The 57,543-nt window shown below is 35.2% G+C and carries 59 protein-coding genes and 1 other RNA gene (2 of these 60 only partly in view); 29 read left to right on the top strand and 31 right to left on the bottom strand.

All coding sequences use genetic code 11. From position 1 onward, the window contains the following. The 7 genes from AB9K26_RS03065 to glgA all read right to left on the bottom strand — a co-directional run. On the bottom strand, positions 1–419 hold the 5' portion of the coding sequence (locus AB9K26_RS03065; RefSeq protein ID WP_369971064.1) for a M48 family metallopeptidase. Its footprint begins 412 nt before the window's first position; 419 of the gene's 831 nt are visible here — the first part of the coding sequence; its start codon is at positions 417–419; its stop codon lies beyond the left edge, outside the window. A gap of 96 nt (positions 420–515) precedes the next feature. Continuing rightward, positions 516–2,924 carry a glycoside hydrolase family 31 protein gene (locus AB9K26_RS03060; RefSeq protein ID WP_369971063.1) on the bottom strand — a complete coding sequence of 803 codons (2,409 nt, stop codon included), beginning with the start codon at positions 2,922–2,924 and terminating at the stop codon, positions 516–518. Positions 2,925–3,067: 143 nt separating this feature from the next. Continuing rightward, positions 3,068–4,975, bottom strand: a complete 1,908-nt coding sequence (gene glgB, locus AB9K26_RS03055) for a 1,4-alpha-glucan branching protein GlgB (RefSeq protein ID WP_369971062.1) — start codon at positions 4,973–4,975, stop codon at positions 3,068–3,070. Between the two features lie 2 nt (positions 4,976–4,977). Then, on the bottom strand, positions 4,978–6,609 hold the full coding sequence (locus AB9K26_RS03050) for a trehalose synthase (protein ID WP_369971061.1): 1,632 nt from the start codon (positions 6,607–6,609) through the stop codon (positions 4,978–4,980). A gap of 1 nt (position 6,610) precedes the next feature. After that, a complete protein-coding gene (locus tag AB9K26_RS03045) occupies positions 6,611–8,548 on the bottom strand; it encodes an alpha-1,4-glucan--maltose-1-phosphate maltosyltransferase (protein WP_369971060.1) in 1,938 nt (645 codons plus the stop codon). 128 nt (positions 8,549–8,676) lie between these two features. After that, positions 8,677–9,942, bottom strand: a complete 1,266-nt coding sequence (locus AB9K26_RS03040; protein WP_369971059.1) for a glucose-1-phosphate adenylyltransferase — start codon at positions 9,940–9,942, stop codon at positions 8,677–8,679. 5 nt (positions 9,943–9,947) lie between these two features. Beyond that, a complete protein-coding gene (glgA, locus tag AB9K26_RS03035; RefSeq protein WP_369971058.1) occupies positions 9,948–11,150 on the bottom strand; it encodes a glycogen synthase in 1,203 nt (400 codons plus the stop codon). Positions 11,151–11,311: 161 nt separating this feature from the next. On the opposite strand from glgA, the gene msrB reads away from it, so the two are divergent. The 4 genes from msrB to AB9K26_RS03015 all read left to right on the top strand — a co-directional run bounded on the left by msrB (position 11,312) and on the right by AB9K26_RS03015 (position 14,490). Further along, the gene (gene msrB / locus AB9K26_RS03030; RefSeq protein ID WP_369971057.1) at positions 11,312–11,797 is read left to right on the top strand and encodes a peptide-methionine (R)-S-oxide reductase MsrB; all 486 of its coding nucleotides are present in this window, start codon (positions 11,312–11,314) and stop codon (positions 11,795–11,797) included. Positions 11,798–11,892: 95 nt separating this feature from the next. Beyond that, positions 11,893–12,447, top strand: a complete 555-nt coding sequence (locus AB9K26_RS03025; protein ID WP_369971056.1) for a DUF1572 family protein — start codon at positions 11,893–11,895, stop codon at positions 12,445–12,447. 56 nt (positions 12,448–12,503) lie between these two features. Continuing rightward, a complete protein-coding gene (lpdA, locus tag AB9K26_RS03020; RefSeq protein ID WP_369971055.1) occupies positions 12,504–13,880 on the top strand; it encodes a dihydrolipoyl dehydrogenase in 1,377 nt (458 codons plus the stop codon). Positions 13,881–13,890: 10 nt separating this feature from the next. After that, positions 13,891–14,490, top strand: coding sequence for a hypothetical protein (locus tag AB9K26_RS03015; protein WP_369971054.1), 600 nt, complete (start codon positions 13,891–13,893; stop codon positions 14,488–14,490). A gap of 34 nt (positions 14,491–14,524) precedes the next feature. On the opposite strand, the gene AB9K26_RS03010 is transcribed toward AB9K26_RS03015, so the two are convergent. The 5 genes from AB9K26_RS03010 to AB9K26_RS02990 form a co-directional block, all read right to left on the bottom strand. After that, entirely contained in the window at positions 14,525–15,004 is a 480-nt protein-coding gene (locus AB9K26_RS03010; protein ID WP_369971053.1) for a hypothetical protein, read from the bottom strand. Between the two features lie 10 nt (positions 15,005–15,014). After that, positions 15,015–15,437 (bottom strand): type II 3-dehydroquinate dehydratase, encoded by a 423-nt coding sequence (gene aroQ / locus AB9K26_RS03005; RefSeq protein ID WP_369971052.1) that lies wholly within the window; start codon positions 15,435–15,437, stop codon positions 15,015–15,017. A gap of 66 nt (positions 15,438–15,503) precedes the next feature. Further along, a complete protein-coding gene (locus tag AB9K26_RS03000; RefSeq protein ID WP_369971051.1) occupies positions 15,504–16,070 on the bottom strand; it encodes a porin family protein in 567 nt (188 codons plus the stop codon). Between the two features lie 116 nt (positions 16,071–16,186). Beyond that, positions 16,187–16,804, bottom strand: a complete 618-nt coding sequence (locus AB9K26_RS02995) for an outer membrane beta-barrel protein (protein WP_369971050.1) — start codon at positions 16,802–16,804, stop codon at positions 16,187–16,189. A gap of 141 nt (positions 16,805–16,945) precedes the next feature. Next, positions 16,946–17,476, bottom strand: a complete 531-nt coding sequence (locus AB9K26_RS02990) for an outer membrane beta-barrel protein (RefSeq protein WP_369971049.1) — start codon at positions 17,474–17,476, stop codon at positions 16,946–16,948. A gap of 234 nt (positions 17,477–17,710) precedes the next feature. Here AB9K26_RS02990 and xerD point away from each other — a divergent pair, with 234 nt between their 5' ends. Continuing rightward, positions 17,711–18,619, top strand: coding sequence for a site-specific tyrosine recombinase XerD (gene xerD / locus AB9K26_RS02985; protein WP_369971089.1), 909 nt, complete (start codon positions 17,711–17,713; stop codon positions 18,617–18,619). Positions 18,620–18,862: 243 nt separating this feature from the next. Here the strand turns inward: xerD and rny are convergent, their stop codons facing one another. The 4 genes from rny to AB9K26_RS02965 form a co-directional block, all read right to left on the bottom strand. Beyond that, on the bottom strand, positions 18,863–20,440 hold the full coding sequence (gene rny, locus AB9K26_RS02980) for a ribonuclease Y (RefSeq protein WP_369971048.1): 1,578 nt from the start codon (positions 20,438–20,440) through the stop codon (positions 18,863–18,865). 123 nt (positions 20,441–20,563) lie between these two features. Then, a non-coding RNA gene (ssrS, locus tag AB9K26_RS02975) (6S RNA) lies at positions 20,564–20,671 on the bottom strand. Between the two features lie 55 nt (positions 20,672–20,726). Further along, the gene (locus AB9K26_RS02970; protein ID WP_369971047.1) at positions 20,727–21,020 is read right to left on the bottom strand and encodes a cell division protein ZapA; all 294 of its coding nucleotides are present in this window, start codon (positions 21,018–21,020) and stop codon (positions 20,727–20,729) included. Positions 21,021–21,035: 15 nt separating this feature from the next. Continuing rightward, the gene (locus AB9K26_RS02965; RefSeq protein ID WP_369971046.1) at positions 21,036–21,326 is read right to left on the bottom strand and encodes a hypothetical protein; all 291 of its coding nucleotides are present in this window, start codon (positions 21,324–21,326) and stop codon (positions 21,036–21,038) included. A 256-nt stretch (positions 21,327–21,582) separates the two neighbouring features. On the opposite strand from AB9K26_RS02965, the gene AB9K26_RS02960 reads away from it, so the two are divergent. Together AB9K26_RS02960 and AB9K26_RS02955 are read left to right on the top strand one after the other, a co-directional pair. Further along, entirely contained in the window at positions 21,583–23,268 is a 1,686-nt protein-coding gene (locus AB9K26_RS02960) for a M23 family metallopeptidase (protein ID WP_369971045.1), read from the top strand. Between the two features lie 10 nt (positions 23,269–23,278). Next, complete coding sequence (locus tag AB9K26_RS02955) at positions 23,279–25,756, top strand: carboxypeptidase-like regulatory domain-containing protein (RefSeq protein WP_369971044.1); 2,478 nt, start codon at positions 23,279–23,281, stop codon at positions 25,754–25,756. On the opposite strand, the gene AB9K26_RS02950 is transcribed toward AB9K26_RS02955, so the two are convergent. Beyond that, positions 25,753–26,898, bottom strand: a complete 1,146-nt coding sequence (locus tag AB9K26_RS02950) for a cysteine desulfurase family protein (RefSeq protein WP_369971043.1) — start codon at positions 26,896–26,898, stop codon at positions 25,753–25,755. The genes AB9K26_RS02955 and AB9K26_RS02950 overlap by 4 nt on opposite strands. 134 nt (positions 26,899–27,032) lie before the next feature. Between AB9K26_RS02950 and AB9K26_RS02945 the strand changes: the two genes are divergently transcribed. Further along, the gene (locus AB9K26_RS02945; RefSeq protein WP_369971042.1) at positions 27,033–27,968 is read left to right on the top strand and encodes a hypothetical protein; all 936 of its coding nucleotides are present in this window, start codon (positions 27,033–27,035) and stop codon (positions 27,966–27,968) included. Here the strand turns inward: AB9K26_RS02945 and AB9K26_RS02940 are convergent. After that, positions 27,965–28,516, bottom strand: coding sequence for a Smr/MutS family protein (locus AB9K26_RS02940; RefSeq protein ID WP_369971041.1), 552 nt, complete (start codon positions 28,514–28,516; stop codon positions 27,965–27,967). The genes AB9K26_RS02945 and AB9K26_RS02940 overlap by 4 nt on opposite strands. Then, positions 28,513–28,710, bottom strand: a complete 198-nt coding sequence (locus AB9K26_RS02935) for a hypothetical protein (RefSeq protein WP_369971040.1) — start codon at positions 28,708–28,710, stop codon at positions 28,513–28,515. Before AB9K26_RS02935 ends, AB9K26_RS02940 begins: the two co-directional genes overlap by 4 nt. 221 nt (positions 28,711–28,931) lie before the next feature. Between AB9K26_RS02935 and AB9K26_RS02930 the strand changes: the two genes are divergently transcribed. From AB9K26_RS02930 to AB9K26_RS02920, 3 genes are read left to right on the top strand one after another with little or no spacing between them, the layout of a single operon-like run. Next, positions 28,932–30,734, top strand: coding sequence for a T9SS type A sorting domain-containing protein (locus tag AB9K26_RS02930; protein ID WP_369971039.1), 1,803 nt, complete (start codon positions 28,932–28,934; stop codon positions 30,732–30,734). Positions 30,735–30,791: 57 nt separating this feature from the next. Next, positions 30,792–31,082, top strand: coding sequence for a DUF2752 domain-containing protein (locus AB9K26_RS02925; RefSeq protein ID WP_369971038.1), 291 nt, complete (start codon positions 30,792–30,794; stop codon positions 31,080–31,082). 11 nt (positions 31,083–31,093) lie between these two features. Next, positions 31,094–31,435 (top strand): CCC motif membrane protein, encoded by a 342-nt coding sequence (locus AB9K26_RS02920; protein ID WP_369971037.1) that lies wholly within the window; start codon positions 31,094–31,096, stop codon positions 31,433–31,435. Positions 31,436–31,500: 65 nt separating this feature from the next. Here AB9K26_RS02920 and rocD read toward each other — a convergent pair whose 3' ends face one another. Next, positions 31,501–32,781, bottom strand: coding sequence for an ornithine--oxo-acid transaminase (gene rocD / locus AB9K26_RS02915; protein WP_369971036.1), 1,281 nt, complete (start codon positions 32,779–32,781; stop codon positions 31,501–31,503). 249 nt (positions 32,782–33,030) lie between these two features. Between rocD and rlmD the strand changes: the two genes are divergently transcribed. The 4 genes from rlmD to AB9K26_RS02895 all read left to right on the top strand — a co-directional run bounded on the left by rlmD (position 33,031) and on the right by AB9K26_RS02895 (position 36,295). Continuing rightward, the gene (rlmD, locus tag AB9K26_RS02910; protein ID WP_369971035.1) at positions 33,031–34,446 is read left to right on the top strand and encodes a 23S rRNA (uracil(1939)-C(5))-methyltransferase RlmD; all 1,416 of its coding nucleotides are present in this window, start codon (positions 33,031–33,033) and stop codon (positions 34,444–34,446) included. Continuing rightward, entirely contained in the window at positions 34,443–34,991 is a 549-nt protein-coding gene (locus AB9K26_RS02905; protein ID WP_369971034.1) for a DUF6452 family protein, read from the top strand. Before rlmD ends, AB9K26_RS02905 begins: the two co-directional genes overlap by 4 nt. Then, entirely contained in the window at positions 34,954–35,703 is a 750-nt protein-coding gene (locus AB9K26_RS02900; RefSeq protein WP_369971033.1) for a DUF6048 family protein, read from the top strand. Before AB9K26_RS02905 ends, AB9K26_RS02900 begins: the two co-directional genes overlap by 38 nt. A 67-nt stretch (positions 35,704–35,770) precedes the next feature. After that, positions 35,771–36,295, top strand: a complete 525-nt coding sequence (locus tag AB9K26_RS02895; RefSeq protein WP_369971032.1) for a DinB family protein — start codon at positions 35,771–35,773, stop codon at positions 36,293–36,295. Here the strand turns inward: AB9K26_RS02895 and AB9K26_RS02890 are convergent. Next, positions 36,292–37,458, bottom strand: a complete 1,167-nt coding sequence (locus tag AB9K26_RS02890; RefSeq protein ID WP_369971031.1) for a class I SAM-dependent RNA methyltransferase — start codon at positions 37,456–37,458, stop codon at positions 36,292–36,294. The genes AB9K26_RS02895 and AB9K26_RS02890 overlap by 4 nt on opposite strands. A gap of 90 nt (positions 37,459–37,548) precedes the next feature. Between AB9K26_RS02890 and AB9K26_RS02885 the strand changes: the two genes are divergently transcribed. From AB9K26_RS02885 to AB9K26_RS02855, 7 genes are all read left to right on the top strand, one after another. Further along, on the top strand, positions 37,549–38,280 hold the full coding sequence (locus AB9K26_RS02885; protein ID WP_369971030.1) for a class I SAM-dependent methyltransferase: 732 nt from the start codon (positions 37,549–37,551) through the stop codon (positions 38,278–38,280). A gap of 13 nt (positions 38,281–38,293) precedes the next feature. Further along, entirely contained in the window at positions 38,294–38,968 is a 675-nt protein-coding gene (locus AB9K26_RS02880; RefSeq protein WP_369971029.1) for a ZIP family metal transporter, read from the top strand. Positions 38,969–38,970: 2 nt separating this feature from the next. Further along, complete coding sequence (locus tag AB9K26_RS02875; protein WP_369971028.1) at positions 38,971–39,399, top strand: DUF4268 domain-containing protein; 429 nt, start codon at positions 38,971–38,973, stop codon at positions 39,397–39,399. A 165-nt stretch (positions 39,400–39,564) separates the two neighbouring features. Then, on the top strand, positions 39,565–40,647 hold the full coding sequence (gene gcvT / locus AB9K26_RS02870) for a glycine cleavage system aminomethyltransferase GcvT (protein WP_369971027.1): 1,083 nt from the start codon (positions 39,565–39,567) through the stop codon (positions 40,645–40,647). 24 nt (positions 40,648–40,671) lie between these two features. Next, the gene (locus AB9K26_RS02865; protein ID WP_369971026.1) at positions 40,672–41,505 is read left to right on the top strand and encodes a sugar nucleotide-binding protein; all 834 of its coding nucleotides are present in this window, start codon (positions 40,672–40,674) and stop codon (positions 41,503–41,505) included. A 91-nt stretch (positions 41,506–41,596) separates the two neighbouring features. Next, positions 41,597–41,887, top strand: a complete 291-nt coding sequence (locus AB9K26_RS02860) for a 4a-hydroxytetrahydrobiopterin dehydratase (RefSeq protein WP_369971025.1) — start codon at positions 41,597–41,599, stop codon at positions 41,885–41,887. 104 nt (positions 41,888–41,991) lie between these two features. Then, complete coding sequence (locus AB9K26_RS02855) at positions 41,992–42,741, top strand: YebC/PmpR family DNA-binding transcriptional regulator (RefSeq protein ID WP_369971024.1); 750 nt, start codon at positions 41,992–41,994, stop codon at positions 42,739–42,741. A gap of 197 nt (positions 42,742–42,938) precedes the next feature. Here the strand turns inward: AB9K26_RS02855 and mazG are convergent, their stop codons facing one another. From mazG to ruvX, 4 genes are all read right to left on the bottom strand, one after another. Further along, on the bottom strand, positions 42,939–43,712 hold the full coding sequence (mazG, locus tag AB9K26_RS02850) for a nucleoside triphosphate pyrophosphohydrolase (protein WP_369971023.1): 774 nt from the start codon (positions 43,710–43,712) through the stop codon (positions 42,939–42,941). Positions 43,713–43,798: 86 nt separating this feature from the next. Beyond that, positions 43,799–44,224: a DUF5606 domain-containing protein gene (locus AB9K26_RS02845; RefSeq protein WP_369971088.1), complete on the bottom strand. Its 426-nt coding sequence runs from the start codon at positions 44,222–44,224 to the stop codon at positions 43,799–43,801. Between the two features lie 30 nt (positions 44,225–44,254). After that, complete coding sequence (def, locus tag AB9K26_RS02840; RefSeq protein ID WP_369971022.1) at positions 44,255–44,845, bottom strand: peptide deformylase; 591 nt, start codon at positions 44,843–44,845, stop codon at positions 44,255–44,257. A 65-nt stretch (positions 44,846–44,910) separates the two neighbouring features. After that, entirely contained in the window at positions 44,911–45,324 is a 414-nt protein-coding gene (gene ruvX / locus AB9K26_RS02835; protein WP_369971021.1) for a Holliday junction resolvase RuvX, read from the bottom strand. 375 nt (positions 45,325–45,699) lie between these two features. Between ruvX and AB9K26_RS02830 the strand changes: the two genes are divergently transcribed. Both AB9K26_RS02830 and AB9K26_RS02825 read left to right on the top strand, forming a co-directional pair. Continuing rightward, entirely contained in the window at positions 45,700–46,515 is an 816-nt protein-coding gene (locus tag AB9K26_RS02830) for a 2,3,4,5-tetrahydropyridine-2,6-dicarboxylate N-succinyltransferase (protein ID WP_369971020.1), read from the top strand. An 11-nt stretch (positions 46,516–46,526) separates the two neighbouring features. Next, positions 46,527–47,585, top strand: coding sequence for a glycosyltransferase family 9 protein (locus tag AB9K26_RS02825; protein WP_369971019.1), 1,059 nt, complete (start codon positions 46,527–46,529; stop codon positions 47,583–47,585). Here AB9K26_RS02825 and AB9K26_RS02820 read toward each other — a convergent pair. Continuing rightward, positions 47,578–48,192, bottom strand: a complete 615-nt coding sequence (locus tag AB9K26_RS02820; RefSeq protein WP_369971018.1) for a YrbL family protein — start codon at positions 48,190–48,192, stop codon at positions 47,578–47,580. The genes AB9K26_RS02825 and AB9K26_RS02820 overlap by 8 nt on opposite strands. After that, positions 48,176–49,018 carry a glycosyltransferase family 2 protein gene (locus tag AB9K26_RS02815; protein WP_369971017.1) on the bottom strand — a complete coding sequence of 281 codons (843 nt, stop codon included), beginning with the start codon at positions 49,016–49,018 and terminating at the stop codon, positions 48,176–48,178. The genes AB9K26_RS02820 and AB9K26_RS02815 overlap by 17 nt, the downstream gene beginning before the upstream one ends. 45 nt (positions 49,019–49,063) lie before the next feature. Between AB9K26_RS02815 and AB9K26_RS02810 the strand changes: the two genes are divergently transcribed. Further along, a complete protein-coding gene (locus tag AB9K26_RS02810; protein ID WP_369971016.1) occupies positions 49,064–49,837 on the top strand; it encodes a glycosyltransferase family 2 protein in 774 nt (257 codons plus the stop codon). Here the strand turns inward: AB9K26_RS02810 and AB9K26_RS02805 are convergent. Continuing rightward, entirely contained in the window at positions 49,814–50,503 is a 690-nt protein-coding gene (locus tag AB9K26_RS02805; protein WP_369971015.1) for a lipopolysaccharide kinase InaA family protein, read from the bottom strand. The two genes, AB9K26_RS02810 and AB9K26_RS02805, sit on opposite strands and share 24 nt — an antisense overlap. 166 nt (positions 50,504–50,669) lie before the next feature. Between AB9K26_RS02805 and AB9K26_RS02800 the strand changes: the two genes are divergently transcribed. Beyond that, positions 50,670–51,749 carry a glycosyltransferase family 4 protein gene (locus tag AB9K26_RS02800; RefSeq protein WP_369971014.1) on the top strand — a complete coding sequence of 360 codons (1,080 nt, stop codon included), beginning with the start codon at positions 50,670–50,672 and terminating at the stop codon, positions 51,747–51,749. Here the strand turns inward: AB9K26_RS02800 and AB9K26_RS02795 are convergent. After that, positions 51,738–52,598 (bottom strand): hypothetical protein, encoded by an 861-nt coding sequence (locus tag AB9K26_RS02795; RefSeq protein WP_369971013.1) that lies wholly within the window; start codon positions 52,596–52,598, stop codon positions 51,738–51,740. The two genes, AB9K26_RS02800 and AB9K26_RS02795, sit on opposite strands and share 12 nt — an antisense overlap. Positions 52,599–52,694: 96 nt before the next feature. On the opposite strand from AB9K26_RS02795, the gene AB9K26_RS02790 reads away from it, so the two are divergent. Both AB9K26_RS02790 and AB9K26_RS02785 read left to right on the top strand, forming a co-directional pair. Continuing rightward, a complete protein-coding gene (locus tag AB9K26_RS02790) occupies positions 52,695–53,690 on the top strand; it encodes a glycosyltransferase family 2 protein (RefSeq protein ID WP_369971012.1) in 996 nt (331 codons plus the stop codon). Next, complete coding sequence (locus AB9K26_RS02785; protein WP_369971011.1) at positions 53,690–54,766, top strand: glycosyltransferase family 2 protein; 1,077 nt, start codon at positions 53,690–53,692, stop codon at positions 54,764–54,766. Before AB9K26_RS02790 ends, AB9K26_RS02785 begins: the two co-directional genes overlap by 1 nt. Here AB9K26_RS02785 and AB9K26_RS02780 read toward each other — a convergent pair whose 3' ends face one another. Together AB9K26_RS02780 and AB9K26_RS02775 are read right to left on the bottom strand one after the other, a co-directional pair. Next, positions 54,767–55,480: a sulfotransferase family 2 domain-containing protein gene (locus AB9K26_RS02780; protein WP_369971010.1), complete on the bottom strand. Its 714-nt coding sequence runs from the start codon at positions 55,478–55,480 to the stop codon at positions 54,767–54,769. A 42-nt stretch (positions 55,481–55,522) separates the two neighbouring features. Beyond that, positions 55,523–56,197 (bottom strand): sulfotransferase family 2 domain-containing protein, encoded by a 675-nt coding sequence (locus AB9K26_RS02775; protein WP_369971009.1) that lies wholly within the window; start codon positions 56,195–56,197, stop codon positions 55,523–55,525. A 172-nt stretch (positions 56,198–56,369) separates the two neighbouring features. Between AB9K26_RS02775 and AB9K26_RS02770 the strand changes: the two genes are divergently transcribed. Then, a protein-coding gene (locus AB9K26_RS02770) for a CCA tRNA nucleotidyltransferase (protein ID WP_369971008.1) crosses the window boundary here: on the top strand, positions 56,370–57,543 show its 5' portion. Its footprint extends 245 nt past the window's final position; 1,174 of the gene's 1,419 nt are visible here — the first part of the coding sequence; it begins with the start codon at positions 56,370–56,372; its stop codon lies off the right edge, out of view.

Raw genomic sequence — 57,543 nt, 5'->3', positions numbered from 1 at the left:
TGTGCCACTTCATGTCCCATGATGGCAGCAATACCTGTTTCATTTTGCGCTATTGGAAGTATTCCTGTATAGAATACAATTTTTCCTCCAGGCATACACCAAGCGTTAACAGTCTTGTCATCTACTAGGTTATATTCCCATTTATAATCGTCTAAATACCCTTGATGTCCATTAGCATTCAGCCAACGTTCAGCAGCAACTGCAATACGCTGACCAACACGTTTTATCATTTCTGAATCAGAAGTACCAGTAACAACTTTGTTTTCAGACAAAAACTGATCGTATTGAGCAAATGCTGAAGGAAATAATTGGTCATTGGAAACAAACGCCAAGGTTTTATTCCCTGTAAATGGATTAGTAGCGCAGGATAAGAATAAAAGCAAAGTCCCACAAGCTACAATAGTGTTCTTAAATTTCATAAGAATTGTTTTTATATGATATTATAAATTTACAAAAATCGTTCCGCATTATTTGACACAAACACTAATTAATTGGTCACAAATTCAAAACACTATTTATTTACCAATAATATGCAACTCTGAAAAGTCTTTATCAACAACGATGCTGGAATAACCATTAGTAGTCATTCTGTTAAGGTCAATTACTTCATTATCGATTTGAATTTCAGTGATATCAAATGGCAGTCCGTAAATATTCAACTTAAAGGTAGTGTACTTGGTGGTATATTTACCTTCTTTGTGCTGTTGGATGATCAACTCATTATTTTCTTTACCTCTCAACTTGAAGGTTCGCAAACTATAACGCCCTTTTGTATAATCATAGCCATCTTCGGCATCATCAAAAAGTGTAGAGTCTTTTCTTCCGTCTTTATAATATACATCCAAAGTCACTTCCTCAATATCTAATTCGTCTACATATTGTTGAATTGGATATTTTGGAATTATGGCACCTTCTTCCACAAAAATTGGCATGCTGTCAATATCAGCATCTACCCAAATTTCTTTTCCACCTTTAATAAGTGCTTTGTTCCAGTAATCATACCAATTTCCACGAGGAATATACATACGTCGTCCTCTGGCATTAGGTTCAAGAATTGGGCAAACCAAAATATTATCTCCAAACACAAACTCATCGGTTCTATAATGTGTCTGCACATCTTCTTGATCGTAAAGCACCAAAGATTTCAAAATTGGTTTTCCGTGATCAATATGATGCCAAAACGCTGTGTATAAATATGGTAGCAATTGATAGCGTAGTTCAATAAACTTTCTAACAATATCTGTTACGTCTTCATCAAATGCCCAAGGTTCCTGATCGCCATGATCTCCTGAGGAGTGTACTCTACAAAACGGATGAAACACACCAAGTTGGATCCATCTTGTGAATAATTCGCCTTGAGGTTGTTCAGCAAAACCTCCAATATCACTTCCGGCAAAACTAAAACCAGACATAGCCATGCGCTGCGCTTGCACGTTGGCAATCCATAAATGTTCCCAAGTAGCCACATTATCACCAGTCCAAGTTGACGTATAACGTTGTGTTCCTGAATAAGCAGCTCTAGTTATGACAAATGGACGTTTTGGATACGCGTATTTTTTTAGTCCTTGATACGTCGCTCTTGCCATTTGCATTCCATAGATGTTATGAGCTTTTCTATGACTACAATGATTGCCATCATAATCATGTCGTACATCGTCAGGGAATGTTTTGTTAGGGACTTCCATGACTGCAGGTTCATTCATATCGTTCCAAACCCCTTTAATACCAATTTCTTCAATAAGTTCCTTAAACAATCCAGACCACCAATCTCTTACTTCAGGATTTGTAAAATCTGGAAAGTAACATTCACCAGGCCATACTTTTCCTTTCATATATGGTCCATCGGCACGCTTACAGAAATAATCATTTTCAAGTGCCTCCATAAAAACAGAGTAATCTTTGTCTATTTTAATTCCAGGATCGATTATAGCAACAGTCTTAAAGCCATCATCAGCCAATTCCTTGACCATTCGTTTTGGATCTGGAAAGTATTCTTTGTTCCATGTGAAGCATCGAAATCCGTCCATATAATCAATATCCAAATAAATAGCATCACAAGGAATCTTTAGTTTTCTGAAAGTAGACGTGATTTCCTTTACTTTACTTTCTGGATAATAACTCCATTTACATTGATGGTAGCCCAATGCCCAAAGTGGTGGTAATTGATGTGGTTTTCCTGTAAGATCTGTATAACTTTCGATGACATCTTCCATTTGAGGACCATAGATAAAGTAATAATTCATCTCACCTCCATCTGCCCAAAAACTGGTAACATTTCGCCTTTCGTTGGAAAAATCAAAAAAACTTCTGAATGTATTATCAAAGAAAACTCCATATGCTTTTTTATTATGAAGCCCTGTATAAAATGGAATCGCCTTATAAATTGGATCGGTATCTTTTCCGTAGGCATAAGAATCGGTTACCCAATTTTGATACCGACGCCCTTTCATGTTGAGGTGATTAGGCTTATCACCTAAACCATAGTAGCTTTCCCCATCATGTGAAACCTTGCTCATTTTGACAATATTACCTCCAAACTCATAGCTTTCTTCCCAATGGAATCCAGCTTCATCTTGACTAATCAATTCATTATCCTTGACATCGTATAATGATACTTTTAAATCGTCTTTAGAAATGTGACAAATCAGTTTGGAAGTCGTTATCTTATAAAAAGTATCCTCTTCTTCTATGGATAAATGATTGTATCCTGTACTCGCATATTTAGTAATGGCATAAGAAAAATCATTTTCGAAAGTTCCAGTAGTTGTATAACGGAAACGAAGCACACTATCCCTTAACACTGTAAGCTGAAGAATAACATCATTATCGGTTGAAAAATATAGGGTATCGACATCTTTTTTAAAGCCGATAACTTTGGAAGGAAACAGATTCCCTTTTTGTTCTAATTCGGTATTTATAATCATAAGATGATTTTAGAAAAACATCTGTAAAAAAACACAAAAAACAAACGCAAAAAAAGATTGGGCTATAGTTATTATAAGGACTTATTAACTATAACGTTTTCGCTCAATTCTAATAAGATGATTAGACCTTATTGATACAGTTGCTATGCGAATTTAAACATGATAACTCCCAAAGGAGGAACTTTGACCACTGCTGAAAAATCCCTAAACTGCCATGGTTTTTCTTCGGAAGAAATGGTAGTATTCTTATATTTCCCTGTTCCAAAATACTTTTTAAGATCACTATTGAAAACTTGCTTTATTTTTCCAGCTTTTGGCAAACCAAGTCTATAGGTATCTTTTGGAACTGGCGTCATGTTGCAAACCACAATAAGATCATCCTTTTTGTCTTCGCCATGTCTGATATACACAAACATTGAGTTTTCTGCATCATTGTAATCGATCCATTCAAAACCTTCTCCTGAAAATTGCTTTTGGTATAATGCTGGTTCTTTTTTATACAACTTGTTCAAATCCTTAATAAGTTCCTGTATTCCCTTATGTGGCTCATACTGCAATAAATGCCAATCTATACTTTCTTGAAAGTTCCATTCCTCACTTTGACCAAATTCTGCACCTTGGAATAATAAATTCGTTCCAGGATGTGTAAACATATAGCTATAAAGCACTCTTAAGTTGGCAAAACGCTGCCATTCATCACCTGGCATTCGACCCAAAATCGATTTCTTTCCATAAACGACCTCGTCATGACTTAAGGGCAACATAAAGTTTTCAGTAAAGGCATAGGTCATACTGAAGGTTAAATCGTTTTGATGGTGTTTTCTATAGATAGGCTCTTTGGCAAAATATTGCAAGGTGTCATGCATCCAACCCATCATCCACTTCATACCAAATCCCAATCCACCCATAAACGTTGGTTTAGAGACCATTGGAAATGCTGTAGATTCCTCAGCAATGGTTTGCACATCAGGAAAGGCTGAATAAACGGCTTCATTCAGTTCACGCATAAAGGCAATGGCTTCCAGGTTTTCCCTTCCACCATACATATTTGGTTCCCACTGACCATCTTCCCTTGAATAATCCAAAAATAACATTGAAGCAACAGCATCAACACGCAAACCATCTGCGTGGTATTGATCAAGCCAAAACAAGGCATTACTTATCAAAAAGGATTTGACCTCATTTCGACCATAATTAAAAATCAAGCTTTTCCAATCGTTGTGATAGCCTTTTCTAGGATCTGGATGTTCGTACAGATGCGATCCATCGAAAAACCCGAGTCCGTGAGCATCTTCAGGAAAATGCGACGGTACCCAATCCAAAATAATCCCAATACCATTTTGATGTAGTTTATCAACCAAAAGTTTAAACTCTTCAGGATAACCAAATCGTGAGGTTGGAGCGAAATAACCAGTCAATTGATAACCCCAACTTGGATCGTAAGGATATTCCATAATTGGCATTAACTCGACATGCGTAAAATTCATCTCCTTGACATAGCTCACCAATTCATCAGACAGTTCCACATAGGACAGATAACGGTTTTCCTCAATCTTTTTGCGCCAAGATCCTAAATGGACTTCATAAACTGAAAAAGGTGCGTCTAATGCGTTGTGCTTTTGTCTTGATTTCATCCATTTGGAATCCTTCCATTCATAAGGTTCATCCCAAACTATGGAAGCTGTATGAGGAGGATGCTCGCATCGCCTTGCATAAGGATCTGCCTTTTCGGTTTTAATATCCCTATGGTTACTATGGATTTTATACTTGTATTTACTGCCTTTTCCAGCTCCTGGAATGAAACCTTCCCAAATTCCACTGGAATCCCATCTTACATTCAATTGATGTGTACCTTCAACCCAAAAATTGAAATCACCTACAACAGAAACTTGTTTTGCACTTGGAGCCCAAACTGCAAAATAGGTGCCTTCAACACCATCTAATGTTAATACATGGGAACCAAATTTCTCATACAACTTATAGTGTTTGCCTGATTTAAAAAGATTGATATCAAACTCTGTAAACAAGCTATGTGCAATTACTTCTGCCATAATTAATTATTAATGATATTAGAGATTCCCTTTAAAGGGATGACTGCCCAACGCGGACGCGAATTAAGTTCGTAACCTAATTCATAAACTGCTTTTTCCAGCAGTGAATATTTTAAAAGAAAGATACGTTCTTGATGGTAACCAATGTTGATATTTGCATTTTGGATTTCAATAATATAGGTACCTAAAAAGACCCCTTTGAAATATTGATAAAGTATTTCTCCTGCTTCAAACAATTGGGATTGTTCCTGTTTATACAAGTCTATATTATTAAAAATCGTAGCATAAATGGCGTAATGGAAGGATCTAAAAAGTCCAGCCACATCTTTCAATGGTGGTTGTTTCACTTTTCGGTCTCGAATAGTACTTTCTGGCTCACCTTCAAAATCAAGAATGTAAAAATCATCATTCTTAACCAATATTTGTCCAAGGTGATAATCGCCATGCACGCGAATACGTTCACTTTTCAATTTGGTCCAATCAAAGTTGACAAAGCGCTTACGGATTTCATTTTTACGCTCTAAAAACTCATGCGCCAAATCTAAAGCCAAACCATCTAATTTGCTAAGATTATTTTCAATGGTATTTAATCGATTTTGAAATTGATACAGCATCCTGTTTTTCAACCAAACAGTATAGTCACCATTAAAACGCTGTGGTGTAAATGAATTGTCTTCAAATTCACTTCCCAAAGCGATGTGCATTTCGGCTGTACGTTTAGCTAACGTTTGTACCTTCAAAAATAAATTTAACCCAACCCAATCAATAATAACTGGAGGAACATCGGTAATGTTCAATCGACCATAATCTTCCGTTCTGGGAAGTTTATTAATGTTAACATTCTTGTATTCCAAATTCGAAAAGACCTTGTGTAATTCCTTTAGCATATATTCCCAAGCATCGCCTTCATTTTCAACCATTTCCTGCATTAAGGCAATGGTAATGTTAAGATCATCACTATCTTTAATTTGAACACTTCCCAAGTAGGCTGGCGTATTCTTGAATTCTTTCTTTTCGGAAAGAAAGCGGCTCATTTCATAATCTGGATTTCGATCGGCATAGATACGTCTGAAAAATTTCAAAACATATTTTTCATTGTACACAATAGACGTGTTACTCTGCTCCAATCCCATAAAACGAGAGGATTCATATTGGCAACCTTTAAACAGTTCGCTTCTGTGATAACGTACTTTAGTTTTATCTTTAGGCAATGCATTCAAAATACGCTCAAAAACCACTTTACGGAATGCTTCCAAATGAATGGCATCAATAATAAATCCGTTTTGGTTTTGAATGCTAATAGGCAATATGCGATTTTCTTGAGCAAAATTTTCATCGGAAACAAAAGCGATTGGCAAAAAGTAGTGCTGATAAAAAGCTTCATCAAAATTAACCTCCAAGATTAAGCCATAATAGACCTCCTCATTTTGCTGAATTCTAAAATATTCAGCTAATTCGATATACTTTAAGGTACTTGCTTTTCCACCATACCAACGTTGTTTCTTGATATAGTCTTCTAATACATCTGACAAAAAAACCTTAACGAAATCCTTGTTATCCAACAATTCCTCCCAAGTTTCATTGAAATTGTAAGGTGGATGTAAACTCAATTTTTTCGTTCCTTTCTTGGCCATTTTACTTATTTATCTTAAAAATATGAAAAGGAAGTGCTGGGTGCAATTCCACATAATTCCATTCTTGATACCAATTATAACTACTGCCAGTCACCAAATCTGCCATCATTAATTGATGCCCTTCATGAACACCTAGATCTCGAAGTGGAACTTGTACGGTTCCTTGTTGTTTATAATATGGATCTAAGCTGATAATGATCAATAATTCATTGGTTTTGTCTTGATTCCATTTATAGAATGCAATAAGATTATCGTTTTCAATATGGCAAAACTTGATATTATTGGTTTGTTGTAATGCTTTGTTTTCATGTCTAATGCGGTTGATTTTAGACATCAGCATGGTTAGCTTGTTTTCTTTAAACCAATCATAATGTTTGATTTGAAATTTTTCAGACATGTAGTATTCTTCCTTTCCTGGAATCGCCTCAGTAATCATTTGCTCGAAAACTGGTCCGTAAACGCCAATACTTGAACTCATGGTCGCTGCAAGTGCATAACGCAATAAGTGCATCGCTTCATTAGCGCCTTGAAGATGATACGGATTGATATCAGGTGTATTTGGCCAAAAATTTGGCTGCATATACTCTCTCTGATCTGTTTGAGTGAGTTCGGTTAAATATTCTGTAAGTTCATGCTTTGTAGTCCTCCAAGTAAAATAGGTATACGATTGTGTATACCCTTGTTTGGCTAACTGCTGCATGACTTTAGGTTTTGTAAAGGCTTCTGCTAGAAAAATAACATCTGGATTGGTTTTCTTTACTTCGGAAATCAACCAGTTCCAAAAATAATAGGGTTTGGTATGTGGATTATCTACGCGAAACACATTGATTCCGCAATCGATCCAATATAGCATGGTGTCAAGACATTCCTTCCAAAGATTTTTATAGTCTTTACTTTCCCAATAAATAGGCAAAATGTCCTGATATTTTTTTGGCGGATTTTCAGCGTATTGTACTGTTCCATCTGGTCGCCATTTAAACCATTCTGGATGCGATTTCACCCAAGGATGATCTGGAGCAGCTTGCAAAGCATAGTCCATAGCAATTTCAATTCCTTGCTTTTTTGCTTTTTTAACTAAAGCTTTAAAATCATCAATGGTTCCTAGTTGCGGATGTATATCTTTATGACCTCCAGCTTTGGATCCAATTCCCCAAGCAGAACCAACATCTCCTTCTAACGCCTCAGTTGTATTATTTTTTCCTTTGCGATTAACTTCTCCAATAGGATGGATTGGAGGAAAATATAAAGTATCGAATCCCATTTCAGCAATTCTAGGCAATAAGCGTTCACAATCCTTAAATGTTCCGTGTTGCCCTTCTTGTTCTGAAGCCGATCGTGGAAAAAACTCATACCAAGTACTAAACCTTGCCTTTTCCCTATCGACATAGACCTGAAGGTCTTTGGAAGTATTTGCTAGATGCTTTTCTGGATATTTCACAAAGATATTATGTAAGGATTTGCTCTTTGCTTCAGCAATAGCTTTGTCATATTGGGCATCATCTTCAAAAGCTTCCATACAAGATTTTAAGTAAGCTTTTTCAGTCGCATTAGCTTTTTTCAGTAAAGGTTTCAAATACAGAACACCTTCGAGCAATTCTGATTTCACATGTTGTCCATCAGCTATCTTACGTTCAATGCCATGCTGCCAATTGAGTGCATAATCAACCCAACCTTCAACTTTATAAGTATAAAACCCTTGTTTTCCAACCGTGAAAGAAGCCTTCCACTCGTCATTAACAATAAGTTGCATTCTGACTTCCTTCCAAGTTTTAGATGTTTCGTGTTTATATAAAACTGAAGCTGCAATAACATCATGACCATCGACTAAAACATGAGCATCTACGTTTATAATTTCGTTGACGACGCGTTTGATATGAAATTCGCCTCCATTGATTTGCGGAGACACATAATCGATGACAACTCGCTTTTGATTTTGCATAGGTGTTGGTTAGTTATGTATTGAGATTGTGAATTTACTAAAATTAGGTTCAAAAATTACGAATAAAGCAAGAATATGAGAATAAAACTTACTATAACGTTTGAAACGAAATAAAAATGATCATCCTCTTAAATAATTGTACCCTTAGGAATTGTAGCTCCCTTTTTAACAACAACAATTCCATCTTTAATTAAATAGCTATCCGTTTCGATATCATCAAGATGTGCTCCTCCATTGATACGAACATCATCTCCTATTCGACAATTTTTGTCTAAAATGACATTTTTAATAAAGCATCGTTCACCTATACCCATTAGAATTTGGATATTATTATCATGGACCTCTTCAAGTGTTTCATAGAAATCATTACCCATCATGTAACTATTAATGACGGTTGACTCTGTTCCGATACGAGAACGAATGCCAATGACTGAGCGTTCTATTTTTGCAGCATGTATCAAACATCCATCGGCAATAACCGTTCGATCTAGAAGTGTTCCTGATATTTTAGAGGTAGGCAGAATTCGTGCATGTGTGTAGACGCGCATGGCATCATCATATAGATTGAATTTTGGGATGTCATCGGTCAAACCTAGGTTTGCTTCAAAGAAAGAATCGATGTTTCCTATGTCTGTCCAATAACCTTCAAATTGATACCCTAAAGTTTTATGTTTGTCAATAGATTGCGGAATGATTTCCTTTCCGAAGTCGACCATATCGGTTTCAGACATCAATTTCACCAATAAATCCTTATTGAAAATATAGATTCCCATAGAAGCTAAATACACTCTTCCGTCCTGCTTCATATCATCACTAACTGGAGAATCCCAATCCTTTAGTAATTCAGTATTAGGTTTTTCAATGAAATCGGTAATAAAATCGTTGTCATCGGTCTTCAATATACCAAAGGAAGTTGCTTCCTTAGCATTAACTGGTTGGGTAGCGATGGTAATTTCAGCACCACTTTCTTCATGCTTGGAAATCATATCATTAAAATCCATTTGATACAATTGGTCGCCAGATAAAATCAAAGCATATTCAAAATCATGATTCAAGAAATGATGCATGCTTTGTCGCACTGCATCAGCTGTGCCCTGAAACCAATCGCCACTACTAATAGTTTGTTCTGCTGCAAGCACATCTACAAAAGCCGAACTAAAGAAGCTAAAATGATAGGTGTTCTTAATATGTTTATTAAGAGAAGCAGAATTAAACTGAGTTAAGACATACATTCGCTTGATATCAGAATTGATACAATTTGATATAGGGATATCAACCAATCTGTATTTACCAGCAATTGGAACCGCAGGCTTAGACCTACTTTCAGTAAGCGGATAGAGTCTTGAGCCTCTTCCTCCTCCTAAAATAATACTTAGAACTTTATTATTGATCATTGTTATTATATTAAAGTTTGATATAAATCGTGTACTTTTTTAGCTATGGCAGACCAGTCAAAAACCGATTCAACACGTTTTCGTCCTGCTTTACCCATTTTGTCTCTTAAGCCATCATCATCGATAATTTTATTAATGGCTATTGCCATATCCTTTGAAAAAGCTTCAGGATCTACAGGTTCAAATGGTGCTTCTTTTTGTTGTTTTAACGGTACCAAAATACCTGTCTCATTTGGAACAACAACTTCTTTGATACCTCCAACAGCACTTGCCACTACTGCCGTTTCGCAAGCCATAGCCTCCAGATTGATAATTCCGAAAGGCTCATAAATGGAAGGACAACAAAAAACGGCTGCATGAGAATACAACTGAATCACTTCTGGTTTTGGTAGCATCTCATCGATCCAAACGACGTTGGAACGTGACTTTTGTACTTGAGCTACACTGTCTTCCATTTCCTTTCCTATTTCAGGTGTATCTGGTGCTCCTGCACATAAGACAACTTGCGTGTCTTTATCAATATATTTTATGGCATTTACCAAATGGATTATTCCCTTTTGACGCGTTATTCTACCGACAAAAAGCACATAAGGCTTATTGGGATTGATATTGAACTTCAACAACGTTGAAGTGTCCTCTGTCACTTTATATTCACTTAAATTAATCCCATTATAAATGACTTTTATTTTTGATTCGTCAACATTAAAATAGTTTAAAACATCAACTTTTGTTTCTTCTGAAACCGCTATAACCGCATCAGCCATTTCAATAGCTGTTTTCTCAATCCATGAAGACGCTTCATAGCCATGACCCAATTGTTCACGTTTCCAAGGTCTAAGTGGTTCTAGTGAATGAGTGGTAATAACCAATGGTGTTCCGTAACACAATTTTGCTACGATACCTGCAAAATGAGCATACCACGTATGGCAATGAACGATATCTGCATCAACAAAATCAATATTCATATTGACACAGGTTCGTAACGTTTGCAACACCGCTTTTAGTTTCTTGTCTGCATGATCAAAATCAGAATTTTCGAACTCAAACCCCTTTACAGATAAAGTTGGTGAAATCATATCCTGATCGCCAAAACTCCTGACTTCCATTGTTAGCAATTTTGATAATTCATTCGCTAAATATTCTACATGAACACCAGCACCACCATAGACATATGGAGGAAATTCTCTTGTAAAAAACAATGCTTTCATTCTGAGTTTTTGACTTACTGCGATTCTATAAAGATAGTTAATCTACAGCAAAATTTTTCAGCTTAATTTAAGTATATTTTAAGAAAAATCATACAATCGTATGTAAGTTTATGGTTAATTTTACTACAAAAGACTCATCAAATCAATAAATAAGTTAAGCTATGAAATCTGTTTCAATGATTGCTGTCTTTGGATTGCTTTTTAGTTGTAATTCCACAGCACAAAAAAAAGAAAAAGATCAAAAATCTGAGTTCCCAATAACTAAGACTGAAGCCGAATGGAAAACCGAGTTAAGTTCCGAAGAGTTTTATGTGTTAAGAGAATCTGGAACTGAGCGTCCATTTTCAAGTCCGTTAAATAAAGAATACAGCAAAGGTATTTACCATTGTGCTGCCTGCAACACTCCTCTATTTGAAAGCGAACATAAATTTGATTCAGGAACTGGTTGGCCTAGTTTTGATAGAGAAATTGAAGGCAATGTAGCATTTTCTGTAGATTACGATTTAGGTTACGCCAGAACCGAGGAGCATTGCGCCACTTGTGGTGGTCACCTAGGCCATATGTTTAATGATGGTCCAAGAAACACAACAGGAAAGCGTCATTGCATTAATGGTGTAGCTTTAGAATTTGTTCCGGCAAAAAACTAATTCTGAAAAGAAATATACGCATAGTTTCTATTAATGGTAATTTCATATCAGAATGCAATTAAAACTCTACTTTTATAAGACATAAAGTTTTTGTTATGAGTGATTCCTATCTTACCAGTGTCATTAAGCAATTTGAATATTACAAAAGTTTAGGTGACAAAACAATGCATCAATTAAACTTTGATGAGATTCAAAAAGAATTTGTTGAAGATTCAAATTCCATAGCCATCATTGTGAAACATATGGCTGGAAATATGCTCAGCAGGTGGACCAATTTCTTGACTGAAGATGGCGAAAAGGAATGGCGACAACGCGATTTGGAGTTTGTGGATGCTTTTGAAACGGTTGACGATGTATTCAATTATTGGGAAAAAGGGTGGCAATGCCTTTTTGAGGCTATCAAACCTTTAAAGACATCGCAATTGGAAGATATTGTTTTCATCAGAAATCAAGGACATACTATAACGGAAGCCATCAATAGACAATTAGCGCATTACGCCTATCATGTTGGACAAATGGTATTTATAGGGAAACTTATCAAAGGCAAGTCATGGAACTCTTTATCGATTCCTAAAGGAAAATCTTCAGACTACAATAAGACAAAATTCAGTCAAGAAAAAGCACGTAGACATTTTACTGATGACCTTTAATATTACAATAAGGTTTTGTAACTTCGTATCTTCAAAAAACAGACAAAAAAAATCTCATGAGTAAATACGATATTATTGTTCTTGGAAGCGGTCCTGGTGGCTATGTTACTGCAATTAGAGCATCACAATTAGGATTTAAAACTGCAATTGTTGAAAAAGAAAGTTTAGGTGGTGTATGTTTAAATTGGGGTTGTATTCCGACAAAAGCCCTTTTAAAATCGGCACAAGTATTTGAATACCTTAAGCATGCTGAAGATTATGGATTGAATGTTAAAGAAGCTAAGCATGATTTTGATGCGGTTGTAAAGCGTAGTCGTGGTGTTGCTGATGGGATGAGTAAAGGTGTTCAGTTTTTAATGAAAAAAAACAAAATCGATGTCATTGAAGGTTTTGGAAAACTAAAACCTGGCAAAAAGGTCGAAGTTGATGGCAAAGACTATAGTGCAGATCATATTATCATCGCAACTGGTGCACGCTCTCGCGAGTTACCTAGCTTGCCTCAAGACGGTAAAAAAGTAATCGGTTATCGAGAAGCTATGACACTTCCAAAACAACCAAAAAAGATGATTGTGGTTGGTTCTGGAGCGATTGGTGTTGAGTTCGCATATTTTTACAATGCCATGGGAACAGAAGTTACCATTGTAGAATACTTAGCTAATATTGTTCCTGTTGAAGATGAAGATGTTTCAAAACAACTGGAACGCTCTTTCAAGAAAAGTGGCATTACTATCATGACGTCTTCTGAAGTTACCAAAGTAGACACTTCAGGCAATGGTGTAAAAGCAACCGTAAAAACCAAAAAAGGTGAAGAAGTTCTTGAAGCTGATTTGGTTTTATCAGCTGTAGGTATCAAATCGAATATTGAGAATATCGGACTTGAAGATGTAGGCATTGCGGTTGACAGAGATAAAATTCTGGTTAATGATTATTACCAAACCAATATTCCTGGCTATTATGCCATTGGAGATGTAACTCCTGGTCAAGCTTTAGCTCACGTGGCTTCTGCTGAAGGTATTTTATGTGTGGAAAAAATCGCGGGACAGCATGTTGAGGCTTTAGATTATGGAAATATTCCAGGATGCACTTATTGCTCTCCTGAAGTTGCCAGTGTTGGTTTGACAGAAAAACAAGCCAAGGAAAAAGGCTTTGATATTAAAGTAGGAAAATTCCCTTTCTCTGCTTCTGGAAAAGCTAGTGCAGGTGGCAACAAGGATGGCTTTGTAAAAGTTATCTTTGATGCTAAATATGGAGAATGGCTCGGTTGCCATATGATTGGCGCAGGTGTTACCGATATGATTGCTGAAGCAGTATTGGGTAGAAAGCTGGAAACCACTGGTCATGAGGTGTTAAAGGCTGTACATCCTCATCCAACCATGAGTGAAGCGGTTATGGAAGCCGTTGCAGATGCTTACGATGAGGTGATTCATCTATAACTAAAGTAAATTGAAACTAAGGTTCTTAGCTTTATCTCTGCTATTTTTTTCGTTATCATATTCGCAAGAGGATGGTTTAGGTGTTATTGCTCTTAACAAAAAATCTTATCCTGAAAAGATTGAAGCTGATAAGATTGGTAAACTCCCATCATATGTCAAAGTTTACTTTGATAGGGATTACAAAAACCATTCACCAGAGGAAATTCTACTTGCAAATGAAATAGATTTTATTATAGACTCTATTTTAAAAAAGAATCTTAAAGTAGATTTGGTATTTTACTCTAATATAGATTTGAAAAATATTTCAAACAGCCTATCTTATCTTACAGGTGGATTAGAGCACGGTAGATTTTATGAAAAAACTGCATTTCCAAGAAGAGCCACTAAGGTAAATTCCGAAAGATATCAAATTAGTGTTAGCGTTAGAAGATTTCCATATAGCAACAAGAGAACTTTTTATTATCTATTTCTATTTGACACTTTAAAAAGAAAAAATTTAGGCTACGAACAAATCATTGTTGATCATTCAAATATATTTGACTTGAATGTAACCTCTCATTATGTAACAATGCTTTTGGACAACTTCAACAAAATTATAAATAAACAATAAAGAACCAAAAGGCGTTAATAGGTATTGCACTTTTTTATAGCCTCACACCTAATCCAATAAACAAACCATTAGGTGCAATCTCTTCAAAACCCAGTGTATACTTCGTATGAATGTCTAAAGCAGAAGTAATATGGTAAGCAGCACTCAAATCGGCTCTTACTTTAAATTTATTGGAAAAGAAGTCGAAGAAGTAATTTAAACTTGGTCCGACTAAAACATCAAAGTTTTTAGCCACCTCGTACTTCACATAAATAGGCGCATTTAGGAACTTAAAATCGTTTAAACCAATGTATAAGACTTCTGGTTGGATCGATAATGCATCATCTATATGGACATCAAGAAACAGTCCTGAATAATAACCTATTTCCGTTTGTGTATTGACGCCAAAATTTCCTTCCTTCACATTGAAGAACGTTAAGTTTAATCCGCCTTTAATACCAAAATCAGCATTGGTTTGAGAATGAGTGTAGAGCCCAAAAACGCTAAGGAACAATACGATGATTATAGATTTCATAATTTATGCATTAATCTTCCAAAAAACTCTGAATAGCCAACTCATAACTTTGAAGTCCGAAACCAATTACAATCCCTTTGGCATTAGGAGAAATATAGGATTGATGTCTAAAGTCCTCTCTCGAAAACGTATTGGAAATATGCACTTCTACTACAGGTGTGTCAATAGCCTTTATCGCATCTCCAATACCAACTGAGGTGTGCGTATAAGCTGCTGCATTAAGGATAATGCCATCATAGCTATAGCCCACTTCCTGAAGCTTATCAATCAATTCTCCTTCTATATTTGATTGGAAATGTTCAAGTTTTACATTTGAATATTTTTCTGAAATGGAAGCAAAAAAATCGGTAAAAGATAAATCGCCATAAATATGGGTTTCGCGTTTTCCCAAGAGGTTAATGTTTGGTCCGTTTATGATGATTAATTTCTTCATAAGATAAAGATAAAAAAAAACCGAAGTGTCGACTTCGGTTTCGATAAAATATTGTGAGTTCAGTTCTTAAAATCGGTATCCCAAACCAATATGCAAATAATTGAAATAGGTTTTCACATCAAATTGTTCTAAACCTGGTAATTCAGCATCAAGTCTGTTTGTAAGACCAAAAGCATATCTCAAATCAATAAGAACCTGATCTGTAACATCAAAAGCCAACCCAGCAGCCAAAGCAATACCGAATCGTTCAATCCCTTCAGAAGCTTCTTTTTCTAGAAGATAATCAAATTGCGGACCTGCAAAGATGGCAAACCTTTCATCTACATAGTACTTTGCCATAATCGGTACGTTTAGGACACTTGTATTTTCCCCAGAATCATAGTAAGTGGAATAGTATAGTTCAGGCTGAAGACTAAACGTTTCTGATATGTGTAATTCTGCAAACGCACCAACATAAAATCCTGAAACATTATCAGAGGCAGATTCTCCATCTACTGAAACCTTTAAAGACAAAGAAGTGTAACCAGCCTTTAAACCAAAATCTGTTGTGGTAGATGGTACGTCATCTTCTTGAGCATGTATTCCTAAAGAAACCATTAGGAAGAGAACTAAAAAATAATTGAGTTTTTTCATTAATTAAAATTGTTTGTTGAGGCTGCAAATATATATTTAAAGTATATACAGTCATTATTTTTAACAATAAAAAAAGCAGCCTTATGGCTGCTTTTAAAATATAGATATTTTGATAATTACAATCTGAACTTAGCTCCGATTGAAAGCTCCTTGAAATCAACGTTCAAACCAAAAGAATTAATTGATTCAGCACCATCAAAATCAGGCTTTAAACTTGAATATGAAAGAATACCCATTTGAGCAAAAATTGCAAAACAATCACTCATCCAGAAAGTAGCTCCAGCAAATGCACCTACTGTAAATCCATTCACTTTGTAATCGTCTGATTCCAAGTTATAACTAGTCGTCTCATAACCTGCACCTGCACCTACCCATGGCACAAATCTATGCTCAGGATTAAAATAGTAAGTTGCATGTCCTAATAAAGATATTGTATTGTTGTCAATAGTATCAACATCACCAGATTCAGCTTTATTAGACATATAACCTACAGAAGCTCCAACCGACCAATTTGGGTTGAACATGTAAAGCACACTTGGCATAATAGTAAAAGCACTGCTTGAGTTATCATCTTGAGAGGTAGATGAAAAACCAACTGCACCACTAAGGATTATATCACCTTGCTCATAACCGCCAGTGAACTTGTCATTTCCATTTCCGTCATCACCATCTTGAGCGACAACGCTAGTTAATCCGAATACTGCTACTGCAGCGAAAAGTAATAGTTTTTTCATAATATATTTGATTAAGTTAAAAAAATGAGACGTAATATAAATTTATGTACAGTCTCTTTATCGTTTATTTAGTTTATTAAAACAATAAAGGGAGGCCATCAAATGGCTTCCCTTTACCCTATTTATGTAAAAAATACATTTTTAGAACTTATATCCTACACCTACACTAAGTGTGTTAATCTTCCAGCTAGCATCACCGTCACCAGTGTAATGATCGTTTAATTGGAAACCATATCTAGCTTGCACAAAGATATCTTCGTTGATGTCGTAACCAACACCAGCAGCTAATTGAAGGTTCATTTTAGTTGTGTCATCAGTAGCATCTAATGCATCACCTAAATCTCCACCAACAAGTCCAACTTGAGGACCTAATTGAATGTTAAATTCTTCAGAAACATTGTACTTAGCAATTGCGTTCAAAGAGAACATAGCAAGATCACCTGCAATTGAATAAGTCAATTCTGGTTGTACGCTAAATTCCTCAGAAATTCCAATTTGAGCGAAACCACCAATGTGGAAACCAGTTTCAGAAGTAGTCGCACTAAAACCTCCAGATTCCGCTTTAGCAGAATGAATCGACAATCCACCTAACACACCAAATGAAGTTTCTTGTGCATTAACATTAAATAAGCCAAATACTGCAACAACAGCAAATAACATTAATTTTTTCATAATTTTTAAGTTTTTAAAATTGATTAGTACAAACTAAATACTTTTTTTTCAATTAACGAACATTATTTTGCTACTTATTAACAATTTTGTCAACATGAATAATTAAATTATTGATAATCAATATTTTAAAATTACGTTTATTAACAAATTTTTCAAAAAATACGACAAATAGCGTATGGATTTCATTGTAAAACCCTACTTTTAATGCCCACAAAACATCGATTTTGGGTCATTATGAAATGGATAAATGCAATTAAAGATTATGAGCACTATCTAAAGATAGAGCGTGGACTGGCCCAAAACTCAATTATCAATTATTCAAAAGATGTTGAGAAACTAGTCTCCTACCTTGACGATAAAAGTATTGACATCTCCCCTTTAAGTATTAATAAAGATACCATTCAAGAGTTTATATACGATGCATCAAAACATATCAATGCTCGATCCCAATCAAGATTAATCTCTGGTTTACGTAGTTTTTTTTCCTATCTGGTTTTTGAAGATTATAGAACCACAAATCCTTTAGATCATATTGAGTCCCCTAAAATTGGACGTAAACTACCAGATACCCTTAGCATTTCAGATATTGATCGCCTGATTTCAGCAATCGATTTAACAAAATGCTACAACAATATATATATAGGTGAGCGCAATCGTGCTATTCTGGAAACTTTATATAGTTGTGGACTTCGAGTAAGCGAGTTGATCAATTTAAAACTCTCTGATCTGTTTTTTGAGGAAGGGTTTGTGAAAGTTACAGGTAAAGGCAATAAAGAACGCTTTGTGCCCATTGGACCAAATACCCAAAAGTATATAAATATTTGGATGACAGAACGCGCCAAAATAGACATCGCTGAAACATTTAAAGACACTTTATTTTTGAACCATAGAGGCCAACAGCTTACTAGAGCGATGATTTTCACCATTATTAAGCAACTTGCAAAAGCCATTAATCTTAATAAAACGATATCTCCTCATACTTTTAGGCATTCCTTTGCTTCCCATTTATTGGAAAATGGAGCCGACTTAAGAGCTATTCAGTTGATGCTTGGTCATGAAAGTATCACCACAACTGAGATTTATATGCACGTTGATCGCTCTCATTTAAAAGAAGTGCTCCTAAAACACCATCCAAGAACCTGACTTTTTCAATTGTTTTAGATGATTACTTAATGAAGTACTTCCAAAATGGAACCTTCTTTTTAATTTAGTTTATAGATAAAAACCCTTTAGGGAATATAAATTAACAACACCAAATTTTGAAAATGAAACTTTTAGGTAGTTGATTCATTTGAAAATATCTTGTTTAAATCGGAACATTTACACATCCTATCTCAAAACAAAAAGCGCTCTTTTAGAGCGCTTTTACTATTTAGTTTACGTGTTTTATTTGGCTATGTTTACAGCTCTAGTTTCACGAATAACGGTCACTTTAACCTGACCTGGATAGGTCATGTCTGTTTGGATTTTCTGGGAAATTTCAAAAGACAAGTTTGCTGCTTGGTCGTCTGACACTTTTTCACTTTCTACCATAACCCTTAATTCTCTACCAGCTTGGATAGCATAGGCTTTATTAACTCCACTGAATCCGAAAGCCACATCCTCAAGATCCTTTAAACGTTGGATATAAGAATCTAGTACCTGACGTCTAGCTCCTGGTCGTGCTCCAGAAATAGCATCACACACTTGAACTATAGGTGATAACAATGTCGTCATTTCTATTTCATCATGATGCGCTCCAATAGCATTACAAACTTCTGGTTTTTCACCATGCTTTTCAGCCCACTGCATTCCTAAAATCGCGTGAGGCGTTTCCATATCAGCTTCAGATGATGGCACTTTACCAATATCATGTAATAAACCTGCTCGTTTCGCCAATTTAGGGTTTAGACCTAATTCAGCAGCCATGACACCACAAAGTTTTGCTACTTCACGTGAGTGTTGCAATAAATTTTGTCCGTAAGACGAACGGTATTTCATACGACCAACCAACTTAATTAATTCTGGATGCAATCCATGAATTCCTAAGTCGATAACCGTACGCTTACCAACCTCAATGATTTCTTGTTCTATTTGCTTTTGGGTTTTCTTTACGATTTCTTCTATTCGCGCAGGATGGATACGACCATCTGTCACTAATTTATGTAAAGACAAACGTGCGATTTCCCGTCGCACAGAATCAAAACAAGACAAGATGATTGCCTCAGGTGTGTCATCAACAATAATTTCAACACCAGTAGCTGCTTCAATAGCTCTGATATTTCGACCTTCACGACCTATGATTCTACCTTTAACATCGTCAGATTCTATATTAAATACAGAAACACAATTATCAATGGCTTCTTCGGTGCCAATGCGCTGGATTGTATTAATGATGATTTTTTTAGCCTCTTGTTGAGCCGTCAGCTTAGCCTCTTCCATGGTATCTTGCAGATAACTCATGGCATCGGTTTTGGCCTCACTTTTCAAAGATTCGATAAGCTGTGCTTTGGCATCTTCAGCGGAAAGTCCAGAAATAACCTCTAATTGTTTGATCTGGCTTTTATGAGCCTTTTCAACCTCTTCCTTTTTCTTTTCCAAGAACTCCAGACGAAAGTTGTAATCCTTGATTTTGTCTTCAAGACTTTGATTGGATTTTTTGGCTTTTGCCAATTCACTTGATATTTGTGATTCTTTATCACGCGTTCGCTTTTCAGCCTCTGCAATTTTTTTATCCCTGGATAAAATTACTTTTTCATGCTCAGACTTGAGTTCGATAAACTTTTCCTTAGCCTGAAGTATTTTATCTTTCTTGATGGATTCACCTTCACTAGTAGCGTCCTTTATCAAGGATTTTGCTTCGTTTTTAGCATCCTTTATTATTTTTGACGCATTACTTTTTTCTATAGATTTTGCAATAATATATCCCAATATTACTCCTAATACTACACCACCGACAATTAACAAAATTGTATTTGTTTCCATTTTCTAGTTAGTTTTTATATTCTTGATAACAGTATCAATGCTTCCATTTTACATGGAAATTACTTAACAACAACACCTATCATTGTTAAAAAAAAAGCCTACATCGGTTATATGTTTTGTATTAAACTCCTTAAAAACAAGTTTAGGGCTAACAAACTGATCAAAAATCTGCTCAAAGGCAGCTCGATTTTACAGCTTAGACTCACCCTTTTTAAAGAATTAACGTTGAGTTTATCAAAAAATTAACTAATGTAGGCAGTAACCTAATATTGTATTTAAAAGAACGTTAAGCGCTTAAATGCTCGTGTAAAAGTTGGTTCAAGGCATCTAGCTTCGATTCGACTTCAACACTTACTTCGGCTTTATCTATTTTTTTCTGTTCCACTTGAGAGGCAAACTGCAAAGCACACATGGCTAAAACATCTTGTTTATCTCTAACGGAATAGTTTTGTTCAAACTGGCTTATCATGGCTTCAATTTTTTTAGCTGCCTTTCGCAACCCTTCTTCCTGATCTGGCGCTATGGTTAAAGGATATACTCTGTTAGCTATTGATAGCTTTATTTTAAGCTTTTCTGCCATTAAATCTTGTTACATTCATTCAGATAATTGTGCAATGCAATGGTCAATATCTCTGATTAATGTGTTTATTTTAAGCTTAGTTTCTCTATTATTTTCGTCACTGCCAAGTAATGAATTTGCCATTTTTAGAGCTTCGTATTTTTCAACCCAAGTACTTATTTCCTCTTGTTGTTGAATATGCTTTTGCTGTAGACTTGCCAATTCTTCAGAAAGTTTGTGATTCGTCTGCTTTAACACTTCATGTTTATGCAAGACTTTACTGATTTTGTTCTCTAAAGAATCTACAATATCTTCAATCTTACTCATTTACAAATTTCAATACTAACGTAACAAAGTTAACATACCTAATCAAAATTAACAATAGTTTTGGTATTAAATTTTTAAAGCATAATCAAAGTAAGTGTTTATAAAGGGTTCAAAAGATTTTTTAAATTCAAAAAAGATTCTCTGCTCATTTTATATTTTTGAAACAGATTAAAAAATCAATATTATTATAGAATATTTTCTATATTTAAAAATAAATTTATAATTTCACGTTATAACCTAAACATACGATTATTGCATGCGATATTTCCTTGCCCTCTTTTTGTTGTCTTTATTTGGATATGCCCAAAACCCATATCCACAAGATTATTTCAGAAGTCCATTAGACATCAACCTAATCTTATCGGGAACTTTTGCAGAATTACGATCTAATCATTTCCATTCGGGTCTGGATATCAAAACCCAACAACGAACTGGGCTGAATGTGTATGCAGCCGCTGAAGGCTATGTGAGTCGGATAAAAATTTCACACTTTGGATACGGAAAAGCACTATACATCACACATCCTAATGGCTATGTGTCAGTTTATGCACATTTGGAAAAGTTTGCACCAAAAATAGAAGCGTATATAAAGGCACTGCAATACAAAAAAGAAAGTTACGAAATTGAGGTCTTCCCTACTCCTGATGAGCTTCCAATAAGTAGCGATGAGATTGTTGCCTTCTCTGGAAATTCAGGAAGTTCTGGTGGACCACATCTTCATTTTGAAATTCGTGACAATGCTGAACGACCAATCAATCCAATGCTTTTCGGAATTCAAATTAAAGATTCCAAACGACCAACAGTTAGAGGCATTTATGCGTACCCTAAAGATCGACGTTCACATGTAAATGATGTAAAAAAGCGAAACGAACTACGATTGATTCCCAATAAAAATGGAGATTATAGTGTCGAGCCTATAGAAGCTTATGGCAGCATTGGTTTTGGTGTGATTTCAAATGACCAGCTAGATTTTGCTTACAATAGGAATGGCGTTAGTAATATCCAAACCTTTTACAACGGCAACAAAAATTTTGAAATGGATTTCAAGCGTTTCAGTTTTGATGAAAGCAAACACCTTAACCGTTACATCGATTTTGAAATGTTCAAAACCGAAAAGACACGAATTCAAAAGCTATTTGTTCAACCAGGCAACACCTTAAGCATGCTAAAAGATGTAATTGACGATGGCTATATTACCGTTGAAGACAGTACTGCTTCGGTGTATAAAATTCGGATTCGTGACTTTGAAGGTAATGAAAGCTGGGTTTCTATTCCAATAAATGGTAGAAAGACCAAAGAAAAACTCGAAGTTCCCGAAGTAAAACCTGCCTATTATGTACAAGCTCATGAGCCTCTACGTTTAGAGAAAAACAATGTTTCGGTGTATTTTCCAAGTGATACCTTTTACGATGATTTTCATATTGATTTTGCTGTTAAAAGCGATACTTTGAAACTTCATGAAGATGTTGTGCCATTATTGAAAAATTTCACCATCAGCTACAACATCGAAAACTATTCAGAAGAGGACAAGAACAAGCTTTTTATTGCTAAACTTTACGGCTATTATCAACGTCCTGGATACATCAATACCTCACGCCAAGGTGATGTGCTAACGGCAAGAACTAAATCTTTAGGAACTTTTGTACTTGCGACAGATACTGAAAACCCAACCATTACGCCTGTTAATTTCCAAGATGGGAAATGGATGAGCAAAGCAGAAGACCTTCAGTTGAAAATAGACGATGACTTGTCAGGTATTGCAAATTATCGTGCGACCATTAATGGCAAATGGATCTTAATGGAGTATGATTACAAAAAAAACACCTTGACCTATAACTTTAATGACAATGTGATTTCAGATACTGAAAACAATTTGAAAGTAATTGTTATAGATAATATTGGAAATAGTTCTACATTTGAGGCAACGTTTTTTAGAAAATAATAGAAGTCTTTTGAAAATCAATATTCAATTCCTGTTTTTATTTGTTCTCTTGCCTTGTATTGGCTTTACTCAATCAGCAACTGTTAAAGGTGTCATTTTAGACGATGGTGACCTTCCTATTTACAATGTCAACATCAAAGCTGGCGAACGAGGAACAACATCAAACGAAAACGGATTTTATGAATTGAAAATACCTGCAAATGAAGACATCACGATTGTCTTTACACATTTATCCCATAAACGTATTGAAGCTACCTTCAATTTAAAAAATGGTGAAGTCATCGAGTTCAATCCCGTTATGAAAATTGAGGTCGAACAAATTGCTACAGTAGTCATTAACAGCAACACCAAGCAATCTGTTGAAGGAGTTGTTTCTGTTCCTCCAGCCATTTTACGAACTATAAAAGGCGCACAACCTGGTGTTGAAAATATTTTGAAAACACTACCTGGTGTTAATGTGTCTAATGAGTTGAGTACCCAATACTCCGTTCGTGGTGGTAACTTCGATGAAAACTTAGTGTATGTCAATGAAATTGAAGTTTACAGACCGTTTTTAATTCGTTCTGGACAACAGGAAGGCTTGAGTTTTGTCAATACAGATTTGGTTCAGAATGTTGATTTTTCCGCTGGTGGCTTTCAAGCTAAGTATGGCGATAAATTGTCGTCGGTATTAGACATTACATATAAAACTCCGATAAAATTTGGTTTGAGCGTTGATGCCAGTCTTTTAGGTGGAAGTATCGCTGCGGAAACAGTTAGCAAGGATTCAAAATTTTCTGGAATTGTAGGTTTACGTTATAGAGACAATAGTTTGTTCATCAACTCCCTTGAAACAGAAACCAATGTGGTTCCTGTTTTTGCTGACGCGCAGACTTATTTGACCTATAAGTTTTCAGATAAATTCCATTTGAATTTTCTAGGAAACATTTCAGTGAACAAATACGATTTTCAGCCTCAAAACAGACAGACAAATTTCGGAACTATCGACGAGCCTGTTGCTCTTTTAGTGTTTTATGAAGGACAAGAAAAAGACCAATACATTACCTCTTTTGGTGCCTTTAAAGCCAATTACTTTGTTAATGACGATTTGACGCTCAAATTGATTGGTTCTGCATATCACACTACAGAGGAAGAGTATTTTGATATTTTAGGTCAATACCGTTTAGGTGAAGTGAACAGCAATATTGGAGATGAGAACTTGGGTGAGGTTGAGTTCAGTGAAGGCATTGGCTCTCAACTTACGCATGCAAGAAATGATTTAGATGCTTTAATTGTTAATGTAGAGCATAAAGGAAATTACGACATTGATGAGGAAAGTAATTTTGAATGGTCTTTGAAATATACTCATGAAGACATTAGAGATCGCTTAGTTGAATGGGAAGTAATTGACAGTGCTGGTTTCTCTGTTCGTCCGCCAATATTCGATGTACCAAACGAACAGCCTTACGAACCTTTTGAAGGACCTTTGGTTGCTTTCGAAAATGTAAGAGCGACCAATGAAGTTCAAATAGACCGTTTACAAGCTTATCTGCAATGGAGCAAACGCTCAACTCTTGGAAACAATGAAGTATTCTATAATGCTGGTGTACGTGTTCATAATTGGACTGTCAATAGCGAAGTCCCAAATCAAGACGGTATTACCAGTTCAACACAAACCGTGTTTAGTCCGAGAGCCCAGTTCGCCATCAAACCAGATTGGGAAAAAGACATGCTTTTTAGAGCTGCTGCCGGATTGTATTATCAGCCTCCTTTTTACAGAGAGCTAAGGGATTCATCAGGTGTGGTGCAACCAGATGTTAAAGCGCAAAAATCGTTTCATGTTGTGTTAGGCCACGAATACAGCTTCAAAATGTGGGATCGACCATTCAAATTGGTTACAGAAGCCTATTACAAAAAATTGACAGATGTCAACCCTTATACGTTGGAAAACGTTCGGATTCGCTACAGAGCCAAGAATAATGCCGAAGCTTATGCTTTAGGTTTAGACATGCGCTTAAACGGTGAATTTATTGCCGGAACTGAAAGTTGGTTTAGTTTCGGTTTTCTTAAAACTGAAGAAAATATTGATGATAGAGGCTACATTTCAAGACCAACCGATCAACGGTTAAAGTTTGGAGCCCTGTTTCAAGATTACATGCCTAATCTGCCAGACCTGAAGATGTATCTTAATTTAGTGTACAACACAGGAGTTCCTGGTGGCTCACCAAGTTACGCTGACCCTTATGTCTTTCAAAACCGTTTGCCAGATTACAAGCGTGCTGATGTTGGTATATCCTATCTTTTGGTAGACCCAAATAAAACGTATACGAAAAGATGGAAACAACGTTTCAAGGAATTATCGGTTGGGTTTGAGATTTTCAACATCTTTAACGCTCAAAACTCAATTACCAATACTTGGGTAAGAGATGTTTATAGCAAGCGTCAATACGCCATTCCAAATTACTTAACACCTAGGGTTTTTAATATTCGAGTCAGTACTAGATTTTAATCTTTGGCAATTTCCCTTAAAACGCCTAAGGCATAATCAATATCTTCTTTGGTATTGAAAATACTGAATGAGAAACGTATCGAAGGATCACTCAAGTCCTCTTCATTCAAAATCTCGGTAAGCACGTGTGAGTTTTGGTGGCTTCCACTTTGACAAGCACTGCCTCTTGAACATGCCACACCTTTTAAATCTAATTGAAATTGTAACATGGAGGCTTTTTCTGAAGCAATTGGCAAACGAACATTTATTAACGTATACGTGCTATCATCTGAATTTTCGCAAGCACCATTGAATTCTGCCTTCGTAAAAATTGTTTTTAAACCTTCAATAAAGTAGGCTTTTAATTCTTGAATATATAGGCTTTCTTTATCAAGATTATCATAAGCTATCTGAAGCGCTTCAGTCATTCCAACAATATTGTGTATTGCCTCTGTACCAGCTCTATAGCCACGCTCCTGTTCACCTCCAAAAACTGAGGCTTTAATTCCAGAGTCTTTACGTATAAATGCGAATCCAACTCCTTTCGGACCGTGAAATTTGTGAGCGCTTGCCACTATGAAATCTATGGGGATTTCAGTTAGGTCTAAATGGTAATGCCCAACAGACTGCACTGTATCACTATGAAAAAGAGCATTGTGCGATTTACACATTTTAGCAACTTTAAGGATATCAAGCTTATTCCCTATTTCATTATTTACATGCATCAAAGTCAGCAACTGCTTTTTGTCAGTATTTAGAAGTTGCTCTAAATGTTTTAAATTGACATGACCATCACTGTTTAAATCAACAAATTTCACTGAAATCTCAAATTCATCTTGTAGAGATTCGACAGTATGAAGTACTGCATGATGTTCTATTTTTGATGTAATAATTTCTTCAACCCCTAAATCTCTCACAGCACTACGTAAGATTAAATTATCAGCTTCAGTGCCACCTGATGTAAACACGATTTCACTTGATTTTACTTTAAAAAAGGTCGCTATTTTTTTTCTACAATTTTCAACTAAAGCTTTAGATTCTCTTCCGTAACTATGTGTTGATGAAGGGTTTCCGAAGTTGTAATTTAAAATTTCAAGCATGCGTGTAGCCACCTCTTTTCTAAGTGGTGTTGTAGCAGCATTGTCTAAGTAAACTCTTTTCATGGAATACAATCTCAAGTGCAAAGATGCAACAATAAGCTGGTAAAAAAAACACCTCAATTATGCTCAAAATATTTTGTTAATCCTATAGTTTAAAAATTTCAAATCTCTATTTTTGTTTTTTATAGATTTCAATGATGCGAAAATTAATATCTCTCTTCTGCTTAGGCTTATTGTTTACAACTTGTGATGATGGTGATATTTTTGAAGTCACTCTCGATTTTGGAGATACCTTTTCCCAATGTGGTAATAATAGTTTGGTTTTTTATAAAATCAATGAAAGCACCAATGAAACCTTATCGATACAAATTCCATCATTAACCCTTGAAGATATTCTTGATGTAGACGACACCAATACCTACGAGGAATCATTTTCGTTAGGAGGAACCAATAAATTCAACTACAGGTCTTACGGCAGAACACCAATGGCAAATTTTTTCTGCAATGACATTCCACCTGCTAACCTTCAGATAGACAAAGACGAAACCAGTATTTCTGGTCAAGTTACCATATTTACCGAACTTGTTGAAGATGACGAAGATGGTATCCAAAGAGAAGATGAAGACATCAATCAAAACGGTGATTTGGAGGATGATGACACAGATAATGATGGAATTCCTAACTATTTAGATGTCGATGATGATGGCGACAACGTCTTAACCATTAATGAATTAGATACAGATAACTTGGATGGTGATGATAATCCGCTTACAAACCCAATGGATTCTGATGGTGATACCATTCCTGATTATTTAGATACAGATGATGATGGTGATGGTGTTCTCACAAGAGATGAAGAAAATATCAATGCAGACAACAATCCAACCAATGATTTTACTGAAATCAATTCATTAGTTGCCGATTATTTGAATCCAAATGTTACAATTACGGTTCCAGCTACAGCATTTAGAAACCATGTGATTCAACAAGATTATGTGGTTAAAGCACTTTTAACCAATATTTTATTACCATCAATTACGCAACAGAATTTAGACTTCGGAACTTTAGCGCCTAGCAGCAACAATCAAAGTTTACTATCAACTACGCGACCAGGAAATGCGGTCTTTAATTAAGGCCTCACATTTTGATAAATATATACTTCCGTTGCTCCAAATCCGTACTTTTGAAGATCGGCATCATAAAATTTTACATTATCATAGCGTCTAAAAAGGGTTTCCAGTTCCATTTTTAGCACACCTTCACCAACGCCGTGTATAAAGACGATTTTCTGAATATGTTTACGCATTGCGAACTCTAATTGACGTTTTGCCGTATCAACTTGTAAGGTCAATTTATCATGACTCGTCATACGATGCTCATGGTCTGTGAGCTTATGGATATGTAAGTCAACTTCCATTGCAGGTTTCGAACGATCTTTGGTTTTTCTATTATTGACAGGTTTTTTTCTTGACTGTTCCTTTTCTTGTATAACGTCTTTGATCTTTCTTATGTTAAGCTGTTCAGAAGACAACCTACTTTCTTTGACTAATTCGTTAGAACGGAACTGTAAAACAAAACCATCCGAAGACTCCACAGCTATTGTATCAGCTTCCACATCAACTACAGTTCCGGAAATATCCTCATCTAAAACCGAAACCTTATCTCCTTTTTTAAATTTCATGAATCTGGCAAATTATCGTGATCATCCTCCTGATTGTGCTTGCTTGGTATGTTTTTGGAAATTCTATAAATTCCCATCATTAAGACCACTATTCCAGCAATAAGAATAATTTGGTTTTGATCTTCACCAGCCTGAGCGTAAATCGCTACAATGGCACCAATTAGAATTAATAAATAATTGATTTTCTTTGACATAGTATAAGTTTAACGGTAAAATAATACGACTTATCGAAATTACACTTTTAAATCATATATTCAAGTGCTTATTTTTTAATTTACAACTGTTTTCCCACAACATCTAAAGGCTATTGTACATAAACCAATAAATTATTTATGGTTATAATTTAGTTGATAAAAAATTTATGAATTTCAATTAAAGACTATAATAATCAATACCTTAGCAGAAATCCGTTGTTATGAAACATCTCTTACCTTTATTTTCATTAATTGCCTTCTTCAACTTTACAAATGCTCAATCTGACTTATTTGTTAGTAATGGTAGCTTTGTTTTTGTCGATGGAACAGGTTTTACCAGTGATCCAAATGTGGCACCTTTATTTGTCACCGACGATGTCAATATCCAGAACTCTGGAAATATCTACCTAAGAAATGATGCCCAATTACTTCAAGGAACAGGCACAACTGGAAATAGTGGCTTCGGTGAATTAAGTGTGTTTCAAGAAGGAACTGTTAATCAATATGCCTATAATTATTGGTGCTCTCCAATTGGTGCTGGTTCTGCATCTAACGGAAATGATGATTTTACAGTTAATCTAATTGATGAAACTACTGGCTTAATATCAAGTACAGATGTAGCTTTTACAGCTGGTTATAATAGTTCTACAGGACCATTGACCATTTCCAATAGATGGTTATTTACCTTTATTGCTAGTGATGAGTATAGTGAATGGGTTTACAATGGAGAATCAGGAAATATAAACCCTGGATTAGGTTTTACCATGAAAGGTGTTGGTACTGGAGTTTTTGGAAGTCAACAATATGATTTTAGAGGCAAACCTAATAACGGAACGATTACCAATACAGTTGCTGCTCCAGTTGGTGGCGTTGATCAATGGACTTTGGTTGGAAATCCGTACCCTTCTGCTCTAGATGCAGCGGACTTTATTCATGATACACAAAACTCAAGTAACATTAATGGGACACTTTATTTCTGGGAGCAACAACCTGGAGCTAGTTCACATTATATAGCCGATTATGTTGGTGGTTATGCTACTTACACTATCAATGCTGCTGGAACAGTAGAATCGTTTACAAAAGCCACCTTCTTGACATATCTTCAAGATGGCACACCAACTGCTTTACCTGGCACTATAAGTCCGACAACCAAACAAGTTAGACGTTATATTCCTATCGGACAAGGATTTATGGTTTCTGGAACTACCAATGGAACTGTAAGAACGACTAATGCCATGCGTGAATTTTACAAAGAAGCTGATACGGATAGCGAATTTTTTAGAACCTCTGAAGCCGACTCAAATACTTCTGATGATGAATACAGCAATTCTATTCCTGACGACTACAAGCGTTTTAGAATTTATGTCGACTTTAACGATCTTTACACAAGAGAGCTCTTGATGAATTTCCACAGTACTGCAACTGATGGATTTGATTACGGATTGGAAGGTCGTAGTCCAGAAGGTCCAGCTTCTGATGCATATTGGGTTTTAGACAATGTTCCTTATGTGATTCAGGCATTTGATTTCAACACGGATCTGAGGATTCCTTTGGTTATAAACTTAGATGAACAAATGAGTTTAAGAGTAAGAATACACGATATTCAAAATTTTGCAGATGACCAACCAATTTATTTGCACGATAAAGTCAATAATACTTATACAGACTTAAGATATCAAGATTCTAATTTCAATCTTGAAAGCGGTGCTTTTTCTGAACGATACGAAATCACCTTTACTAATGAGGATACTTTGACTACAGAAGAGATTTCAATAAATGACTTCTTAGTTTTCCAAGATAATTCAAAAGAGCAACTAACCGTTAAAAACCCGAACCTTCTTGACGTAAGAAGTGTGACATTGTATGATACTTCCGGAAAACAAGTGTTCCATAAAATAGGACTTGATAATCAAGAAATCTATCACTTCTCAACAAAATCCTTAAGTGATGGTATTTACGTAACGGTTATTTCAACTGAAAACGGTAATTCTATTTCGAAAAAATTAGTGGTAAAAAATAAGTAAATTCACTTTGCTTTTGTTTCTTTTTGATACCTTTAACGGGTAAAATCATGTTAAACCATGTCATTTCCTGAAGAATATATGTTACCATGCCTGAACAAGAAACTACTCGGTTTTGAGTGTATGGGTTGTGGTTTGCAACGTTCGGTATCTTTAATTTTTCAAGGTGAATTTATTGCTGCATTTCATATGTATCCTGCCATTTATACGCTTATGCTTATGTTTGGATTTATTGGATTGAATTTTTTCAAGAATTATAAGTTTGCCCAAAAAATTATTATACCGTTAGCAATAATCAATGTTGCTATTATTCTAGGAAATTTCATACTTAAAACTTTTATTAACCACTAACTTTAAAATCTATGGATCAAGTACAACAAAAATTACCAAATGCAACTACTGCTTTAGTCTTAGGAATCATTTCATTTATTGCCTGTTGTTGCAGTATGGGTATTGGCGGATTTATTTTTTCAGGGATCGCTCTTTATCTCGTAAAAAAAGACACGAAACTATATGCTGAAGACCCAACCGCTTACTCAAATTACAGTCAGTTGAATACCGCTAAAATTATAGCCTATATTGGATTAGCGCTTGCTGCTCTTTCATTCTTATGGTCAATGTACAACATCTATTCTCTAGGAGGATGGGATGCTTACATGGAGCAAGTACAGCAAACCATGGATCAAATGCAAAATGCAGGGTAACACCTCTCTATATAAAAAAAGCGACCTTTCTTTGATTGGTCGCTTTTTTATTTTAATACGTTATTTTAATCTTCGAATTGTTTCAAGGTTTTTGTGATAATACTCACGCAATCCAATAATTGTTCTTTATTCATCACTAATGGTGGTGCAAATCGAATGATGTTACCATGGGTTGGCTTTGCTAAGAGTCCATTATCCCTTAATGCCAAACAAATGTTCCAAGCAGTGTCACTATCTTCATCATCATTGATTACAATGGCATTCAATAAACCTTTACCACGTACCAATTTCACAATAGAACTATGTTCGATATAACGATTCATTTCACTTCGGAATAATTCACCCAATTCATAAGCATTATCAGCTAGGTTTTCTTCTTTCACGACTTCAAGAGCGGCAATGGCAACAGCAGCAGCAATCGGATTTCCTCCAAACGTACTGCCATGATTTCCTGGCTGAATAACATTCATAATTTCGTTATTGGCAAGAACAGCAGACACAGGATACAAACCACCACTAAGGGCTTTTCCTAAAATTAAAACGTCTGGTTTTACTTCTGGTGTTCCTGAACAATCCTTATTGGGACAACTACAGTTTCCACAACTTGCCAATAAACGTCCTGTTCTTGCAATTCCTGTTTGCACTTCATCAGCTATAAACAATACATTGTACTTTTCGCACAATGCTTTCGCTTCTTTCAAATAATTGTCGCTTGGCACATAAACACCTGCTTCTCCTTGAATAGGCTCCACTAGAAATCCGGCAATATTCGGATTTGAATCCAATACTTCTTCTAAAGCTTTTAAATTATCATATTCAACTTTTACAAAACCATCAGTGTAAGGTCCAAAGTTTTTTCTAGCGATAGGGTCGTTGGAAAACGAAATGATCGTTGTGGTTCTTCCATGGAAATTGTTCTTACAAACGATGATTTCAGCCTTGTTCAAATCGATCCCTTTGACCTCGTAAGCCCACTTACGACAAAGCTTTAAAGCTGTTTCAACAGCTTCAGCACCTGAGTTCATAGGTAACATCTTATCAAACTTAAAGTATTCCGTAGCATACTTTTCATATTTCCCCAACATATCATTGTAAAATGCACGTGAGGTCAATGTTAATCGTTGCGCTTGCTCAACCATTGCATTGACAATCTTTGGGTGACAGTGTCCTTGATTTAAAGAAGAATATGCCGATAAAAAATCATAATACTTTTTACCTTCAACATCCCAAACAAAAACACCTTCACCTTTACTCAACACAACGGGTAACGGATGGTAATTTTGCGCGCCATACTTGTTTTCTAAAGCCATCGCTTCCTGCGATGAAATGTGGTCTAAAACAGCCATTTTAAATTTGTTTTTTAATTAATAAAATAACCATTCCTACTGTACCTTTATTCTTTCGAAGAGTCACGAAAAAGCAGCGTGGGAGAGAAATCATCCCTAGAGCTTGCAAAATAATAAATATCTATTTCTTCTTAAAACTATTGTTTGTGTTTTAAACATTTATAGCCAAAAAAAGCCTTCCTAATAAATTATTGAAAGATATTATTGTCAAAAGACTTAATTTCTTGAAGTGATTATTATTTTTGTCGCATGCCGAGACGAAAAAACAAAAAGCAAATTTTTGAAAGCATTGAAGTAATTGATGCTGGTGCTAAGGGAAAAGCTGTGGCTAAAGCTCCTGATGGTCGCGTGATATTTATTTCCAATGCTGTTCCTGGAGATTTAGTAGATGTACAAACCTTCAAAAAACGTAAAGCCTACTTTGAAGGTAAGGCCATTAAGTTCCATACGCTTTCGGAAAAACGAACAGAGCCAAAATGTGAACACTTTGGTGTTTGTGGTGGTTGTAAATGGCAACATTTAGATTATAAGCATCAATTGGAGTTTAAAGAAAAGGAGGTCGTTAACAATTTAAAGCGTATTGGACATTTAGAACTTCCGGAAGTCACACCAATCTTAGGATCTAACAAGCAATACTTCTATAGAAACAAAATGGAGTTTTCATTTAGTGATTCAAGATGGTTGACCCAAGAAGAAATTGCTTCAGATACTACTTTAAAAGACAGGAATGCACTTGGTTTTCATATTCCAGGAATGTGGGATAAGATTTTAGATATCAACAAATGTTGGCTTCAAGAAGACCCTTCCAACGCTATTCGCAACGAGGTTAAAAAATTTGCTGTAGAAAACGAACTTGAATTCTTTAATACAAGACAGCAAACGGGATTCTTGCGAACCATGATGATCAGAACTGCTTCTACCGGACAAATCATGGTTGTGATTCAATTTTATAGAGAAGAAAAAGAAAAAAGAGAGCTTCTTCTAGATCACATTGCAAAAACCTTTCCTGAGATTACATCGCTTCAGTACGTAATAAATGAGAAGGGAAATGACACCATTTATGACCAAGAAGTAATTTGCTATACAGGTACAGATCATATTTTTGAGGAAATGGAAGGGCTGAAATTTAAAATCAATGCCAAGTCATTTTATCAAACCAACTCTGATCAAGCTTACGAACTGTATAAGATTACCCGAGACTTTGCCAATTTAAACAAAGATGAATTGGTGTATGACCTATACACTGGCACTGGAACTATTGCTCAATTCGTTTCAAAACAGTCAAAACATGTTGTAGGTGTTGAAGCCGTTCCTGATGCCATTACAGCTGCTAAGGAAAATGCACAATTAAATGGAATTGAAAACGTTGACTTTCATGTTGGTGATATGAAAACTGTTTTTAATGACCGCTTCATTTCTGAACATGGAAAACCAGATGTGGTCATTACAGATCCACCAAGAGATGGAATGCATAAAGATGTTGTAGCGCAACTTTTAGCTATTTCACCTGAACGGATCGTTTATGTGAGTTGTAATAGTGCCACACAAGCAAGAGACATAGCGTTAATGAAGGATGTATATCAAATAACAAAGTCACAAGCAGTAGATATGTTTCCTCAAACGCATCATGTGGAAAATGTTGTACTTTTAGAAAAAATTAAGTGAACAAAAATTCAGACGAATTGACTATTAAGACCTTTTTTAAATCTCTTATTCTAATTTTTTTAGTCTTAAGCGTTAGCACATGTGAACGTGACGATATCTGTCCTGAAGACGTCCCAACAACGCCAAGGCTTATCATCGAATTCTTTGACATCTCTAATCAAGAGAGCAATGTGAACGTGCCGAGTTTTAGAGCCCAAGGTGTCGGAAACGAAGCTCCACTTGATGCTTACTCTGGTAGTGCTGCTGCTGGTAGTATAGAACTCCCTTTAAAAACAAATGAAAACTCAACAAGTTACAGTTTTATAAGAGATTATGAAGTTGATGAAGACGGAGTTGTAAGCGGGAATGAAGATGTCATTACTATCAACTATGCCCTAGAAAATGTTTATGTATCTAGAGCCTGTGGTTACAAAACCGTTTTCAGAAACGTTAATATCATTATCAATGGCGACAGTGATCTTTGGATTGTACTGGCACAACCAATAAACGATAATCAATCAGTAGAAGATGAAACAGAAACACATTTTAAACTTTTTATTCAGTAGTTATCTGCTTCTCTTTTCTGTGATGTCTTTCGCACAGAATTCAGACGAGTCTGAAAAACCTTCAGACACACTAGTATTTAAGCAAAAATACGGATTAAGACTTGGTGCTGACCTCAGTAAAATAGCGAGAACCTTTATTGACGATGATTATACTGGGTTTGAGATTAATGGTGATTATCGGTTTTCTAAAAGACTTTATCTTGCGGGCGAATTAGGTACAGAAGAAAAAACTATTGAAACCGACTTTCTGAGCGTAACTGCAACAGGTAGTTATTTCAAGGTTGGAATAGATTACAACGCCTATCAAAATTGGTTGGACATGCAAAACATGATTTATTTTGGTTTGCGAGGTGGTATTAGCACGTTTAGTCAAACCCTTAATAACTATACCATATATAATACTAATCAATATTGGCAAACACAGTTCTCTACAGATGAATCGCAAGAAGTTAAAGGCCTAACTGCTACTTGGGCAGAACTTATTGTAGGAATCAAAGCGGAATTGTTTAACAACCTCTTTCTCGGACTCAACGTTCAACTTAAAGCCATCATAAGTGAAGATCAACCAGATGGTTTTGAAAATCTTTTTATACCTGGCTACAATAGGACTTATGATAGTGGTCGTTTTGGTGCCGGATTTGGATACAACTTATCCTACTTGATACCAATTATTCGAAAAGATAAAAAGGTGGTCGTTGAAAATGAAGAGTAATTTTTTTTCTGAATTATTTCACTTTTATTTTATACCTTTTCCTCTACATTAATAACACAAGCATAAGATGGATAAAGAAGCCATAGCTGACTTGATAGAGGAAAAAAACAACGCCTTACTTCTTTGGTTTTCCAATCAAGACAATGACAAATGGACAGAAGGTCCTGAAGGTAAATGGACGACTGGACAACATGCTTTACATCTTCTGCAAAGCATCGTTCCTCTTAATAATGCGCTAAGCATGCCTAAAATTGTGTTGCGATTTAAGTTTGGTAAAGCCAATCGAGATGTACGCAATTATGATAAGGTTGTTCAGCGCTATCAAGAACGTTTAAAAAAAGCTGCTGGCACAACTTTTGGTCCGTCACAAAACATGAAGGTTCCTCCTCTATCCGAAAAGCAATACCTCATGGATCGATTACAGGTTGAAGCAAAAAAATTACAGTATAAGACGAAAAAAATCTCTGATAAAAACCTGGATTCCTTGATACTCCCACATCCTTTGATGGGTAAAATGCCAATTCGTGAAATTCTTATGTGGACAGCCCATCATATAGAGCATCACACAAAAACATTAGAGGATAATTATTAATCTTCTAAGTTTTGTTTACTCGCTTTTTTGCTACCTTCATACATGACGTATTTCACCAAACGGGATTCAAGCTTAGCATTGAATAGCTTTATTTTTTTTGAAGTTCGTAAACCAACATGCTTTAACGCTTCCAAATTAGACGTAATAAACCAAGCATCGGTTCCAGGGTAACCATGTTTAAGTGTATCTCCCAACGTTTTATAAAATGTTTCCATTTCAATATCCAATCGTTCACCATAAGGTGGATTGAAAAGCATGTGCAGCTTATTCTCTCCTGCTTTCTGCGTTTTGAAAAAGTCTTCATGTTGAACGTGGATGAATTCCTCTAAATGGGCATTCTTAATATTGGCTTTGGCTTTCGATATGGCACTTGGCGACTTGTCATAACCAATCATTTTATGGTGGAAATCCCGTGTTTTTTTCAAGAGCGATTCTTCAATCGTTTCAAATAAATCAACATCCCAATCTTGCCAGCGTTCAAAAGCAAATTCCTTTCGCATCAAGTTTGGAGGAATGTTACAGGCAATCATGGCTGCTTCCACTAAAATGGTTCCGCTACCACACATGGGATCCATAAAATCAGTTTGACCATCCCAACCTGAAAGCATCACTAAACCTGCAGCAAGAACTTCATTAATTGGTGCTATGTTAGTAGCCGTCTTATAGCCTCTTTTGTGTAATGATTCACCTGAAGAATCCAAAGACACATCGCATTGGTTTCTATCGATATGTACATGGATTTTAATATCTGGAAACTTTAAATCTACATTAGGTCGTTGCCCATGATCATCCCTAAATTTATCAACTATGGCATCTTTGGTCTTTTGGGCAATATATAATGAATGCGCAAATACTTTTGAATTAACGGTCGCATCAACCGCCAAACTTCCAGAAGGTTTTAAGTACTGATCCCAATCCATATCATAAATATGTTTGTAAAGATCTTTTTCATTTCTAACCCTAAAACTATGAATTGGCTTTAAAATTTTGATAGCAGTACGAAGCCCTAAATTTGCTTTGTACATAAAACCTTTGTCACCCACAAAACTCACATTTCTTATCCCCTTTTTTACGTGCATAGCACCAAGCTGAATAAGTTCCCTTTCTAACAAATCTTCAAAACCATATAAGGTTTTGGCTACCATTCTATAATTATTATCCATATCTTAAGACTAATTGGTAACAAAAATAAAGTATTTTTGTGGCTTAGTTGAACATTTAAATATGGTTTCTACTTTCGTAGAAAAATGTATATGAGTAAAGACACTAAACAATGGTACGCTTCCTGGTTTGACACACCTTTTTATCACATTCTCTACAAGGATAGGGATCATTCTGAAGCGCAATTGTTCATGGACAACCTTACTTCTTATCTCAATCTTCCTGAAGGCGGAAAGGTTTTAGATTTGGCTTGTGGAAAAGGCAGGCATTCTGTGTATTTGAATTCATTAGGCTATGATGTTACAGGTGCTGATCTTTCAGAAAACAGCATCGCCTATGCTAAGCAGTTTGAAAACGACAACTTACATTTTAAAGTACATGACATGTGCAAACCTATGGGAACGACTTTTGATGCCGTTTTTAACTTGTTCACTAGTTTTGGTTACTTCGAAAATGACGAAGACAACCTGCAAACCATTAAAGCAATTAAATCAAACCTTAATGAGTCTGGATTTGCGGTAATCGATTTCATGAATACTGAGTTTGTTATTGAAAATCTGGTGTCTGAAGACACTAAAACCATTGAAGATATCACATTTCATCAAAAACGCGAATTGGTTGATGGATATATTATCAAAACAATTAATTTTACTTATGAAAACGAATCTTTCGAATTTAAGGAACGTGTAAAAGCCTTGACTTTAAATGATTTTGAAAATCTTTTTGAAGCTGCAGGTGTGCATTTACTGGATGTTTTTGGCGATTATAAATTGAATAAATTCTACAGAAAGACTTCTGAACGGTTGGTTATGATTTTCAAATAAGAAAAAAGCAAACATGAACAAATTCCTATTTCCCATATACGCTGTTGTTTTAGGTTTGATTATTGCGCGTTTTTCAAAGAACAGCAAAAGTTTAAACACCAAACTATTACTAGCGTTTAGTGGTGCTTTTTTAATGGCCTTAACGCTTTTCGATTTGCTTCCAGAGGTATATCATGAAGTTAACACCAAAGTTACTGGATTACTTATCATGTCTGGAATTTTATTGCAAATTGTTTTGGAGTTTTTTTCCAAAGGTGCTGAACATGGTCATATCCATCTTCACAAGGAAGCGACTACCTTTCCTTGGTTACTGTTCATCAGTTTATGTCTGCATAGCTTTTTGGAAGGGTTTCCAATACATCAACACAACGACATGGTCTATGGTGTCTTAATCCATAAAATTCCGATAGCCACCTTATTAGGATTGTTTTTATTCCAGTCAAACTATTCAAAAGTTCAAGTCGCTTTATTTCTAATCGTATTTGGCATTATGACTCCATTGGGAACTTTCATTTCCAATGAAATCGACATTCTGTTGCAATATGTTCCGTATATCAATGCTATTGTTATTGGAATTTTCTTCCATATTTCTACAACGATCCTTTTTGAAACTGGCGAAGGTCATAAGTTCAATTTATCAAAACTCATAGCAATTATTCTTGGTGTCGGAATTGCTTTTATGTTTTAATTATGTTCAGTAAAGAAGAATCTCGATTATTACGTGAACAGTTCTGGATTAGCTTCGGAAAATCATTTCCACGGAAATGGATCCTATACAACACAAAAATCAAAGGCGTTTCTTTTAAATTCCATTTCGATACCAAATCGGCTTTAATAGCCTTAGACCTTGAAGATGATTTGGAAACCCGAATCAATACTTGGGAAAAATTGCTCAGCCTAAAAAAGATACTTCAAACAGATTATTTACCTGAGGCTATTTTTGAAGAAGAGTACATTTTACCTAACGGAAAAGAGGTTTCGAGAATATATATTCCATTAGAGCAAAAGGTTTCCATTCACAATAAAAACACTTGGCAGGATGTCATGGTTTTCTTCAATACGAAAATGGACATCTTTGAAAATTTTTACAACGATTTTGAAGATATTATCAAAGCATAATCCTATTTTTCGTTGGTAAATATACCTTGACTTAAAATTGTATAAATACCTTAAAACTTTCAAGTAAGCTATAGCAAAACTATACGGCTAAACAGATATTTTTCGATACATTTGTGCACATATTCTAAAATAGAATCTACAGTACTAAAGATTAACTCGAAACGAATGAAAAATACAGCTTTAACTGATACTCACATCGCCTTAGGCGCTAAAATGGTACCATTTGCAGGATACAATATGCCTGTTCAATATGAAGGTGTTAACATAGAACATGAAACTGTTAGAAATGCCGTTGGTGTGTTTGATGTTTCACATATGGGCGAGTTTTTAATCGAAGGACCTCATGCGCTGGAATTGGTTCAAAAAATTACCAGTAATGACGCTTCAAAACTAACTGTAGGAAAAGCACAATACAGCTGTATTCCTAATGAAACTGGAGGAATTGTTGATGATCTGATCGTATACCGTGTCAAGGAAGAAACGTATTTATTGGTTGTTAATGCTAGTAATATTGAAAAAGATTGGAATTGGATTGTCTCCAAAAATGATGTAGGTGCCGAATTACGTGATTTGAGTGAAGATTACTCGCTGTTGGCCATTCAAGGTCCCAAAGCTGTTGAAGCCATGCAAATTTTATCATCGCATGATTTGTACCAAATAGGTTTTTATAATTTCATAGTAGGCGATTTTGCTGGAATTGAACACGTTATTATTTCGGCTACGGGATATACAGGAAGTGGCGGATTTGAAATCTATTGCAAAAATTCTGAGGTCAAACAAATTTGGGACAAAGTCATGGAAGCTGGCAAGCCTTACGGAATTAAACCAATAGGTTTAGCTGCAAGGGATACGCTTCGCTTGGAAATGGGTTACAGCTTATATGGAAATGATATAGATGATACGACTTCTCCTTTTGAAGCTGGATTGGGTTGGATTGTAAAATTCACTAAAGATTTTACCAATTCCACTAATCTTTCAGAACAGAAAAAACATATTCTTAAGCGTAAGTTAGTAGCTTTTGAATTGGATGAAAAAGGCATACCAAGACGCGGTTATGATATTGTAGATTCCCACGGAAAACAAATCGGTAAAGTCACTTCTGGAACCATGTCGCCTTCTCTTAAAAAGGGTATCGGACTTGGCTATGTATCGCCAATATTTTCTGATTTTGGGAGTAAAATATTTATTCAGGTTAGAAAAAAAGCCATTCCTGCCACTGTAGTCAAACTACCATTCTACAAAGGGTAGCTCGCTGCAAATGTTGAACGATTTATGAAGAGGATAGAAAACAAACATCGAATTTTAATCTTAGGTGCCAGTGGTTTTATTGGCAATGCCCTTTACAAAGAGCTGTGTCCCTATTTTAAAACCTTTGGGACGTACCGTATTCCCAAAAAGATGTTTGTTGACAACCAGCATTTCTTTCCTTATAATGTGGAAGAAGATGATGTTTACGAAATTTTGCAAGCCACTAAGCCTACCATAATAATTTCTGCGCTTCGTGGAGATTTCAATGCGCAGACCATTGCTCATCAGCACATTTCAGAATACCTCATCAGCAATGACTGTAAAATTATATTTCTCTCATCTGCTAATGTTTTTGATGCGTATAGTAAATATCCAAGCTATGAAATGGACAAAACATTGAGCAGTAGCATCTATGGGCATTTTAAGATCAAAATTGAAAACATGCTGTTACGTCTTCCTAAAAAGAAAGTAGCCATTGTTCGCTTACCTATGGTTTTAGGTTCCCAATCGCCAAGGCTAAAAGAAATCAAACAGCACCTCAATGAAAAAACAGCCATTGAGGTTTTTCCTAACATCATTATGAATGTAACCACAGATACCAAAGTGACCCAACAAATCCACTACATGATCAACAGAAATAAATGTGGGATTTTTCATTTGGGAAGTATCGATTTAGTGCATCATGATGAGTATATGAAGAACATTATCAGTAAGATAAGCGAAAAAAACGGTGTTGTTTACAAGCGGGTTTACACTACCAATGAAGATCGGTATTTAGCTGTTTTGCCAAAATTCAACAAGTTACCAAAACACCTTCAAGTCACTAGTGAAGAGGTTTTGGAAGATTTAAAAAAATAAGTTCTTAAGCATTAAATTCAATATATTTTTTATTGTTTCCTACACTTTCTTTTGCTTAATTTTTAATACATTTAATACAAACAAATACATTATGGGATTACTTTCTGACGACCTTATCGAGAAAAAAATATTGCATTTCCCAGACTGGGAATATTATGACAATGCCATTCATGCCGAATTTGAATTTGACAACTTCAAGGATTGTTTTAGTGCCATGAGTCGAATTGCATTTGAGTGCGAAGCTTTGAACCATCACCCAAACTGGACAAATGTTTATAATGTTTTAAAAATTTCCTTATCAACTCATGATGCCAATGGCGTGACAGAAAAAGATTTTAAATTGGCTGAAGCTATCGAAGCCATAGTGGAAGTCCAAGACTAAAATTCTTTCAAACTTAATTCATGCCGCCTTGTTTATTCTATATTGGGATTTCAATTAAATTTCAATATTTTTGGCGTCATTAAAATACCTAAAACTACATCAAAATGGGAAGAGCTTTTGAATTTAGAAAAGCAAGAAAAATGAAACGTTGGTCAGCTATGAGCAAAGCCTTTACGCGTATAGGTAAAGATATTGTGATGGCTGTAAAGGAAGGTGGACCAGATCCCGATTCAAATTCAAGATTGCGTGCAGTTATTCAAAACGCGAAATCTGTTAACATGCCTAAAGACAATATCGAGCGTGCCATAAAACGTGCTTCCGATAAAAGTCAAGGTGATTATAAAGAGGTGTTATTTGAAGGTTATGCGCAACATGGCATTGCCATTCTTATTGAAACTGCTACAGATAATAACACTCGTACCGTAGCCAATGTACGTTCTTATTTCAATAAATGTGATGGCAGTTTAGGGACCTCAGGATCTGTAGTTTTTATGTTTGATCATACTTGCAACTTTAAGATCAAGGGAGAGGATTTAGATTTGGAAGAATTAGAATTGGAACTTATCGACTATGGTGTGGAAGAAATTTTTGAAGATACCGATGAGGATGAGGATGGAAACGAAGTGTCTAGTGTTATGATCTATGCGCCTTTTGAAAGTTTTGGAAACATTCAATCTTACCTTGAAGAACATAACATTGAAATCATATCATCTGGATTTGAACGCATTCCGCAAGTGACCAAAAAGTTAACTCCAGAACAAGCTGAAGATGTTGAAAAATTACTGGAAAAACTTGAAGAAGATGATGATGTACAGAACGTCTATCACACCATGGAGGAAACTACAGACGAATAACTTCTTAAATAAATAAAATCCTGTCTGAAACTACAGACAGGATTTTACCCCTAACTAAACTAAATTTATATCTTAATCATATCCGCTTAACTATATAATTAAGACTACCTACTTATGATAATGAAACTTATCCATAAGTTTCTATCTATATTATATACGGTCACTTTTTTGATTTGGATTACGAGAGTTGGAAAAAATTATATTTTTTTTGCTTCTTCCCAATAAACATCCATTTCTGATAAGGACATATCTGATAGCGGTTTTTGAATGGCCTTCGACTTTTCCTCTAAATATTGAAAGCGTTTGATGAATTTTTTATTGGTACGTTCCAATGCACTTTCTGGATCAATCTTTAAAAAGCGAGCATAGTTAATCATTGAAAACAGAACATCTCCAAACTCACTTTCGATTTTAGATTTATTGTTAGCATTGACCTCTTCCTGGAGTTCGTTCAACTCTTCTTTCACTTTTTCAAAAACCTGATGTGGTTCTTCCCAATCAAATCCTACACCTGCAACTTTATCCTGTATCCTATTAGCTTTTACCATAGCTGGTAAACTTTTGGGAACGCCTTCCAATACACTTTTCTTGCCTTCTTTCAGTTTTAATTGTTCCCAATTTTTCTTGACGTCCTCTTCATTTTCAACCTTTACATCAGCATAAATGTGAGGATGCCTTTCTATCAATTTATCACAAATGGTATGGCAAACATCAGCGATATCGAAATTATTGGTTTCACTTGCAATTTTGGAATAGAATACAATATGAAGTAATACATCACCGAGTTCCTTCTTGACTTCTTCCAAATCATTATCGAGAATGGCATCACCAAGTTCATAGACTTCTTCAATCGTAAGATGTCGAAGGGTTTGAATGGTTTGCTTTTTGTCCCACGGACACTGTTCTCGAAGTTCGTCCATGATAATTAGCAAACGCTCAAAAGCATTAAGCTGGTCAGATTTATCAGTCATGTTCAAATTTTAAAGTCTAAAAGTACAACGATTAAAAAATTTAATCTGTTTTAAAATAGACTTTATATGAACAATGTTTCAACGGTTTATTCCTCTTCCTCAGAAGACGCACTTTCATCTTCTTGAAGAGCACCAAGTAAATCGTGTTTTTGAAGTAAGTTATACCACTGAACGATTTTCTTGATATCACTGGCATATACACGATCTTCATCATAATCTGGTAAGACCTCAAAGAAATATTCTTCTAAGGTATCTTTGGAATCTTTATGGCTTATAGATGTTGGCTGACTGTTTTCTTTCTCTTTAATCTTATTTAGCACATCTCTCAATGGCAATTCTTCCGTTAAGGTATATACTGCTATTTCACTTAAAATACTAACATTACTATGGATGTTAACATTAGCTTTTCTTTTGTCAATTAATGACTCTGCAATAAAACCAGTTCTGGTTTGGGTAATCACTTTATATAAACCAGGTTTTCCTGAAATGGAAAGAATTTTGTCTAAACCTATTGTTGTATTAGCCATATGTAAATCTATATATTATCGTTTTCTTTTTTGAGCTGGAAATCGCATGCGATAATCCACTTTTATTTTTCCTTTTGAAATATTGGAAAGTTTTCCTTTGATCAAACGTTTTTTGAAAGTTGACAGTTTATCAGTAAATAAAATGCCCTCAATATGATCATACTCGTGTTGAATCACTCTAGCTATAAGTCCATCGAAAGTTTCAGTATGAGACTTAAAATTTTCATCGAGATATTCTATTTTAATTTTTGGTTGCCTGAACACATCTTCCCTAACATCTGGAATACTCAAACATCCTTCATTAAAAGCCCATTCATCACCTTCTTCCTCAATAATTTGAGCGTTGATAAATACACGCTTAAAATTCTCTAATTCCTTTTGTTCTTCAGCAGTAAAACTATCATCCTCAGCAAAAGGTGAGGTATCCACCAAAAATAAACGTATAGGTAAACCAATCTGTGGCGCTGCCAAACCCACACCAAAAGCACCATACATGGTCTCCTTCATGTTCTCAATAAGCGCTTCAAGATTCGGATAATCCTTAGTAATAGGCTCAGCTTCCTTTCTTAAAACAGGGTCACCATAAGCTACAATTGGTAGAATCATATTGTTAATTTTTTCGGATGCAAAAATACAATCATTTTTACGATAAATGAAGTTTTTAGCATTTATTAAGGTGTGTTGTAAAGATAACTTTGCAAGATAATTGTAGCGCTAATTTCGTCAATTAAAGCTTTATTTCGCCGTTGCTTCTTTTTAAGTCCACTATCTATCATGGTTTGAAATGCCATTTTAGACGTAAAGCGCTCATCAACTCGTTTAATAGGAATTTCAGGAAAAATGGCCTCTAATTTTTTTAAAAACTTTAAGATTGACGTTTCGCTTCCAGAAACCTCATTGTTCATTTGCTTAGGTTCACCGACAATAAACAATTCCACATCTTCTTTTGACGTATAATCCTTAAGGAAATCAAAAACTTCCTTTGTATCAACCGTCGTAAGTCCAGAAGCAATAATCTGCAACTCATCTGTTACAGCTATGCCAGTTCGTTTTGTTCCGTAATCTATAGCTAATAATCTCGCCATGATGCAAAGTTAAGACTATTAAGTAAAAAACTCTTCTTTAGTTGCCTAAAGAAGAGTTCAAAATAAAAACCATTAATAATCCATAAACTAGTTTACCCTCTATTTAAACTGCTCATGAGTTATATATTAGACACCACTATTTTGAATTGGTCACAAAAAAAAACACCTTTCTGTGAGTAAGAAAGGTGTTTAAAAATTAGCTATTAACTACTAAAATTTTCTAATGCGTGTTTAGGGATAACATTAGAAACATAATAATCGTATTTATTTGACACAGCATATTTATATTGGTCACAACTTTTTTAAAATTATTTTATGATGTAGATATTATGAGGAGAATTTTATAGGTTTATCTTTGTAGAAACTTACCATAAAATGAAACAATTACAGCAAAATATCGAGAATGCGTGGAACGATCGCTCCCTTTTACAAAACGAAGTAACTATTGAAAGTATTAGAAGTGTTATTGATCTTTTAGATGAAGGTACATTAAGAGTAGCAGAACCTACCAATGATGGATGGAAAGTTAATGAATGGGTCAAAAAAGCTGTAGTTCTCTATTTTCCGATTCAAAAGATGGAAACCTTGGAAGCTGGAATCTTTGAATATCATGATAAAATCCCTTTAAAGCGTGACTATGCAGACAAAGGTATTCGCGTGGTACCAAACGCTGTAGCTCGACATGGAGCTTACATTTCTTCTGGAACTATATTAATGCCAAGTTATGTCAATATTGGAGCCTATGTTGATGAAGGAACTATGGTTGATACATGGGCAACGGTTGGTAGCTGTGCACAGATTGGAAAAAATGTGCATTTGTCTGGTGGTGTTGGAATTGGTGGTGTTTTAGAACCTTTACAAGCGGCTCCAGTCATTATTGAAGATGGTGCGTTTATTGGATCTCGTTCTATCGTAGTTGAAGGTGTTCGGGTTGAAAGGGAAGCTGTTCTTGGTGCTAATGTGGTATTGACAATGAGTACAAAAATTATTGATGTGACAGGTGACGAGCCCGTTGAGATGACAGGTGTTGTTCCTGAGCGATCGGTAGTTATACCTGGTAGTTACACAAAAAAATTTCCGTCTGGTGACTACAATGTTGCCTGTGCACTGATTATTGGTAAACGTAAGGAAAGCACCAATAAAAAGACCTCCCTTAACGATGCTTTACGTGAATATAACGTAGCAGTTTAAATTTGTAGGATTTGAAGGTATTGATCATTCAACAAAAAATGATTGGCGATGTGCTTACAAGTAGCATCATATTTGAAGCGCTTAAACGAGAACATCCTAAATCGGAATTGCATTATGTAATCAATTCTCATACATATGCTGTTGTTGAGAACAATCCGTTTATTGATAAGTTTATCTTTGTCACACCTGAAATTGAAAATAATAGAGCGAAATTCTTAACGTTTTTGAAATCCATAAGAAAAGAACATTACGATGCCGTAATTGATGTCTATTCGAAGTTTTCAAGTAATTTAATGACAAAGTTTTCCAAAGCTGCTATCAAGATTTCAAAATACAAATGGTATACTAAATATTACTATACGCATACCTTTAAGGAAGCCTCCAAACCACATACCAATGCTGGATTGGCAATTGAGAATCGCTTGCAGATGTTAGCGCCTTTGGTTCCAAAAGTTCCAGAACCTATACGACCAAAAATCTATTTAACAGAGGAGGAAATAGAACTTTCCAAACAATTATTAATAACCAACAATATTGATATTTCAAGACCACTTTACATGATTAGTGTCTTGGGAAGTGGTGACAATAAAACCTACCCTCTGCCTCATATGGCGAAGGTTATTGATTTTATTGTTGAGCAAACATCGGGACAGATTCTTTTCAACTATATTCCAAATCAAATCCATGAAGCCAAAACCGTTTATAATTTCTGTAGTCCTGAAACGAGACCTCATATCTTTTTTGATGTTTTCGGAAAAAATCTTCGTGAATTTTTAGCCTTAACCTATCATTGTAATGCCTTGATTGGAAACGAAGGAGGCGCTGTAAATATGGCCAAAGCTCTGAATGTTCCAACGTTTACAATTTTTTCTCCTTGGATTATCAAGGAGGCTTGGAGCATGTTCGAGGATGGTAAACAGAATATTTCGGTGCATTTAAAAGATTACAATCCTGAAATAATTGACAAATCTTCTAAAAAAGAGCTTAAGGACAATTACAAGACGCTATATGAAATGATAGAGCCAACTCTTTTCTTTAAACCATTGAAGAGATTCCTAGAGATCAATTAACCCATTTTGGATATAAACGCTTGAGTAATTTTCGGTGTTGGTCGACAGTTTGCAAGTGAATTTTATTGAAGCGTCGCTCAACTTTCTTTTTAGCAAAGTATCCAAACCAATCTGCAAAAGGAAAAAAATCCCGATGGCCTATTCCGTCAACAATAACCAGCTCTATAGTATTATTGCTTAATATTTTTACACATATATTCCGTGGTCTTAAGTCGCTTGCAAACACCTTATGTTTGATCATTTGCGATTTTAGGCGATCTAATCCAAAGTTTAAAATAGCGTCATCAAAAGGGCAATCCTTCATCCTAATATAGTGGAGCAATGTTTTTGAAACCTCTTGTGTTGTTTCATCCCTAACCAAATCATAAATAAAGCCTTCACCAAGACTCGTAGCTTTGGTACCATGATAGAAGGCGTAGAATGGATAATCAAATTTTAAAGGGTCTTTTTTACTAATCTTTTTGTAATAATTAATCTCTTTATAGAGGTGCTCCTCTTCAATATCTGGCTTTCCGATTTTTATACACAACCCTTTATGCTCCGGATGATAATAGCAGATTCGAGCCAAGCCTTCAGCCATATAGTCATTTTTACTCAGCTGTATCATTCAAATCCGTTTTATCTATTCCGAAAGGTGTTTTGATTCGTTTCTTAGATTTTGTCTCTGCTCTAATGGCTTTGTTTTTTTCTATCATTTCAGGTTTCACGTAGCCTCTGGCATGATCAAGGTGCAAACATATAGCACTATATCTTATTTGTTTAGCCTTTAGTCCTGCATTAAATAAACGCTCACCCAATTCACGATCTTCACCTCCATATTGCATTCGCTCATCAAATCCGTTGGCAGCTAAAATATCTGATTTAAAACCGGAAGCATTATGGCCATTCCATGTTGCTGTCGTTGGCGTCAAGGCATTCAACAATCGCTCTTTAAGTCCACGAGCAGTGATCTTATTATTTTTGAAAGACGATTTCAATCCATGCGATTTCAACCATTGGATATCAAAACAACGTTGCGATTTGATATCCTCTTCAGAAATACGTTCACTTATATCCATGGGCAATTTAAAATAGCCTCCAGACAGGAAATGTCCAGGTTCTCTTCTATTGGCATGGACTTCCAGAAAATCTCGTCGAACAATACAATCACCATCTGTAAATACCAAATAATCGCCTTTGCTCGCCTGAACTGCTTTATTGAGAATGATTGTTTTTTGAAATCCGTTATCCTCATGCCACACATGTTGAATAGGATAAAACACTTCAGTTTTCATGGCTTCTATTAAATCCTTTGTATGGTGATCTGAGCCATCATCGGCAATAATTATCTCAAAGTTTGTAAAAGTTTGTACATCAAAACTCCACAATACCTTTTGCAACCACTTAGGATTGTTATAAGTACTTATTAACACTGAAATATCAATTGCTTTCATTGCACCAAAAATAGTTATTTTTACAACGCTAACACAACTCTAATTTTGAAAGAAACAGCACCTACCATATCAGCATTACTGATTACCTACAATGAGATTGACCATATAGAAGCTGTTATTGAAACTATTTCATTTGCAGATGAGATTATTGTTGTCGATTCCCATAGTACTGATGGCACCTTTGAAAAATTATCTGAAATACCTCAGGTAAAGGTCTTTCTAAGAAAATTCAAAAACTTTCCAGAACAACGTAATTTTGCCATTTCCCAAGCTACCTGTGATTGGATTTTATTTGTAGATGCTGACGAACGTTTAACACCAAACTTACAGAAAGAAATTCTAGATACGCTTAAATCAAAACCAACTGCCGATGCATTTAAAATTCGCAGACAATTTGTGTTCAATGATAAAATAATGCGCTTTAGCGGCTTACAAACCGACAAAGTTTTAAGATTATTTAGGAATGGTGTCGCTCAATATGATAAAGATCGATTGGTTCATGAGTTATTGGATTATAAAGGAGAATATAAGCTGTTAAAACATCCAATGATGCATTATTCCTTTAGCGATTATGAAAGCTATAAAAAGAAAACTGAACATTATGGTTATTTAAAGGCCCATGAATTATTACTAAAGGGCAAACGTCCTAACTGGTTCCATTTTGTTATTAAACCAGCTTACAAATTTATCACAAACTATGTGTTTCGATTGGGTTTTTTAGATGGTAAGGAAGGTTATACCATTTGTTCCCTTAACGCTTATGGTGTGTTTTATAGATACAAAGCACTTCAAAAATTATTGGCGTCGACGCCAAAATAAGAGTTGGTTCTTAAGCTTGCGCTTTCTGTGGTATCGATTTTGGAAAGCTTGAGTTTCAGACCACATCATATCAACTATTTTTTCATAAGATTCTCCTGAACATTTAGCATATTCATCACTCATGATTTCAACCATGGATTTATGGGTAGTCAATCTTGAAAAGTTCTTGATTCGAGTCTTAAAATCCAAGGGCTTGAATTCCATTCGATTCAAATCCACGAGAAAGAAACGGTAGTCCTCTCCTACTTTTTTTATCAACGTATTTCCTGGTGAATGATCTAAAAAATGAACCTTCTTTTCATGAAGCTCATAAGTAAAACGTGTGAATGCTCTTAAAATGTTTTCGTGATCAGGATAATTGAGATCTGTAGTCAATTCACGATAGGTCAAATCACAATCTAATTGCTCACTAATGTAATAGCTTTTTTTAAATAAAAATGGCGTTTTAAATTCATAATATGCTATGGGTTGTGGAGTGCCAATATTTAAATTCAATAAAGAATTAGCATACTCGTAAGATCGTTGGGCTTTACTTTTCCTAAAAAACCGATAAGCAATTTGATTGGTCAAATTAGGTATGCGAAATGACTTTATATTTATGGTCTTGTCATGTATCTCGAATAACTTAAGTGCATTTCGATCTTGATTACCAAAGGGTTTTCCCATGGTATCAAAATGCGTTATAAAATTAGTTAAAGTTTTAGAATCCTTCGTAAATAAAGGGTTGACCACATAATTCATACTACAATATTACGATTTAATTTTGTTTAATTGTATGACTTATTAGCAATTGAAATGGTTTTTTAATTATTTTGTGGTAAATCCATTTTTAATGAAGGAAATCCTACTGGAATCCCACAATATTAGCAATCGCTTTTTTGGTTTTGGACAATTCAATTATCATCTCATTGAAGCTTTTAGCCATCAAGCCAAACACCTCAAGCAGGAAAACATATCATTGACCTTACTGAGTAAAGATCCTTCAGAACTTGCTAATACCTTTTCAAAAGATTTCAAGTATAAAAAATACCGTTCCTTTCAAAGAAAGCCTCTCTTCCGAATTAAAAAAAAGTATGATTTATGGCATTCCTTAAATCAGAATACTAAAATAGAACCTTATTACAACATTCCTTATTTACTGACAATTCATGATGTGAACTTCATGGAAGAAGCTCATGGAAAGGATTTAGAAAGACACATTCGCTTGTTTAAGGGGAAACTCAATCGTTCTAATGCCATTACCTATATTTCCAACTATGCCAAGGAAATGACACATAACTATTTTGAGGTTCCCAATGTGGAGGAATTTATAATTTATAATGGAAGTCCGTCAAAACCCGAACCCATTCCGGAAGGTTATACGCCTCAAGTATTACCAAAACAGCCCTTTTTGTTTTCTGTTGGAGAATTTCTTGAAAAAAAGAACTTCCATACCTTGATTGAAATGCTACAGTTTTTACCTGAAGTCAGTTTGGTGTTGTCTGGAAAGTCTAAAACCGAATATGGAAAACGCATTGAAAAATTAATTGAAGAACTCAATTTAAATTCGAGGGTTTTTGTTACTGGTAAAATAAGTGAACTCGACAAAAATTATTATTATCAACATTGTCTGGCATTTACTTTTCCGTCATTGCGGGAAGGCTTCGGAATTCCTCCAATTGAGGCCATGACCTTTGGCAAACCTATTTTCCTTTCCAACAAAAGTTCGCTACCTGAAGTTGGTGGACAACATGCTTTTTATTGGGAACACTTTGATCCAGAATACATGGCTAACATCGTGACCGAAGGCTTAAACAAATACCAATCTGATGAAGCTATGTTTAAACAAAATTTAATTGACCACGCCAATTCATACGATTGGAACCAAACTGCTTTGAAATACCTAGAGGTCTATAAACATTTACTTAAATAAGTATTTGAACCACTGACCAAAATTCTTCCCAAACACAAACGACTTAGACGGTAAAATATCCTTGCGCTTTAATAGGTTTCCCTTAAGTTCGTGAATTGTATTTCCTTCAATATAAATAAGGTTTTTCCACTTCTCAGGTTCAATGTAAAAAAAGTCCTGCATCGATTTGTAATTCTTAGAATTAACTGTTTTCCATTTGGTCATAAAAGAGTCGTTTACCTGCGTATTATGTCCCCAATTTTTAAGCTTTTGCTCTAACTCTTCTTCGGTTCTAGAAAGACATTCGTGAAGTACAATATGTCTAGTATATTCTATTTGCTGTTTAGCTTTACGGCCAACCTTATAATCGGGTTTATTGGTTGTTACCAAAACACGTGTTGGTTCTTCAACGAGTAAATAACCGTTATCAACTTTCTTGTACATATTGTATAAAAAAGCAGCAATTTGTATTGGTTTCTTAGTTGGCTTTAAGTAATTTTCCTTCTGTTTTAGCTCTTCAACAAAAGCCTTGAAATCGATAAAATACTCATCAGCATCCAATTGGATACACCAGTTATCGATTCCCATTTCATTAGACAGCATCAACCGTTCCCTTACCTCACAATCCATTGTGGACAAACCTTCCACAAAAAAGGTGTCACGATAGATTTCAATTTTATCTTCTTTGTCAAAGTCGGAAATCCAATCAAAAAAACCAGAGTCGATTTCAAACGAATCACCTTTCCAAGTTTTAAGATCTTTGTCAATAGCCAAATAGATTTTATCTGCATCTTGATACACAAAGGGAATTGCCTTTTTCAGCAAATCGTAATCATAGGAGACTAAAAAACCAACATGGATTTTTTTCATTAAGGATCAATTTGAAAATTAAGATTTGATTTAATTGATTTCACAAATATAATGCTTTAGAAATACTTACATTTGCTTTTGAAAACCAAAAGTAACATGCCTAAGATTACAGTTATTATGCCTGTTTATAATGGAGAAAAGTATTTAGAGGAAGCGATTGAAAGCATTCTAAATCAAACCTATACTGATTTTAAGCTTTTGGTTTTAAATGACAATTCTACCGATAGCACACCTGAGATTCTTGAACGTATTAAACGTAACGACAAACGTGTTGAGATCATTCATAAATCTCAAAATGTTGGCCCAGCAAACCTACGTAACGAAGGGATTGAAAAAGCTCAAACCGAGTTTATTGCCTTAATGGATGCTGATGATATTGCTTTGCCTACTCGATTTGAAAAACAAATGGACGCTTTTAACAGCAATCCAGAAATTGGTGTTTGCGGAACATGGTTCACGGTATTTGGCGATAAAAAGGAAAAAATCCTAAGGCACGCTGTTGATCATGAAAAACTTAAGGTGCAATTTTTAAGCAGTTGCGGTATCGGGAATCCAACAGTGATGTTTAAAAAATCTATTTTGGGAGATGTCAGGTTTGAGCATCAATATGTTCCTGCAGAAGACTACGGATTGTGGAGTCAGTTATTGACGAGAACAAAATTTCATAATATTCCTGAGAGTTTATTACGATATAGATGGCATCCTGGGAATATCAGTCAGACCAAACAAGAAAACTTACGAAAATCTGAAGTGCTGATTAAAAAACGTCAGTTAAAACATTTAGGGATTAGCGAAGATGATGAACGAATAGACTCCTATTTAAATGCTGTTTCTTTAAAACGACAACAAAGTCCTGAAGAGTTAATGCAAACTATCGAATCATCAAAAGCCTTAATCCAATTGAACCAAGAATTGCATGTTTACGAAACTTCAATTTTTGAAAACCATATTCAGACTACTATAATCCGAAGCATTAGAAATGCCGAAGAATACAATATGGCATTGTATGGATTTTTAAAAAATGAATCTGGCTATTTTAAAAGCATCCCTTTTATAGACAAAGTAGTGCTATTCTTAAAAAGTCTCTTTTAATGACTTCCGTAAAGCAAAAAGACATATCGCCTTTGGTTAGCGTTGTTGTTCCTTGCTACAATGTAGAACAGTATGTTGATAAGGGATTGCAAAGTATCTTGAACCAATCCTATACAAATTGGGAATGTATCATCGTTAATGATGGTAGTACAGATTCTACGGAAAGTAAAATCAAGGAATGGACTAAAAAAGACTCTCGATTTCAAGTGGTCTCACAACAAAACAAAGGTCTTTCGGGTGCTAGAAATACTGGACTGCAACACGTGAAAGGTGATTGTATTTACTTTTTTGATCCTGATGACATAATAGATGACAATTGCCTGAAAAACCTAACCGATTTATACCATCATGATATAGATATTGTGATTGGCAAGGTTGGCTATGTCTATGGACAAACCACAAATGTTATTGATACTGTAGAACACGTTTCGGAAACAAATTCTGTATTTCGTAATACGAATTTTATTGAGCTTTCATTGAAAGAGCCTTTTAGTGTTATTGCTTGTAATAAGCTTTACAGTGCTAATTTCATTTCTTCAAACAACCTATCGTTTAAAGATGGTATTTTGCATGAGGATGAATTATGGTTCTTCCAAACCATGCGATTGGCTAAAAGCATTGTTTTTAATTCTGAAGTGACTTATTATTATAATATTGGCAATCAAAATTCCATTACAAAAAATTACAAATTAAGCAACCTAACTTCCTACCTTAAAGTTATTGAAATCATCTATGCTAATTACTACTCTACAGAAAACAACAACGAGTCCAAATTAACAATCGGTACGTACATCCTGAACTTTCAAATGACAGTGATATCTGCTTTCTTCAGACACCTCAAAAAAAACAAAAATGCGCCATTTAAATCTGAAGGCATCGCATTGATCAAGACGCATATCAAAAACCATAAGATTGAAGCGTATCAGCATATAAACAATAAAAAATCAAAACAATTCGGCATATTCATCAAGTATGCCTTGAACCATCCACAAGTAGCTTTTAAGCTTATACGAAATGTTAGCAAGAATAATGTGTTGAAAGCTATAGAAAGTCTGTTTTTGAAACTTCGTTATTGATTATTCGCTATGACTCTCATACAAAAGAATGTCTTCAGCAAACCGTTTTTTAAAAGCCGTATTGTTTTTTAAGCTTTCTAGAACTTCAGAAGGAATTTGCTTGTTATTTGTATTTAACTTGGTACTACCTTCGTTGGAGTCACTGTAATTTTCGAGAAGGATAATTTCAATTTTATTTAGACGATTCTTGACACCTTTTTGAAGGAAAAATGACTGACTCCTAAAATGTCTGTCACATAAGTGGTCAGGCAATTTTACAACCTTATCAATAAAATCCTGAAACGTAATGCCACTTTTGATCTTAAAAAAATCGGTTAGACCAGAAGGATCATCATACATGATATTTTTTCCTTTGGAAACATCCAAAAAACAAGAATAAATACGTTCATAAGGATTTCTAATGATCAGACAAGTAGATTTTCCTTCACAAAATGTTCGATACTTCTTGAAATTATAAAAACGCAATCGCAATATTTTACCATCGGTTTCTTGCTTTGGATCAACTTGGTGGATTTCTGGAAACTTACTGTTATATTCAGGATTGTATCGACGTATCAAATCGAGCTTTACAGTAGAACAACCAGATTTTGATATGATTGGATATATCAGGTTTTCATCCACTAAAAAATAAACTTCTATCGGATCAATAAGTCTGGCGCCTAACATTCCTCGAATGAATCTTGATAGTGATAACTTCCCTATTTTTAGTCCCATATATAAACCTCAGCGTTTTATTTATTTCATGAATTAGCTTCCCTAAAATTCTTTGTTTGATAAGAGCTTGTATTGTTCCGAAGTCAAACAACCCAAAGTATTCAGCCTTTCAATACAAGCAAAATCCTTTTCTAGATAGCGTGTCAAATTTTTAAGCGCTAAAGGCGATAAATACTTGTCCTTTTTATTTTTCTTCAAATGGCTATTAAGGCTAATACCGAAATGTCTTTCTAAGTCATCACTTAAGGTTTCTGTTGCGAGAACAGCCATGATATGTTTCTTTTTGCATTTTTTAAGCAAATTACCAATGTAAAAATCAATATCTTCTTTTATATGATGGATGTAATACGCATCACTCTTAAAATCCAATACCAAATTACCATTTTCGTCATAAATGTTTTCAGCAAGATCATTGACATTCTTATAGGTTTTCAAAAGAGTGTGCTCTCCTTCAAACATATCTTTCTGTACTTCATCTTCAACCACAAGTTTATAGCGCCAGTTAAAGGCAGACACAAATCTTGATATCGGATTTCTTATGATGATGCAATATTTCTTTTTCTTTCTGAACTTGAATGCTGCAACATGCTTTTCCTGAAACTTCATGTTTCTTTTCTTAAATTCATCCAGTACTGACGAACCTCCACATTTACCAATATGAACGAAAACTTTATCCGTTTTGTGCTTCTTTTTATGAAACCATTTTAATACATCCATGAAATAATTCTGCTCTAGCTTTGCAAACTTCTTCTTAAACGAGCAATTTAGCAAAATAAAATCAACCGCATTGTATATTATTTGAGTTCTGTTTTAAGAATTCTGAAACATTAGTTTTATCTCTAAAGATTATTTTAATAGATGTGTACTATGTTGTAGATTTGCCAACACAATGAATTACAAGGACGCCTTACAACACGAGATATTTGAGATCATTTCCAAAGCTGCCAAAGAATTGGAGGTCGATGCCTATGTTATAGGTGGATATGTTCGTGACCATATTTTAAAAAGAGGCTCACATAAAGACATTGACGTGGTTGCGATTGGAAGTGGTATTGGCTTGGCTAAGCAAGTTTCAAAACTGTTACCTAATAAACCAAAAGTGAAAGTATTCAAAACTTATGGTACAGCCATGTTACAATATAAAGATGTCGAAATTGAATTTGTGGGTGCACGCAAGGAAAGTTATAATGAAGATAGTCGTAATCCTATTGTTGAAAATGGTTCTCTTGAAGATGATCAAAACCGAAGGGATTTTACTATCAATGCGTTGGCTTTAGATTTAAGTACCGAAAACTATGGCAACTTATTAGATCCTTTTAATGGTATTGAAGATTTACAACGTCAACTCATAAGAACACCTCTAGATCCAGATATCACTTATAGCGATGATCCACTGCGCATGTTACGTGCGATTAGATTTGCTACACAACTCAATTTCACTATAGACCGTAACTCTCTTGAAGCTATTTCAAGTAACAAGGAACGTATCAAAATTATTACCAAGGAACGCATTGTCGTTGAGTTGAACAAAATATTGGAAAGTGATGTGCCTTCTGTTGGGTTTTTACTTTTAGAGCAAACCGGTTTATTGGATTTCATTCTTCCTGAACTTATTGCATTGAAAGGTATTGATGAAATTGAAGGACAACGCCATAAAGATAACTTTTATCATACTCTGGAAGTTGTTGATAATATTGCTAAGCATACCGATAATCTATGGCTTCGTTGGGCTGCATTGCTTCACGATATTGGCAAGGCACCAACCAAAAAGTTCAGTAAGAAAGTTGGCTGGACGTTCCATGGCCATGAATTTGTAGGTGCAAAAATGGTCTTTCATTTATTCAAGCGTCTGAAAATGCCTCTGAATGACAAAATGAAATTTGTTCAAAAAATGGTGTTTATGAGCTCTCGTCCGATTGTTTTGGCACAGGATATTGTAACCGATTCTGCAGTTAGACGTTTAATTTTCGACGCTGGAGATTATGTTGAAGATTTGATGACGCTTTGTGAAGCTGATATCACGACTAAAAATCCGAAGCGTTTCAAAAAATACCATAATAACT

It is taken from the genome of Psychroserpens sp. XS_ASV72 (assembly GCF_041224425.1).
GTDB lineage: Bacteria > Bacteroidota > Bacteroidia > Flavobacteriales > Flavobacteriaceae > Psychroserpens.
Note: the sequence above shows the minus strand (reverse complement) of the source record. Positions and strands in the feature narration are given on the sequence as shown.

What these genes read in the sequence shown, in the direction of transcription:
- AB9K26_RS02880 (WP_369971029.1), top strand. Translation starts at nt 38,294, where the DNA reads ATGAACAAATTCCTATTTCCCATATACGCTGTTGTTTTAGGTTTGATT.
- xerD (WP_369971089.1), top strand. Translation starts at nt 17,711, where the DNA reads ATGAAATGGATAAATGCAATTAAAGATTATGAGCACTATCTAAAGATA.
- glgB (WP_369971062.1), bottom strand. Translation starts at nt 4,975, where the DNA reads ATGGCAGAAGTAATTGCACATAGCTTGTTTACAGAGTTTGATATCAAT.
- AB9K26_RS03000 (WP_369971051.1), bottom strand. Translation starts at nt 16,070, where the DNA reads ATGAAAAAACTCAATTATTTTTTAGTTCTCTTCCTAATGGTTTCTTTA.
- AB9K26_RS02925 (WP_369971038.1), top strand. Translation starts at nt 30,792, where the DNA reads ATGTCATTTCCTGAAGAATATATGTTACCATGCCTGAACAAGAAACTA.
- AB9K26_RS02920 (WP_369971037.1), top strand. Translation starts at nt 31,094, where the DNA reads ATGGATCAAGTACAACAAAAATTACCAAATGCAACTACTGCTTTAGTC.
- AB9K26_RS02965 (WP_369971046.1), bottom strand. Translation starts at nt 21,326, where the DNA reads ATGAGTAAGATTGAAGATATTGTAGATTCTTTAGAGAACAAAATCAGT.
- gcvT (WP_369971027.1), top strand. Translation starts at nt 39,565, where the DNA reads ATGAAAAATACAGCTTTAACTGATACTCACATCGCCTTAGGCGCTAAA.
- AB9K26_RS02820 (WP_369971018.1), bottom strand. Translation starts at nt 48,192, where the DNA reads ATGATACAGCTGAGTAAAAATGACTATATGGCTGAAGGCTTGGCTCGA.
- AB9K26_RS02890 (WP_369971031.1), bottom strand. Translation starts at nt 37,458, where the DNA reads ATGGATAATAATTATAGAATGGTAGCCAAAACCTTATATGGTTTTGAA.
- AB9K26_RS02970 (WP_369971047.1), bottom strand. Translation starts at nt 21,020, where the DNA reads ATGGCAGAAAAGCTTAAAATAAAGCTATCAATAGCTAACAGAGTATAT.
- AB9K26_RS02780 (WP_369971010.1), bottom strand. Translation starts at nt 55,480, where the DNA reads ATGGGACTAAAAATAGGGAAGTTATCACTATCAAGATTCATTCGAGGA.
- AB9K26_RS02930 (WP_369971039.1), top strand. Translation starts at nt 28,932, where the DNA reads ATGAAACATCTCTTACCTTTATTTTCATTAATTGCCTTCTTCAACTTT.
- AB9K26_RS02785 (WP_369971011.1), top strand. Translation starts at nt 53,690, where the DNA reads ATGACTTCCGTAAAGCAAAAAGACATATCGCCTTTGGTTAGCGTTGTT.
- AB9K26_RS02935 (WP_369971040.1), bottom strand. Translation starts at nt 28,710, where the DNA reads ATGTCAAAGAAAATCAATTATTTATTAATTCTAATTGGTGCCATTGTA.
- rny (WP_369971048.1), bottom strand. Translation starts at nt 20,440, where the DNA reads ATGGAAACAAATACAATTTTGTTAATTGTCGGTGGTGTAGTATTAGGA.
- AB9K26_RS03060 (WP_369971063.1), bottom strand. Translation starts at nt 2,924, where the DNA reads ATGATTATAAATACCGAATTAGAACAAAAAGGGAATCTGTTTCCTTCC.
- AB9K26_RS02865 (WP_369971026.1), top strand. Translation starts at nt 40,672, where the DNA reads ATGAAGAGGATAGAAAACAAACATCGAATTTTAATCTTAGGTGCCAGT.
- AB9K26_RS02990 (WP_369971049.1), bottom strand. Translation starts at nt 17,476, where the DNA reads ATGAAAAAATTAATGTTATTTGCTGTTGTTGCAGTATTTGGCTTATTT.
- AB9K26_RS02940 (WP_369971041.1), bottom strand. Translation starts at nt 28,516, where the DNA reads ATGAAATTTAAAAAAGGAGATAAGGTTTCGGTTTTAGATGAGGATATT.
- AB9K26_RS02875 (WP_369971028.1), top strand. Translation starts at nt 38,971, where the DNA reads ATGTTCAGTAAAGAAGAATCTCGATTATTACGTGAACAGTTCTGGATT.
- AB9K26_RS02815 (WP_369971017.1), bottom strand. Translation starts at nt 49,018, where the DNA reads ATGAAAGCAATTGATATTTCAGTGTTAATAAGTACTTATAACAATCCT.
- AB9K26_RS02830 (WP_369971020.1), top strand. Translation starts at nt 45,700, where the DNA reads ATGAAACAATTACAGCAAAATATCGAGAATGCGTGGAACGATCGCTCC.
- AB9K26_RS02800 (WP_369971014.1), top strand. Translation starts at nt 50,670, where the DNA reads ATGAAGGAAATCCTACTGGAATCCCACAATATTAGCAATCGCTTTTTT.
- rlmD (WP_369971035.1), top strand. Translation starts at nt 33,031, where the DNA reads ATGCCGAGACGAAAAAACAAAAAGCAAATTTTTGAAAGCATTGAAGTA.
- AB9K26_RS03045 (WP_369971060.1), bottom strand. Translation starts at nt 8,548, where the DNA reads ATGCAAAATCAAAAGCGAGTTGTCATCGATTATGTGTCTCCGCAAATC.
- AB9K26_RS03025 (WP_369971056.1), top strand. Translation starts at nt 11,893, where the DNA reads ATGAGTGATTCCTATCTTACCAGTGTCATTAAGCAATTTGAATATTAC.
- AB9K26_RS02960 (WP_369971045.1), top strand. Translation starts at nt 21,583, where the DNA reads ATGCGATATTTCCTTGCCCTCTTTTTGTTGTCTTTATTTGGATATGCC.
- lpdA (WP_369971055.1), top strand. Translation starts at nt 12,504, where the DNA reads ATGAGTAAATACGATATTATTGTTCTTGGAAGCGGTCCTGGTGGCTAT.
- def (WP_369971022.1), bottom strand. Translation starts at nt 44,845, where the DNA reads ATGATTCTACCAATTGTAGCTTATGGTGACCCTGTTTTAAGAAAGGAA.
- AB9K26_RS02995 (WP_369971050.1), bottom strand. Translation starts at nt 16,804, where the DNA reads ATGAAAAAACTATTACTTTTCGCTGCAGTAGCAGTATTCGGATTAACT.
- AB9K26_RS03050 (WP_369971061.1), bottom strand. Translation starts at nt 6,609, where the DNA reads ATGGCCAAGAAAGGAACGAAAAAATTGAGTTTACATCCACCTTACAAT.
- aroQ (WP_369971052.1), bottom strand. Translation starts at nt 15,437, where the DNA reads ATGAAGAAATTAATCATCATAAACGGACCAAACATTAACCTCTTGGGA.
- mazG (WP_369971023.1), bottom strand. Translation starts at nt 43,712, where the DNA reads ATGACTGATAAATCTGACCAGCTTAATGCTTTTGAGCGTTTGCTAATT.
- AB9K26_RS02775 (WP_369971009.1), bottom strand. Translation starts at nt 56,197, where the DNA reads ATGGATGTATTAAAATGGTTTCATAAAAAGAAGCACAAAACGGATAAA.
- AB9K26_RS02900 (WP_369971033.1), top strand. Translation starts at nt 34,954, where the DNA reads ATGAAACAGAAACACATTTTAAACTTTTTATTCAGTAGTTATCTGCTT.
- AB9K26_RS02945 (WP_369971042.1), top strand. Translation starts at nt 27,033, where the DNA reads ATGCGAAAATTAATATCTCTCTTCTGCTTAGGCTTATTGTTTACAACT.
- AB9K26_RS02860 (WP_369971025.1), top strand. Translation starts at nt 41,597, where the DNA reads ATGGGATTACTTTCTGACGACCTTATCGAGAAAAAAATATTGCATTTC.
- AB9K26_RS02895 (WP_369971032.1), top strand. Translation starts at nt 35,771, where the DNA reads ATGGATAAAGAAGCCATAGCTGACTTGATAGAGGAAAAAAACAACGCC.
- AB9K26_RS02795 (WP_369971013.1), bottom strand. Translation starts at nt 52,598, where the DNA reads ATGAAAAAAATCCATGTTGGTTTTTTAGTCTCCTATGATTACGATTTG.
- AB9K26_RS03040 (WP_369971059.1), bottom strand. Translation starts at nt 9,942, where the DNA reads ATGATCAATAATAAAGTTCTAAGTATTATTTTAGGAGGAGGAAGAGGC.
- AB9K26_RS02855 (WP_369971024.1), top strand. Translation starts at nt 41,992, where the DNA reads ATGGGAAGAGCTTTTGAATTTAGAAAAGCAAGAAAAATGAAACGTTGG.
- AB9K26_RS02805 (WP_369971015.1), bottom strand. Translation starts at nt 50,503, where the DNA reads ATGGGAAAACCCTTTGGTAATCAAGATCGAAATGCACTTAAGTTATTC.
- AB9K26_RS03010 (WP_369971053.1), bottom strand. Translation starts at nt 15,004, where the DNA reads ATGAAATCTATAATCATCGTATTGTTCCTTAGCGTTTTTGGGCTCTAC.
- AB9K26_RS02790 (WP_369971012.1), top strand. Translation starts at nt 52,695, where the DNA reads ATGCCTAAGATTACAGTTATTATGCCTGTTTATAATGGAGAAAAGTAT.
- AB9K26_RS02885 (WP_369971030.1), top strand. Translation starts at nt 37,549, where the DNA reads ATGAGTAAAGACACTAAACAATGGTACGCTTCCTGGTTTGACACACCT.
- rocD (WP_369971036.1), bottom strand. Translation starts at nt 32,781, where the DNA reads ATGGCTGTTTTAGACCACATTTCATCGCAGGAAGCGATGGCTTTAGAA.
- ruvX (WP_369971021.1), bottom strand. Translation starts at nt 45,324, where the DNA reads ATGGCGAGATTATTAGCTATAGATTACGGAACAAAACGAACTGGCATA.
- msrB (WP_369971057.1), top strand. Translation starts at nt 11,312, where the DNA reads ATGAAATCTGTTTCAATGATTGCTGTCTTTGGATTGCTTTTTAGTTGT.
- AB9K26_RS02950 (WP_369971043.1), bottom strand. Translation starts at nt 26,898, where the DNA reads ATGAAAAGAGTTTACTTAGACAATGCTGCTACAACACCACTTAGAAAA.
- glgA (WP_369971058.1), bottom strand. Translation starts at nt 11,150, where the DNA reads ATGAAAGCATTGTTTTTTACAAGAGAATTTCCTCCATATGTCTATGGT.